Origin of the sequence: Anabaena sp. CCY 9910 (assembly GCF_963920875.1) — a bacterium.
Taxonomy (GTDB): domain Bacteria; phylum Cyanobacteriota; class Cyanobacteriia; order Cyanobacteriales; family Nostocaceae; genus Trichormus; species Trichormus variabilis.
Map to the genome: position 1 here is coordinate 1 of NZ_CAWUDJ010000022.1, position 57,671 is coordinate 57,671.

Here is a 57,671-nt window from a genome sequence, read left to right on the forward strand (position 1 = left end):
GCTAGTTGAATCTCTTGTCAATTTTTCTTTTCCTAAAGTAACAAAAGAGGGATTAGTTCTTTCACTTACACCCCTATACTCTCATCCCCTTACACCCCCAGAGTTACCAGAGATTCAGTTGATTGGGTGGATATTGCAGATGATTCCACGGTAGCGGTGGGACTGGTAGACCGTTCTGTTCTAAGAGTTTTTGGAAGTGACGGGCAGTGTTAGGCGATCGCTCCTCTATAGGACAATGAACAAAGAAGTAGATTTTTGTCCCTGCTTGTAACCACTGTTGAATCTGTTGCACCCACTCTTCCATAAATGGTTGATTCACTGCCAAATTAGGATGGGAAATAAACCTAATCAGGCTAAAAGGTGCAGTCACGCTAAATTGTAACGGTAATTTTGGTTTACGTCGTTCTGATTGTAACTGGGGGTCATCATCTCCCGTGTAGATAGGGCGTGAATCCAGTAGTACCCTTCCCACGCCCAGAGTTTCTAAAAGCTGTGTCAAATTACTTGTATGGGGTTCTCGAAACCAGTCAGGATGTCTGACTTCTAAGGCTAGTGGTGCTGTTGTGCGCGGCCAAGCTTCCAGAAAACTAGTCAAATCGTCAATTAATGTCGGTGCATAACTTGGCGGTAACTGGGCAAATATAGGGCCAAGACGCTTACCCAAAGGGCGCATCCCTGCCAAAAATGTTAATGCGGTGGGAATATAGGGTTTTAATAAACCTTGATGGGTAATATCCCGTGGTAATTTCAAACAAAACTCAAAGCCTGGAGGTGTTTCTTTTGCCCAACGGTTGACAGTTTCTTGATTTGGTGTTGCATAGAAAGTAGTATTACCTTCTACGGTAGTGAAGCGACGACTATAGAGGTGAAGAAATTCTCCAGCACGAGTTCCTGGGGGATAAAGTTCGCCTACCCAACCTTTATAAGCCCAAACTGCACAACCAATAGAAAAATTCACAAGCTTTGGCAAAACAATTTACAGGAAAATTTTGAGTTCATACCGTTTCTTGATGTAGCTTGCCTGGCGTAGCCATAGATGCGCTTTATTCTGTACTGTAGAGACGTTGCATGCAACGTCTCTACATCACTTATTTGGCGCAACTCCATAGAGAATTGGTATCACATACTTAATATTAAAAGGGATTGGGGGCTAGGGGAGTTAGATTCTGAAGATTTTGATGTTAGGATTCACGCAGTGTTACTAATTTTCTGGCTTTTTTGTCAATAGTCAATTGGACTATTGACTATTGACTATTGACCACCCCCAGAAAGGTTTTTTGGTTCAGTGCGTAAGTACTAGATGTTTAAAATCATACTTTTCAAACAACCTCTAGGAAATTGGCAATGTTAATAAAAACTCAGTTCCTATACCTGGTTGAGAGTTAACCGCGATCGCACCTCCATGTTTCTCTACGATAATTTGATGGGCGATGGCTAGTCCTAGACCCGTACCTTTACCTACTCCTTTGGTGGTGAACAGGTGATCGAAAATTTTGGCTTTTACTTCTTCTGGGATGCCGTGACCATTATCACTAATTGCAATCTTGATTTGTTCACCTGCGACAGTGGTGCGAATGATAATTCGATTGGGGTTGGCTTCAATTTCAGCAAAACTATATCCTGGATTTGATTCATCTAAGGCATCAATGGCATTGGCGAGAATATTCATAAATACTTGATTTAATTGTCCAGGGAAACACTTCACCAGGGGAAGATTGCCGTATTCGGTGATAACTTCAATGGCTGGGCGATATTGGTTAGCTTTGAGACGATGACGTAAAATCAGCAGGGTACTTTCAAGACCGTCGTGGAGGTTAAAGGGCTGTTTTTGGTCGCTGTCGGCGCGGGAGAATGTACGCAAACTCTCACTGATAGCTTTAATGCGATCGCTTCCGTCTTTCATCGCCCTGATGAGTTTGGGCAAATCTTCCCGCAGATATTCTAAGTCAATTGCCTGTAGTTCATCTTCAATTTCCGTACCGGGCTGGGGAAATTTCTCACAATAAAGGTCAATCACTCCCAACAGGTCGTTAATATATTCTTGGGCTGCACCAATATTACCAACAATACAGCCGACGGGATTGTTGATTTCGTGAGCCACCCCAGCTACTAAGTTACCCAATGCAGACATCTTTTCACTCTGGACAATTTGCACTTGTGCTTGTTGCAGATCCTCTAGGGTTTTTTGCACTTGATGATAAAGACGAGCATTTTCTAGGGCGATAACGGCTTGGCTAGAGAGGAATTTCAGCACCAGGAGGCGATCGCTTGTAAACACATCACTGGTAACTTGATTTTCTAGGTATAAAATCGCGCTTAAATTACCCTGATTAACTAACGGCAAACATAGCACGCTTTTGGGGTGATGCTGATCAAGATAATTGCTCATCACACCTGGTATATCGGTTTTTAGATCATGGATGACAACTGTTTCTAAGGTATTTTTGACATACTGAATGAGCTTGACAGGAACAGTAGGATTGTTTTCCAGGGGAGTGGATTGTAAGGAGGTTTGCTGGGAGTTAGCTATTACTTTGACTTGCCATTCGCCCTCTTGACACAGTATTAAAGCACAATAATCAGCCCCGGAATTTTCCAGCACTGTCTCAGTCATGGTTTGTAGTAACTTATCTAGTTGAATTGTGCTAGAAATTGCCTGGGATACTTGCAGTAGTGCGGCAAAATCCAGCATATGGTTAATACTGGTGCTGGAAGAACTTTGGTGACGGGTAGAATGCACGGAACTAGTGAGGCTGGCGAAGGTTTCTAAAATACTCAGGGGCTGAATGACTTGTTGCAGTATTGGACGTAACAGTTGGGGATAACGGCTTTCTAGATCATTGGTTTTGGCGAGGCTACCCCAATGGGCGTAGCAGTAATAAGCCTCCTGCATATAGGCGGCGGCGACTTTTTCTTTACCCCAGTCCAGGTAGAATTTAGCCGCTAGTTCGTTAGCTAGGGCTGCTTCTTGGATGTAACCGTTGGTTTTGGCTAGGGCGATCGCTTGATCATATAATTCTATCGCAGCTGTTTTCTCGTCTAAAACGCGATGTTTTTCGGCTGCGACTAAATAGAACTTATGTTGATAATTTAGGGGCGCATGATCTGCCCAATTTTGCATTTTTTGTTGATTATTTGTAATCTTTTCCAAATGGCGAGATTGTTGCTTGGTATCCAACTTGGGATACAACGCAAGTATACTCAGAGATTGGTAAAAATTCTTCAACGGCACAATTAATAAACCAGCCGCACCCTGTTCATACTCTTCAAAGAGACTGGCGTATTTAATAGCTTGCTCATCTGCTCCTAACAAATAAGCCAAGAATAATTTCGCCAGATAAACGTAACAAATGCCATTGGTATTCCGGCTAGAAATTAAAGCAGGGAGAGTGACGGTTTCATCAAAACATTCACCCACTAGCATTTGTGGATTATCAACTTTAGCTTGTAAATTCATGACAGTTTGTCGCCATGTATTTCCCCAAATCAACGAGACATCTTGTTTAATATCCTGCATCAAAGCACAATATTTATTAGCCTCTGCTTCGGCAATTTCTAGATTTTGTCCTGTCCAGAATAAAAACTGAGCATAACAATTGGCACAATAGCCAACATATTCTAAATCACCAGTATCTAGACCACTTTTAAGACCTTCTAAAAATATATTTAAAGTGGAGTTAATACTATCTTGCCAATGTTTAATAAACAGCGCAAAAGTTAGATAAACTTTACTTCTTAGCTCTTGGGCATTAAATTTATCCAACACTGTCATAGCTAATTGACCGAATTGATAGCCATCAGCAATTTCCTCCGATGCACACAAAAATAATCCATACAAACTGTAGGCGATCGCAGATTGCGGAGAGTTACCATATTGAATACAGATTTTCACCATTGTGAATATCTTCAAAGGTAACAGCATTGGTTTGGCAAGATAAATCGGGGCAAATAAACCACATAAGATTCTTAAAGCTGCACCTTGTTGTAAGTCTGTCAGTTCGGGTAAATTTACTAAGTCTTCAATCTGCCGTTCCCCAAACAGTGACTTCAATCGACCATGTTCAGTTATGATGGTTTCTATGTTCCCATCTTCGGGCAAATCAATACCCAGTAAACCTAAAACTTCTCTACCTATATTGATTGCTTCTATGAGTTTATTTTGCGCTGTATAAGCTTGAATTTGAATTTCGTAAGCTTTGATTTTATCTAAGGTATGTTTGGCATTTACCAGTATTTCTCTCACTAGTAATTCGGAAGTGGGAAAATTCGTATTTAAATATTCAGTCTCCGCTACCAAATCATATAAACTCAGAGTAAGTTCATATTGATTTTGCCAACTATCTTCTTCAAGGAGTTTGATGGCTGTATTTAAATAATCGACAGCGACAACATAAGCAGTAGCAACTTTCGCTTTACGCCCAGCCATTAAATTTAATTCCAGCAATCGCTGTTTTTCAGGCTGATCTGTTAAATAAGCAACACCGACATTTAACTGATTAACAATATCAAAAATGCGATTTTCTAATTCTGTTTCTGGGGTATGAGTTAAAAGGAGTTGACCGATTCTCAAGTGAGTAGCTGTTTTCTGCTCTTGGGGAATTAGAGAATAAGCAGCTTGTTGTACACGGTCATGGAAAAATTTATAGCTGATGGTAATTTGGCAATCGCCTGTTGTTTGATGTGGGCTAGACTGGAAGAATTTATATGTTTCACTTAGGGGGAGAATTAACTCTTCTTGTAATGCCTTCCACAAGATTGTAGCTGTTTCTGCTGGAGATATTTCCGAGACGATCGCCAGGGTATTTAAATCAAATTGATTGCCAATACAAGCAGCTAACTTTAAAATATCTTGGGTGACTGGTGGCAGTTTTTGTAACTGCAATGCCATAAATTCCACCACATCATCAGTTAACGCTGCTGCCTTCACTTGGACAAGATCACATTGCCAATATCCGGTTACTAAATCAAAACAGATCAGTTCATCTTGATATAATGCCTTGAGAAATTGGGTAGCAAAAAAGGGATTACCCTGGGTTTTTTGGTTGACTAATTTAGTTAATGGTTGCGCTAAAGTTGCTGTACAATTTAGGGTATCCGTAATCAATTGATTGAGACTAGTTAAACTCAATGGTTGTAGAGTAATTGTATTGATTATCGCTCCTGTTTTCTCGATTGCCTCCAGAGTCAACATCAAAGGATGAGCAGGGTAAACTTCATGGTCACGATATGCCCCAAGCAGCAGCAAATAACCTGTTTTTGACTCCGCTATTAATCCTTGCATTAAGTTGAGGGAAGCGGAATCTGCCCATTGTAAATCATCTAAAAAGATAACTAAGGGATGCTCCGGTTTAGTAAAAACGTGGATAAAGTTCTGAAATAGTAATTTAAAGCGATTTTGTGCTGCATTCCCAGATAATTCTATAGCAGGGGGTTGCTCGCCAATAATGCGTTCTAATTCGGGAATGACTTCAATAATGACTTGTCCATTTTCACCTAAAGCCTGTAAAAGCTGGGTTTTCCAAGTCTGCAATTGCTCATCACTCTCACTCAACAATTGCCCTATTAAATCACGAAATGCTTGCACAAACGCCGAGAAGGGCGTACTGCGATTAAATTGATCAAATTTACCTTTAATAAAATAGCCCCGCTTCTCGACAATGGGCTTATGAACTTCATTGACAACGGCTGTTTTGCCAATCCCAGAGAAACCAGCCACTAGCATCAGTTCAGAATTACCATTGCTGACACGCTCAAAGGCTGTGAGTAGTGTAGCAACTTCCGCCTCCCGCCCATAAAGTTTTTCAGGAATCAGGAAGCGATCGCAAATATCCCGTGTAGCAATCTCAAATGCCTCAATTTTACCTGTATTTTGCAGTTGTTCCAGACAATTTTGCAAATCATACTGCAAACCCAATGCACTTTGATAACGATCCTCGGCGTTCTTCGCCATTAATTTCCCTATAATTTCTCCAATTACTGAGGGAATTTCTGGTCGTAATGCACACACTGAGGGCGCAGGTTTGGCGATGTGACAATGCACCAACTCCAAAGGATCATCTGATACAAAAGGTAACTTTCCTGTTAACAATTCAAATAACGTCACACCGAAAGTATAAAAATCGCTACGATAATCTATCCCTCTGTTCATCCTTCCAGTTTGTTCTGGTGCGAGATAGGGGAGTGTCCCTTCTAAAACCTTCGGGTGTTTAACGGCTTCGGTTTCCTTGGGTAGTAGTGAAGCAATACTAAAATCGATGAGCTGAATTTTTTTAGTATCAGGATGAATTAGCAGATTAGCGGGTTTGATATCTTTGTGGATGACACGATTTTGATAGAGGTCATGTAGAATGTTTGCCAGTTGAATGGCGATCGCTAACACATCCACCAAAGACAAAGAGTGGGTTTGACTATATGTTCCCAATGATACCCCACCAAAATCTTCCATTACCAAAGCGTAGCTGTTGCCATAGGGTTCTAGAGAAGTAGGGCGAACAACACCAGGAATATTTAAATTTTTGGCGATGGTGTATTGATTGCGAAACTGTAATAGTTCACTAAAGCTAGGATAATCGCGTTGCAACAGCTTAATCACCACAGGTTGCGCTACACTTTCCTTTCGCCGTATTCCACGATAAACAAGGGTTTTAGAGCCGTGATAAAGCTGCTCAATCAACTGATATCCAGACAGCAAAACAGTTGTATCTACGGTTGCACTCATGGACAACGACCTCATCTTACAGGGCTAAACTGCATAGGATATCTAGCTCTTAGTATGCCCATCATTTGGCTAACTCTAACTTTGTCTGTTACCGAAGAAGAATTCAGAATACATCCGCCTGAATCCAGCTTGGGGATTTGTAGCTCCTGGAAGGAGAATCGAGGTTTACTTGATAGGGTCAGTTGCCTTACCTGAAACTGATGATGCTCAGTAAATTTACAACAATGGCAGTTGAATGCAAAAATCACTGCCTTTACCTAATTGAGATTGTACTTCTAAGCTACCGCCATGTTTTTCTACCACAATTTGCCGAGCGATCGCCAATCCTAAACCTGTACCTTTGCCCACACCTTTAGTAGTAAATAAATGGTCGAAGATTCTCACTTTCACATCTTCGCTCATACCCTTACCATTATCTGCAATCGAGATGATAACTTGATTTGCCTCCATTGTTGTGCGAATCGTGATTTTTTGAGGATGGGCTTCTATTTCTTTATAAGATTGAGATTTTGCCACCTCATCAAACATATCAATGGCATTAGCCAGGATGTTCATAAATACTTGATTTAATTGCCCTGGGAAACATTTAATAGCTGGTAACTCACTGTATTCCGTAATTACTGGAATTGCAGGGCGATACTCATTAGCTTTGAGGCGATATTTCAAGATTAACAGTGTGCTGTCAATGCCTTCGTGCAGGTTAGCCATGACTTTATACTCACTATCAGCACGGGAAAAAGTACGCAGGCTGGTACTGATAGATTGAATGCGATCGCTTGCACCCTGCATAGAATTAAGCAACTTTGGTAAATCCTCACAGAGATATTGTAAATCAATGTTTTTTGCCTTTGTCTTGACAGGTGCGGCGGCTTCGGGATGATATTGTTGATATAGGGCGATATAGTCGAGTAAATCCTGTACATATTCTTGGGCATTGCTAATACTGCCATTCAGGAAGCCGATGGGGTTGTTGATTTCGTGGGCGACACCGGCGACTAAGTTACCCAAGGAAGCCATTTTTTCACTCTGGACTATTTGCAGTTGCGATTGTTCTAGTTTTTGGGCGTAGGTTTGTGCTTTTTGATAAAGTCGGGCATTTTCTAAAGAGATGGCCGCCTGAGTGCAGAGAAAGTTAAGCAAGAAAATGCGATCGCTAGTAAATACTCCACTAGTTGAGCGATTTTTTAAAGATACAATCCCAATTAATTGACCGTGGCTAATAATTGGCAAGCATAACAAACTCTTTGGTTGTTGACGAATCAGATATTCATCTATAACAGGTAAATCCGTTTTGAGATTGTCAATCATCACGATTTGTTGCGTGTTCTTGACATACTGAATCAATTTCACAGGTAGATTGGGATTACCATCGAGTAGTTCTGAACAAAGTTGTGTGGTTTCGGGTGTAGCTATAGCGACAACTTGCCATTCACCCTCAGAATTAGGACAGATTAAAGCACAGCGATCGCCTCCGGAGTTTTGTAAAATAATTTTTGTCAATTGATGTAGTAAATCATCAAGTTGCAGAGTAGCAGATAGACTTTGAGAAGCCTTGATCATACTTGCAATATCGATAGCGTTATTGATGTTTGTGCTATGACCCAAGCTAGAGTGTGAGGTATGAAGGGAAATATCTGGTGTAATTGTGCTTGTCAAGCTTTCCCACAGGTTCAGGGGTTGGGAAACTGGCTGAAGAATTGGGCGCAGCAAATGGGGATAGCGATGTTCTAGGTGATTAGTTTTAGCTTTCGCTCCCCAACGAGCATAGCAGTAATAAGCTTCCTGCATATAGACAGCAGCGATTTTTTCTTTGCCCCAACCAAGGTAGAATTTAGCAGTAAGTTCATTAGCGATCGCTTGTTCTGGGATATAGCCATTTTCTTGAGCTAGAGAAATAGCGCGATCGTAGAAATCTATTGCTTGTTGTGGATGTCCTAACACACGCTGTTCTTCAGCACAAATCAAATCGTATCGGTGCTGACAATTCATGGGTGCATAGGTAGCCCAATTTCGCAGCTTTTCTTTAGCATCCGCAATTAATGACCATAACTCATCTGTCTGAGAATTTTTGGCTAAATGTGCTGATAACTGGCTGAAACAGGCTAAAGCGGTATAAAAATACAGTATTGGTACATTCAGCATCCCACTACCGCCACCGGCATTCAGTTTTGCTTGTTGACAATGATAAAGTGTCTGGTCATGGCACTCAAATAAATAGGTTAAAGTTACTTTGCACATATGGAAATGCCATAACCCCGTTTTGTCGTTGGCTTTTTCCAGATTTGGCAAAGTTACCCCTTCATCAAAAATTGTGCCTACTAACTTGGTTGGGTTCTCACATTGTCTTAAGAGATTGGCAACGGTTTGGTGGACAATATGGAGGTAGCCTAAGAATGCTTGTTGTTTGATGTTTGCCAAGCCTATGCTGTAAGCCTGACATTCTGTTTCTAAGGCTGTGAGTTCTTTACCAACAAAATAAGCATGAAAGGCATAAGTATAACCAGAATAGCCAGCAAAAATAAGATCACCAACTTTTAGTCCCAGGGTATAGGCTTCTTGTAGTGGCTGGAGAGTTGTCGCCGCATTTTTCACCCAGTGAACAGTAAACTTGCTGGTCATGTATAAAACTTTAGCGGCATATTCTTGATTATTGAATTTATCTACTAACTGTAAAGCGAGTTGACCAAATTCATAACCTGTTTTGATATCACCAACTACAGCACAAAGTAATAATCCGTAAACTACATATCCAAAGCTGGAGGCGGGAATATTACCGTGGGTGACTGATAGCTGCACCTGCTGACAGCAAATCAAAGGATACAGGGGTGGAGATGCTAAGTAGGTAGGGCCACTAATCTGGACTAACATTCGCAGCAGTGCTTGGAACTGAGGCGAAGTCATCACAGGCAAGTTTAACAGCTCATCTGGAGAACGTCCTGCTAATTGCTGTCGGGTTTGCTGGAGAAAATCAACAAAATCTTGTTTATTCGGCTGACTGGGAAATTCAATCCCAAAAGATTGGAGAAAGTTTAAACCCGTGGTTAAAGCTTTGCTAAATTCACCAAGGCTAGTGTAAGCATCGATTTTAATTTCATATACCTTGGCAGCATCTAACAAACTCCGCGCTTGTTGCAAAACAATTTCCGCCAAAGTTTCCATCTGCGCCAAATCTGTATTCAGATAAGCAGCTTCAGCCGCGCTACTATAGCAAGCTAATGCCAAATCATACTGAGTTTGCCAGCTATCAGCTGGTAGCAAATTACAGGCATATTTTAAGCAATAGGTAGCAGTATCATAGGCAGTAGTAGCGATCGCTTTTCGTCCTGCTCTTAAATTCATCTCTACTAGCCTTGCTTGCTCTAGGGTATCATTGATGAGCGTACAGCCAATATTCAATTGGTTGACGATATCAAAAATTTGCTCCTCTAATTGTTCTGCTGATGTATGGTTTAATAAATGACGACCAATGCTCAGATGTACAACCTGTTTCTCTTGTTGGGGAATCAGGGAATAAGCAGCTTGCTGGACGCGATCGTGTAAGAATTTGTAAGCAACAGTAATTCCATCACTGTAGTTATCATTTAAACCATCCCCTTGAAAAAACTTGTAGGTTTCACTGATGGGTAAAATGAATCCTTCCTGTAACCCTTGCCACAAGTCAGTTGCTACCTGCTGCGGTAATTTTTCCGAGACGATCGCCAAAGTATTCAAGTCAAATTGATTACCAATACAAGCTGCCAGTTTGAGGATATTCTGAGTCTCATCAGGTAATTTTTGCAACTGCTTGGCCATGAACTCTACCACATCATCGGTTAATGCAGCCTCGCGTACCTGAGTAATATTACATTGCCAATGTCCCGCCTGGATATTAAAGGTGATGAATTGCTCTTGATGCAGAGTTTTAAGAAATTGCGTGGCAAAAAAGGGATTCCCTTGGGTTTTTTGATAGACTAATTCTGCTAGAGTTTGTGCCAATACCTCAGCACATTTGAGCATATCTGCCACTAACTGATTCAGGCTGGTTCTACTCAAAGATGCTAAGGTAATTCTGTTGATTGTAGCTCCTACTTTGCTGACTTCATTTAAAGTCAGCATTAACGGATGACCAGGAAATACTTCATTATCCCGATAAGCCCCAATCAGCAGCAAATACCCCTGTTCCCTCTCACTCATCAACAACTGCATCAATTTTAAGGATGCAGAATCTGCCCATTGCAAGTCATCCAAAAACATCACCAAGGGATGTTCTTTTGTTGTAAAAACTTGAGTAAATTTCTGGAACAACAAATTAAACCGATTCTGCGCCGCCGTACCCGATAGTTGTGCTACAGGTGGTTGTATGCCAAGAATACATTCCAATTCAGGGATGACATCAATAATTACATGGGCATTATCTCCCAAAGCCTCAAGAATCTTGGCTTTCCATGCTTTTAGTTGGGTATCCGATTCTGAAAGCAGCTGTCCCATTAAATCCCGAAAGGCTTGGACAAAGGCAGAGAAGGGGATATTACGATTGTACTGGTCAAATTTACCTTTAATAAAATAACCTCGTTGCCGCACAATGGGTTTATGAACTTCATTGACAACTGCCGTCTTCCCAATCCCAGAGAAACCAGCTACTAGCAGTAATTCTGAAGTACCGTTGCTGACTCGCGCAAAAGCATCTAAGAGTGTCTGAACTTCTGCTTCTCGCCCATAGAGTTTTTCGGGGATGGAGAAGCGATCGCAAATATCCCGTTGCCCAATGATAAACTGTTCAATCTGGCCTGTTTGGTTTAACTGTTCTAAGCAAATTGCCAAATCATGCTTTAAGCCTAAAGCACTTTGGTAGCGGTCTTCGGCATTTTTGCTCATTAACTTAGCGACAATTTGCGCGATCGCCTCTGGTATTTCTGAGTTAATTTCGTCTATCCTGGGTGCAGGTTTGGCAATGTGACTATGCACCAGTTCTAAAGGATCGTTACTAGCAAAAGGTAACTCTCCCGTGAACAATTCAAACAACGTCACACCTAGACTATAAAAGTCTGTACGGTAGTCAACGCCACGATTCATCCGCCCGGTTTGCTCTGGTGCAATATAAGCCAATGTGCCTTCTAATACATTGGGATGCTTGATTTCTTCGTTTTCTTTCGGTAATAGGGAAGCGATACTAAAATCAATTAATTTGACTTGTTTGGAATCTGGATGAATTAGGATATTAGCGGGTTTAATGTCCTTATGAATTACCCGATGCTGATAAAGTTCATGGAGAATATCGGTTAGTTGCAGCGCGATCGCTAATACATCCACCAAAGACAAAGAGTGGGTTTGACTATATGTTCCCAATGATACCCCACCAAAATCTTCCATTACCAAAGCGTAGCTGTTGCCATAGGGTTCTAGAGAAGTAGGGCGAACAACACCAGGAATATTTAAATTTTTGGCGATGGTGTATTGATTGCGAAACTGTAATAGTTCACTAAAGCTAGGATAATCGCGTTGCAACAGCTTAATCACCACAGGTTGCGCTACACTTTCCTTTCGCCGTATTCCACGATAAACAAGGGTTTTAGAGCCGTGATAAAGCTGCTCAATCAACTGATATCCAGACAGCAAAACAGTTGTATCTACGGTTGCACTCATGGACAACGACCTCATCTTACAGGGCTAAACTGTGTAGGATATTTAGCCCTTAGTATGCCCATCATTTGGCTAACTCTAACTTTGTCTATTACCCAACACCAAAACCCTATAATCGATTTGGGCAACATAATCTGAGAATTTCATCCCCATTTTGATCATGAGATTTTTATTCAAACTGATTGGTTTAGCACTACTACTGGCTGGTGTTTACTTTCTTGGTCAAAATATTTACTTTTCCACTAACGTGTATCCCTATTGGTGGCGAGGTATAGCGGCTGATGCTTCCATACTTTTTCTCACTTCTGGAATCCTCATGTTATTTGTTCTACCCCGTCAGGATAAAGCTTTAGGTTGGGTTGCACTAGGGATAGCAATATTCCTGATCTTTTTCAGTAGCCGCGCTATTCTCAACCCCACAAGTCTTTGGCAATTTTGCCTGTCAATGGCTTGCTTTGTCGGAGGGTATCAATTGTTAACTACAGGTCGCCTCAATATTTAGATTTCGTTGATACCCAGATATACCATTAGGACTTACGCACCCAGATTTTCTGCTGAGACCGGGTGTAAGGGTGTAAGGGTATAGGGGTGTAAGGGTTTCAAACATTTATTTTGAATTTTGTTGGCGTAGCCTACTCTTCTCCTTCTCCCGTCGGAGACGCTGCGCGTAGCTTGCTTCCCCATAGGGGTAAGAGAACGCTACGCGAACCCGTAGGGCATTTGAATTTTGAATTCATTGGTAAATAAACTATCTGTAGAGACACGATGAATCGCGTCTTCTACTCATCCCGTCCGTGAACTTGTGCGGGTGGGCTAGTTGCTTCCACGGCAGTAAATGGTTCTAAGATTTTGTAGGTGTGGCTTGCGCCTTTCGGTACAGTCCAAGAACTTCCTGGTTCTAGTAGGATCATTTGTCCTTCAATACGCAGCTCGGCGCGACCATTAATTACATAACCTACAGTTTCGTATTCGCGCCTGGTTGGTTGTTTATCTTCTCCTGGTTGTTCATCTTCCCAAAGACGCATTGAAACGGATTTGCCAGATGCTAAATATTTCTGACCGAGTTTACCTTTGGGGGAATGGTGAGAGTCGATTTTTTTGACGCTGGTATCGCTCATATTTAATTACCTGAGGGTTTGAGTACAACTTTGATGCAGTTATCTTTTTTGTGTTTAAAAATTTCGTAGCCGAGGGGTGCTTGTTCTAGGGGGAGGGTGTGGGTGATGACAAATGAGGGGTCAATTTCACCGTTTTGAATGCGTTCTAGTAAAGGCCTCAAGTATTTATGCACATGAGTTTGTCCCATCTTGAAAGTTAAGCCCTTATTCATTGCTGAACCCATCGGGATTTTGTCCAGAAAGCCACCATATACACCAGCCAGGGAAACATGACCGCCTTTAGCCGCAGACACAATGACTTGTCTTAATGCTGTTGGTCTGTCTGTTTCTAGCCTTACAGCTTGCTTTACTTGGTCATAGAAAGCCATCAAATCTGTACCGTGGGCTTCCATTCCCACCGCATCGATACAAGCATCAGGGCCGCGTCCACCAGTCATCTCTTTCAGTGCTTCCCCAATGTTTACCTCTTCGTAATTGAGAACTTCCGCATTACATTGTTCTTTAGCCATTTGTAGGCGTTCAGGGATGCGGTCAAAGGCGATAACTCTTTCCGCACCCAACATATATGCACTCTTGATAGCAAATTGCCCAACGGGGCCACAACCCCACACAGCCACAATATCACCAGGTTTAATATTGCAATTTTCCGCCGCCATGTAGCCAGTGGGAAAAATATCAGTTAAAAATAATACTTGTTCATCTGGTAGATTATCGGGGATTTTGAGTAAACCGACATCTGCAAAAGGTACACGGGCGTATTCTGCTTGACCACCAGCATAGCCGCCAAATAGATGAGAGTAGCCGAATAAACCTGCTGGAGAATGCCCCATTTGCAGTTCTACCATCCAGGCGTTGGGGTTGGAATTATCGCACAAAGACCATAAATCCCGTTGACAGAAGAAGCAAGAACCGCAGGAGATGGTGAAAGGAACAACCACGCGATCGCCTACTTTTACATTTTTTACAGCACTACCTAACTCGACAACTTCCCCCATGAATTCATGACCAAGGATATCGCCACTTTGCATTGTGGGAATATAGCCATTATATATATGTAAATCAGACCCACAAATAGCCGTAGATGTAATTTTAATAATTGCGTCGCGCGGGTTAATAATTTTTGGATCGGGTACAGTTTCTACCCTGACATCATTTGTCCCATGCCAGCAAACTGCTTTCATATTTATTAATCCTTAGGCATTAATTTTTTATCTCTGTATTTAGGTCATATATCCCCGACTTTAAAAAAAAGTCAGGGATCTAAACACCCACAGTTTGTTAATTATTAACTCCGGCTTCTAGCTTCTCTTACACGCTCTGGTTGTTGATAATAACCACCCTCATTCTGAGTATTTCGACTCACATTTTTACCTATCTTCCTTTGTACAGATTTACCAAAATCTTTAGTAGCTCTGGGTGTTTCTTCATCCAAGTTTAACTTTTCACGTACATTATCTGCGGTGTTTTTGAGGCGATTTTGGGCATTTCTTACTTGATTATCATTCCTGATACCTTCGTTATCGGGAGTACCTTTATAGTAAGTACCTTCTGGTGTTTGCACTGTATTAGCTTGTGCAATCATCGCAGTACCGTAGGTAAAAGATTGACCTATAAAGAATGTTGCTGCTACTAAGAAAACAACCAATATTTGACGAAGCAAAATATTTTGTATCCAAGAGATTACGCGATTCATAAAAATCCTCAATGAGATTATGTGTATATTGTTCGTTTAATGAATGTAATTAAGCATCTATCCGCAACTAGGTTTAGTAATCAGTAATTAGTAGTAGTTTCGGTCTAGAAATGAGTACTGAATGAGGAGTAAGAAGAAATCAATAGGAATTACACACCCATGTTGTCTGTTGAGTCTGGGTGTAAGGGTGTAAGGGTATAGGGGTGTAAGAATTCTAAACCTTGTCCAAACCCTCGATTTTTCGTTTTCATCGGTAAGTCCTAATTAATAATTCTTTTGCTCTCCATTTTTACGGTTTGAGTACAACTTTAGTGCAGTTGTCTTTTTTCTGTTGGAAAATGTGATAACCAAATGGTGCTTGTTCTAAAGGTAATTGATGACTGACTACAAAAGATGGGTCGAGTTTGCCATCTAGGATGAGTTGTAGTAACAAATTCATGTATTTTTGACCGTGCATTTGCCCCATCCTGAAGGTTAGACCTTTATTAAAAGCCGCGCCAAAAGGTATTTTGTCTACAAATCCACCGTAGACACCCATAATTGAGAGAGTCCCGCCTTTACGACAAGCAACCATCATTTCCCGCAATACATGGGGGCGATCGCTTTCTAGTTTCAGCTTTTGCTTTGTTTGGTCGTAAAAGTCTTCTAAACCAACGCCATGCGCTTCCAACCCGACTGCATCAATACAAGCATCAGGGCCTCGTCCGCCGGTCATTTCTTTTAAAGCCTCACCTGCATTGACTTCTTCGTAATTTATGACTTCGGCTTTAGCGTATTTTCTCGCCATCTCTAGACGTTCAGGAAAGCGATCTATGGCGATGACTTTTTCTGCACCCATCATATAGGCGCTAATCATGGCGAATTGTCCAACAGCGCCACAACCCCAAACGGCGACAGTATCACCCGGTTGAATATCACACATCTCTGCACCCATATAACCGGTGGGTATAGCATCGGAGATGAATAACAGCATTTCGTCTGGTAAGTCTGGTGGAACTTTTACCACACCGACATCAGCAAAGGGGACGCGGATATATTCAGCTTGTGCGCCGGCGTAACCACCCAAGAGATGAGAGTAACCGTAAATGGCTGAGGTGATATTGCCGTAGAGTTTTTCTTCTAACCAACCATTGGGATTCGAGTTATCGCACAGCGACCACATATCATGCTCACAATAGTGGCATCTACCACAACCAATTGTAGAAGGAACAACAACGCGATCGCCTATTTTTAAATTATCAACTCCGCTCCCCACCTCGACAACTTCCCCCATAAACTCGTGACCAATAATGTCACCCTGTTGCACTGTCGGGATATAGCCGCCGTAAATATGTAAATCAGAACCACAAATTGCGGTGGAAGTAATTTTAATAATCGCATCACGCGGATTGAGGATTTTCGGGTCTGGTACATTCTCCACCCGCACCTCGTTAGCACCATACCAGCAGACTGCTTTCATAATTTAGTCATTGGTCATTGGTCATTGGTCATTGGTCATTGGTCAATAGTCAATAGTCCATAGTCCATAGTTATTCTTCTCTGCTCCCACTGCTTCCTCTGCTTCCTCTGCTTCCCCTGCTTTCTTACTTCCTCCCCGATGGTTGTCCTTCGGTGGTGGCGATTTCTCCGGCTTCCATGAGCATTTTGAAACGGCGTAGTTCGTCGCCAATTTGCTGTTCTGGTTCTTCGCCGAAAAGTTTAGCAACAACAGCAGCTAAAGCACCTCCAGGGGGATTGTATTCTAAGACTACTTTCACTTCGGTTCCGCGATCGCCTGGGGCTTTTTGGAAACGCACAAAACCGGAGTTTTCCACGTCTGCGCCTTCCGCAGAAGCCCAAGAAATAAACTCATTTTCTCGGTCTTCTAAAATGTCTGCGTCCCATTCCACACTGTTACCTAAAGGCGCATTGGCTATCCAATGAGAACGTTTTTCGTTGTACACCTTCACAGATTTGAGATGCTTCATGAATGTGGGCAGATTCTCAAAGTTGTGCCAATAACGGTATAGCTCATCTGCTGGCTTGTTGATTGTCACCGTCTTTTCAACTTTGATGGGTTTATTTATGCCTATTGCTTCTTGGGCTTGCTGAATGGTGCTTTGTTTCGTCGCACCTTGATAAATTAAACCGCCACCAGCTAAGGCTGTCAGTACTCCCCGCAACGAGGCTTGTTTTAAACCCAGCAACACTAACGCTCCACCGCCAATCAGAGAAGCCCAACGCTCTGTATCACTAGCTTGGCCTGGAGTATTTCCCTGTTTATCTCCTGATGTCAAAGTCACGCTATATATCTCCAATTAAATATGGGGCGTTGTTGAATCAGGACTTACACACTGAACCAAAAAAACCTTCTGAAGGTGGTCAATAGTCAATAGTCCACAGTCCAAAAACCTTGATTTTGACTATTGACTATTGACAAAAAAGCCAGAAAATTAGTAACACTGCGTAATTCCTAATTCATATTCTCAATCAGCAACGCCCAAGAATTTTCCCCCTCTTTTACATCGATACAGCTGCCCCTGTTGTTGGCTTAGGTGGCTGGGCTGTAGCGTTTGTACGCGTCCGGTATAGTGATACTAGTCGCTGTTCGTATTTGACCAAATCTTTGTAGATTTCTTTGAAAATAGCGGTGGCTATGGGGTCAGTGTACATGGCGCAGAGATTACCAATATCACCAATACCTGTTTGTATATCGCCTAAGGCGCTGCGAATTTGATATATGTCATCGCTACCAGTTAAAGCGGTTTTTACTTTGGCGTATTGATTAGCGATATTTGCACTGAGGGACGGTTTTTCACCCAATCTAGTCAAATAAGTTTCTAGATATTCAATATGACGCTGTTTATTGGTAATCATTTCTTGGAACAGCGCTTTTGCTTCTACATCAGATTCTTTTTCTGTGTACTTCTCCAGCGCTTCCAGAGAATAACGTTCCCCACCTAAAGCAGTGTTCAGACCTCTGACAATATCACCTTTGGTTGAACCGCCCCAAGCATCAGCCAGTTTCCACCATTCTGCATTCCTATCTTTTTCATCTGGTAAGGCTGCATCTTTACCGCCATAACCAAGACGACTCAAAATCGCTGTGGTGAAAATTGCCAAATCTCCAGGTTCACGGGATGTAATCAAGTTACCGTCAACAACTAGCGCTTCATCTAGATAATCAGCACCAGCATTCATCATGTCTTTGCTGATAGCGATAAAACCGGTGGCTTGTTTACCTCGGAGTAAGTCGCCTTCAATTAAGACTTGTGGCCCGTGACAAACAGCCGCTACCAATTTTCCTTGCTCCATCGCTTCTTCTACAAAGCGGACTGTATTGGGGTTGCGACGCATTTTATCGGGAGCCATTCCACCAGGAATTACTACCGCATCAAATTCAGAGGCGATCGCTTCTGTTGTAGTACCATCAGCTTGGGTGGAAAGTCTGCCTCGTTTTCCCTTATATTTTTCATTCATCCGCGAACCGAGGACAACCACCTCAAATCCTGCTTGTTTTAAACCATTACAAGGAATAATAAACTCGGTATCTTCTACTGCTTGTTCGATGAGAATAGCTACTTTCTTTTTCCCAGAATTATTATGGTTGGTCATATTGTTTCCTGTCTAACGATAAACTAAAATTTCAACTTGGTAATTATGCTGGTACTTCACCAGTGGGTGATGTACCGAACATTTCTTCATAATCATGGGAGAAGTGAGAATGTAGTTTGGCAAATTCTTCTGGTCTAATAGCGTTTTGCAAAACTGCAAAAACAGCACGTACATGAATTGCTGTTGTTGTGGGTTCTAGATTCTCTTTTCTACTCACCCGCATGATGAAATCTTGCAAATTAAAACTTTCGTCTGGTTCCCCTGCTCTTCCCCGTAAGCAGTCTGCCAACTCTTGTGGTAATTGAGCAGCTAAGGTTTGCGCTTCTTCTCCAGAAATGCGTTCTTTGATAGTTTCTAAAGTGGCACAGGTAGCTCTCTGAGCCTCGTCACGAGAATTGGATTGAGCAAGGCTTTGTACATGAGTAATAAATTCGTTGTATTCCACCTTCTACCTCCACTAATGAAAATCGATAGTCGAAAGTAAGATTCAAATAACAGTAAATATGTTTTGGATCAGCGCAAAAAATAGTTATGAGTTAAAAATTATTGATCAGTTTTACTGGGTATTAAAAACTCCTAACTCATAACTAACAGATTCAACTACAAGTGGCTTAACCTTGATTTCATACTTTTTAGGTTAGGTGTAAATAGCTAGCATTACTTCGTTCTCAGGAGATAGATCCCTTTATTTCTAAAGTTGTACATCTTTTGCAGTACAACTTAATGGAAATAAAAAGTTATTGTGAGAACATAGAAACGGCTAGTATTATGACAGAAGAAACTAATAACCAAGAAATTAATACTGATGATTTGCCGCAGGAAATTACCGAATCCTATGGTACTGGTGTTAAAGAACCACCAGGATACAACATTGGTATAGGGCATGAGTACACAGAGACTAGCCCAGAATTTGATATGGGTGACGGCAATGACGATAATTATTGGGCAGATACCGTGGGTGATGAAGCGGTAGGTGGTACTGCTCCCACACCCGAACAGGATATCACTGAGGAAATAGAGGCCGCCGTGGGTTTAGAAATGCCCGATCAAGCTTTTCTTCACACTAATGAGATTTTAGAACAGCGTGATGATAGACGCTGGGAATTAGATCCCAAGTCTTCTGAAGATTATGAAGATAGGGGATGAGGGATTGGGGATTTTGGTAGGTTGCGGGTGTTCAGATCCCCGACTTTTTTAAAAAGTCGGGGATCTCATGACTTGTCAAGTTTCCTTTTCCACTTTTGCAAGACAACGACTGAACAGCACAAAAGTGGAATTTGTGGGTGGATTCTATTTAAAGAATTCACCCTTAAGTATTTAAAAATCTTGTGAACTATTCTCTGAACACGGATTTATAAGTATATACTTAGGTGGCTCATCGGTAGACTGTTAGTAGCTACTTAATATAGCTCGGTTTTGATTTTGATTTTGCCGACGGCTCTACCAACTTTTTCCCAGGCTCTAGCTGTTTCTATGTCTTGCCAGTCAGAGCGGAGAATTTCTGCTTTTTCGTAACAAATTTGCGACATAATCTTTAGCACGTCTGACACATTCATGCTATCTAGCATGGCTTGGATGTCTTCTTTGCTGTACATATTGCCGTCTCCATCGCACGCGTCTAGTCCCATAGGTCGGAGAAAAGTTGTAGATTCTATATATATTTGGATAATACCCGCAATGTGGCTATCTTCATATATTGCAATAGAATGAGATAGATATTGCTTTCACAACAGCTAGATGTATATCTTATGATTAACTCAATTGTTTAATTAAGACAAATATCTTACTCTATTAGTAGTGATGTTTAAACTACTCCGACTAGTAGCTGGGGCGATTTATGCCTGCATCATAGTTTTAATGGAGTGTAATAGCACAAAAAAATAGATGAATGCTGACTATTTTTTTAATCAGGGATTATCCGATAATTTATCGAGAGAATATCAAAGAACGGTCATTGGTGGCACTAAGCCAACCAATCGCAAGGTTGATGCAGAAACTTACTGTAAACGAGGGATTACTTTTAGCCGTGAACTGAAAGATTATCAGGGGGCGATCGCCTTTTTTAATCTAGCTGTAGAAATTAATCCTAATTATGCCCAAGCCTACTATCATCGGGGGAATGCGCGTTACTGTCTTGCAGACTTTACAGCAGCGATCGCTGATTATGACCAAGCATTACAAATAAATCCTACATTCGCAGAATATTATTATTGTCGAGGTAACGCTTACTTGGCTCAAGGTGACTACGATCAAGCGATCGCCAACTATATCAGCACCATTGAGTTTGATCCTCTGTTAGCCAGTAATATAAATGAAGATATTGCTAACGCCTATTATTACCGGGGCTTACATAATAGCGACCACGGTAATTATCAAGAAGCGATTATAGATTTACAACAAGCGTTGCAATGGCATCCTTACTTTGCCGCCGCTTACAGCATTCGTGGGAACATTTACTATAAATTGGGAGAATACCGACAAGCGATCGCCGATCATGAGCGAGCAGTACAATTAGACCCCAACCTAGCCGAAGCTTACCAAAATAGAGGTAACGCCTACTACGCTTTAGGCGCTTATCAAAAAGCGATCGCCGATTACAACCGCACACTAGAAATTAATCCTCAGCAAGTAGGAGCATATTATAATCGCGGTCTGATTAGTTTTTATCTCAACGAATATCAACAAGCCTTCGCAGATTTCAACCAAGTCTTAAGTTTCAACTCCAAAGATGCACAAGCATATTACCAACGGGGATTAATTTATGAAGCTTGGCAAGACTATCAAAGTGCATTGGCAGACTACAACCAAGCATTACAGCTAAACCCTGAATTAGCTGTAGTCTATGGTGTGCGTGCCAATATCCACCGCCATCTAGGAGACTACCCCAGCGCCTTAGCAGACGGCAATCGCTTACTGCAACTACAACCTAATTTCGCCGCCGGATATTGCGATCGTGGCACATCTCGCCGTTGCTTAGGCGATTATCGAGGAGCAATTACCGATTACAATCAGGCATTACAAATTAATCCTAATATTGCTGAAGCATATTACGGTCGAGCCATCGCCCACGAAGCCCTACAAGACTTGATTGGGGCAATAGCAGACTATACACATTCCATCCGCATATCCCCGGATTTTGCCCCCGCTTACTGCAATCGCGGCAATGCCCGTCGTCAGTTGGGAGATACCAAGGGAGCCTTAGCAGACTACAATCAAGCCCTAACAATCAATACCCAACTCAGCGAAGCCTACTACAACCGAGGCTCCCTGCACTACGACCAACAAAATTATCGCAGTGCGATCGCTGACTATACCCAAGCCTTGGAACTACAGCCCGAATCCGCCAGATATTACAGCGATCGCGCCCATGCCCGTTACGCCTTACAAGATTATCAAGGAGCAGTTGCAGATTATACCCAATCAATCGCCATCAACCCTGGTTATGCGGAAGACTGGTACAATCGAGGTCGTAGTTATTTACTCTTGGGATATCTAGAAGAAGCACTAGCTGACTTAAACCAAGCCTTGAAGTTTCAACCCCACTGGGCTTCAGCTTACCTCCTCCGAGCCGACATCCTGCGTAATCGCGGTGACTATCAAGCAGCGATCGCCGACTTCCAAAAATCAGCTGACCTCTATTCTCAAGAAGGCAACACACAAAACTATCAACAAATTCTCGAAATTATAGCTGGACTTAAGTAGGGGCAGGGGAAGCAGGGGGAGCAGAGAAGAATAACTATGGACTACTGACTACTGACTATTGACTATTGACACTTGTACAGACGCGATTAATCGCGTCTCTAACAACACAATCATTTTCTTTAGCCAGATACACCTTGAGTTCCCGCGAATATAGTATAGTCTGCTGTGATAGTGCCATCTGTTTAGTCGATAATTTCAGGAGTTTTGGGAATGACCGTTACAGCAGACCCCGTGACTTTGATGAAGCAAGAAGTGGGCAAAGCCGCCGCCGCCTTGGTAAAGTCCGGCTCGATTGTAGGCTTAGGTACAGGGTCAACTACAGCTTACACAATTCAATATTTAGGCGATCGCCTCAAGTCGGGTGAACTAACCGATATTGTTGGGATTCCGACCTCATTTCAGTCAGAAGTTTTATCCAAGCAATACGGCGTTCCTCTCACAACCTTAGACGCGGTAGCTCATATTGATATCGCTATTGATGGGGCTGATGAAGTTGACCCCCACAAAAACCTCATTAAAGGTGGTGGTGCAGCCCATACCCGCGAAAAAGTAGTTGATTACTTAGCTAATCAATTCATCGTTGTAGTAGACAGTGGTAAATTAGTAGACCGCTTGGGTTCGGTTTTTGCCGTACCAGTAGAAGTCATCCCAATGGCAATCACCCCCGTTACCAATGCCATTAAGCAGCTAGGTGGCAAACCAGAATTGCGGATGGGTGTAAAAAAAGCAGGGCCGGTCATCACTGACCAAGGCAACTTTGTCTTAGATGTCAGATTCGATTCCATTGACGACCCAGTTAACCTCGAAAAAGTATTGAATAATATTCCTGGGGTTCTGGAGAATGGTATCTTTGTCAACTGTGCAGACATAGTTTTAGTTGGTGAAGTCAAAGACGGCCAGCCACTAGTCAGACAACTATAAAACTCAGGGCGTATTATGTCGTAGGCTAACGCACCATTCCAGACTTTCGGTGCGTTAGGACTTAATTTCCATAACGCACCTCACTATCATTTGAAAGCAGCATTCTCCCGCAAATGTGCAACACCAAAGTATTAAGCAATAATTAAGTAATTTCAGATTGCTGCGGGAATTATTCAACATTGTGGGTAATCTCAATAATAAATACCCACTTATTTGTTAATTCCCTGAGTTTATCTCATGATTGAAATCCTAGCAACACTTTCTGCTTCTGCGGCGGCAGGAATCAGAATAGGCGTACCTTTATTGATTATTGGATTGTTGCAGGGGAGTAACTTTTGGTCGCATATTCCGATTTTATCTCGTATTTCTTCGCCAGTTCTATTAGGCTGTTTAATCACTTACTCATTAGTAGAATTATTTGCCTCTAAAAAATTATGGGGACAAAGGATTTTACAAGTTATTCAGTTATTATTATCTCCCCTTGCAGGAGCAATTATGGGTTTAGCAGTAGTTTCAGCAACAGCAACCCCAAATTGGCTAATTATTACTATAGGAAGTTCACTGGCTTTAGTCCTGCAATTAGTTCAAGTAGGTTGGTTTTATCGCTTGCGTGGTTTGCCACTGTGGGCTGTTTTTTTGCAAGATACTTTGTGTATAGCTCTAGTACTGTTTGCTTTTGATGCTCCTTGGCAAGGCGGAGTCATCGCTTTAATCCTGCTTTGGTTTGCTGTGCGTAGTGCGAAAGAATGGTACGAATGGTACCACAATAAGGCATAAGAGACTTGGGACTGGAAAATCAGTAAATTCAGGTATCAAAGTACGGTGGTGTGAGGATATAAAACCGTAAAGTGCTTACATTCCTATACTTTTATGCCCTTAGATACTTCAATTTAATTTCAATAACAAATTTTTGTGCATCAATAATATACGAGTAATTACGGAAAAACTTATAATTAAATAATACATAAGTGTTAAAGTTTTTGTTAAAAGCAAAAAATTACGTTTAAATACTCCTGCAAAAATGCAAAACTAGCCCTAGTCTCAAAAAGTATCTATATATCAAGTTACTATGCTTAGGTTAGTTGGCTATCAAAATTTGACGCAAATTTATGCTGGGACAAGAACCCTAATTTATCGAGGGATTAGGGAAGAAGATCAAAAGCCAATAGTTCTTAAAATATTACGGTATGAATATCCTAGCTTTAGTGAATTGGTACAATTTCGTAATCAATATACTATTACTAAAAATCTCCATATTCCTGGAATTATTCAAACTTATAATCTAGAAAATTATGAAAATAGTTATGCTCTAGTAATGGAAGATTTTGGGGGAATTTCTCTCAAAGATTGGTCAAACCAGAATAGCGAAATATCTTTAGATGAGTTTTTTCATATAGCTATTCAAATTGTCACTATCTTAGATGGACTGTACCGGAGTCGGGTAATTCACAAAGATATTAAACCCAGCAACATCCTGATTAATCCAATAACTAAAGAAATCAGATTAATTGACTTTGGGATTGCATCCCTTCTTCCCAGAGAAACCCAAACTCTAACTAGTCCTAACGTTTTGGAAGGAACCCTGGCTTACCTTTCACCAGAACAAACGGGACGCATGAACCGGGGAATTGACTATCGCAGCGATTTTTATTCTCTTGGGGTGACTTTTTTTGAACTCCTCACAGGACAGTTACCTTTTTGCTGTGATGACCCTATGAAGTTACTCCACTGCCATATTGCCAAACGTCCGCCACAAGTCCACGAAATTAATTTTACTATTCCTTTAGCTGTGTCTAACATTGTCTTCAAGCTGATGGCTAAAAATGCTGAAGACAGATACCAAAGTGCTTTGGGGTTAAAACATGATTTGGAAACTTGCTGGCGACAATGGACAACCCAAGGAGAAATTAGCGCTTTTGAGTTGGGGAGGAGGGATATTTGCGATCGCTTCATTATCCCAGAAAAACTGTATGGTCGCCAAGCAGAAGTTAAACAATTACTCGCCACCTTTGAGAGAGTATCCCAAGGACATAGGGAAATGATATTAGTTGCGGGGTTCTCTGGTATCGGGAAAACTGCAATTGTTAACGAAATCCACAAACCAATTGTTAAACAAAGTGGGTATTTCATTAAGGGTAAATATGACCAATTCCAACGGAATATCCCTTTATCTGCGATCGTCCAATCATTTCAGGATTTGATGGGACAATTATTGGGTGAAGCCAATACTCAAATTCAAGACTGGAAAACACGGATTTTAGCCGCATTGGGAGAACAAGGTCAGGTAATTATCGATGTTATCCCCGAACTCCAATCAATCATTGGTCAGCAACTTCAAGTTACAGAACTTGAACCTAGTGCAGCACAAAATCGCTTTAATACACTCTTCTTGAAGTTTATTCAAGTCTTCACAACTAAGGAACATCCTCTAGTCATCTTTCTCGATGATTTACAATGGGCTGACTCCGCATCCTTAAAGTTAATTCAGTTATTAATGAACCAAATAGATAATCATTATCTATTGCTGATAGGAGCCTATCGTGATAACGAAGTCTCTTCAGGACATCCTCTAATTTTAACACTACAAGATATTCAGAAAAATACAGAAAATATCGAGACTATTACTCTAAACCCTCTAGAGCTTTTGGATTTAAATCATCTTGTTGCTGATACGCTTAAATGCGATAAAGAAGTGGCTTTACCATTAACACAGTTAGTGTATCAAAAAACACAAGGTAATCCATTTTTTAGCAATCAGTTTCTTAAATATCTATATAATGAAAATTTAATCAGTTTTAATTTTGATAAGGGTTTTTGGGAATGTAATATAGCCCAAGTTAAGACATTATCTCTAACAGATGATGTCGTTGATTTCATGTCATTGCAACTGCAAAAGTTACCTGAAGCAACGCAGAATGTTTTGAAATTAGCTGCTTGTATTAATAATCATTTCAACTTATCCGTTTTAGCAAATATTTACGAAACATCTCTTGCAGAAACAGCAGCAGCTTTATGGACAGCTTTACGAGAGGGTTTAATAATTCCGACAAACAAAGTTTATAAATTTTTCCATGATGATTTATCTCTCAATCATTCTTATAATTTAAACAATAATATTGAACCCATCACAGTTGAATATAAGTTTCTCCATGACCGTGTTCAACAAGCTGCTTATAGTTTAATTCCCGAAGATAACAAAAAACTTACCCACTTAAAAATTGGGCAGTTAATGTTAGCTAATAGTACCCCAGAAATCAGAGAAGACAAGGTTTTTGAAATAGTCAATCAATTCAATATTGGGGTAGATTTAATTACAGAAGCGCCAGCACGTTATGAATTAGCACAGCTAAATTTACAAGCTGGAACTAAAGCTAAAAGTGCTACTGCTTACGGTGCAGCCGTGGAATATATAAATTTAGGGATAGGATTACTGACAGCAAATTGTTGGGAAAGTCAATATAGGTTGACATTATCACTATATTTAGAAGCAGTGGAAATAGCTTATCTTAGTACAGAATTTGAGAGGATGGAGAACCTAGCTGAAACTGTGCTAAAAAATGCCAAAACATTACTAGATAAAATCAATATTTATAGCATTAAAATTCAAGCCTGCATTGCTCAAAATCAACTTTTATTAGGTATTGAAACTGCTTTGCCCGTTTTGCAAATGCTAGGTGTACATTTACCTCCTAAACCTACACAAACAGACATTGTTAAGTCGCTCCAAGATGCAAATTCAGTACTAATGGGTAATAGAACTTCAGATTTAATTAACTTACCCAAAATGGACAATCCTGAGAAATTAGCAGCCTTGTCTATTCTTTCTAGTATGTTTGGTGCTGCTTATAATGGCTATCCCGCAATGTTCCCTCCATTGATTTGTGAGGAAGTAATATTATCAGTTAAGTATGGTAATGCACCTGTTTCAGCTTTTGCTTATGCTAGTTACGGCGCAATTTTACTCACATTTATGGGAGATATTGATGCTGGCTATGAATTTGGTAACCTTGCTTTGAATTTAATCGCCAAGCTAGATGCTAAAGAACTAAAAGCAAAAACTTTTTGTGTAGTTAGTTGTTTGATTAAACATTGGAAAAAACATCTCAGATATACATTCCCACTATTTATTGAAGGGTATCATAGTGGTTGGGAAACTGGAGACTTAGAATGGTCGGCTTGGTGTGCTTTTTCGTATACTCTTTACTTGTATTTAGCTGGCACTGAACTATATAGCCTAGAGCAAGAAATGTCCATCTATTCTCAGGCGATCGCTCAATTTAAGCAAAAGACATCTCTCAATTATCTTAACATCTATTACCAGTCTGTTTCCTGCTTGCTTGGTGATACAGAAAACCACCTACAAATCAAAGGCAATATATACGATGAAGAAGTCATGTTATCAATACATGAGCAGGCAAGTGACCGCCCAGCAATTTATCATTTATATATTAACAAACTGATTCTTTGTTACCTATTTTGCGAGTATGAACAGGCAATTAAGAATGCAGAAATTGCTGAACAGTATTTAGATGGTGTTCTAGGAATATATGTTGTTGTACTTTTACCATTTTATGATTCCCTGGCTCGTCTAGCGTTATATCCCCATACAACAGTTGATATTCAACAGAAGATTCTGCATCGAGTTAGTGAGAATCAAGCCAAAATCAAACAATGGACAGATTATGCCCCAATGAATCATCAGCATAAATTTTATTTAGTAGCAGCAGAGCAAAATCGCGTTCTTGGTAAATATCTAGAGGCGATGAATGACTATGACCTTGCTATTACAAATGCTAAAGAAAATAAGTATTTACAAGAAGAAGCCTTAGCCAATGAATTAGCAGCTAAATTTTACTGGGAATTGGGTAAAGAGAAAATAGCTCAAGTTTACTTTACTGATGCTTATTATGCTTATACACGTTGGGGATCTATAGCAAAAGTCAAGGATTTAGAGCAGCGTTATTCTCAGCTATTTTCTCTTCTATCTCGACGCTCGAATTTGATGTTCAACCCCAATGATACAATTGTCAAACATGATTCTAATTCCTCACACATTCATCAAACCCAACATAATACTCATTACTATAGTACGACAATTTCTAATGTCTTAGATTTGTCTAGTGTCATGAAAGCTTCCCAAGCCCTAGCGAGTGAAATCAAGCTTGATAAACTACTTTCTGCATTAATGGAATTGGTAATCGAGAATGCAGGAGCAAAAAAATGTGTGTTAGTTTTACTCAAAAATGAAAAATTAGTGATTGAGGCGATCGCCTCAATCAATCAAATTCCCATATCAACTATTTTGGTATCAATACCAATTGCAGAAAGTGACGAAATTCCTATCTCTTTAATTAACTATGTATCTCATACTTCTCAAACCTTAGTGATTGATGATGCGACAATTGAGGATTCATTTATCTCCGATCCCTATATCCGAAAAAAAGAACCCAAAAGTTTATTATGTACTCCCATCATCAAACAAGGTAAATTGATGGGCATACTATATCTAGAAAATCATTTAACCACAGGGGCATTTACTAGCGATCGCCTACAAGTTATTAACCTATTAATGGCCCAAGCCGCTATATCTTTAGAAAATGCCCAGCTTTACGGACAACTAGCAGAATATTCTCAAAATCTAGAGTTAAAAGTTGAGCAACGTACTCAAGAATTAAAAGAAAAAGCCAACCAATTAGAGTCCGCACTGCAAAAACTTTCCTCAACCCAATCACAATTAGTTCAAGCCGAAAAAATGTCTAGTCTGGGTCAATTAGTTGCTGGTATTGCTCATGAAATTAACAACCCTGTTAGCTTTATTTACGGCAATTTGACCTACACATCTGAATACATTAACTCCTTATTAGATTTGATTCATTTATACCAGCAATTATATTCCCAACCCCTACCAGAAATTCAGCAAAGAATCTCAGATATTGAACTAGATTTCATCACAGAAGATTTGCCTAAAATGCTTAAATCCATGCGGTTTGGAGCGCAACGTATAGAAGAGATTGTTTCATCTTTACGGACTTTTGCACGATTAGATGAAGCAGGAATGAAACGAGTAGACATTCACTCTGGTATTGATAGCACTTTGTTAATTTTGCAACATCGGCTGAAATTTAAGCAAAATAGGCAATCTTTACCTATAGCCGTCAAACAAAACTACGGTAACATCCCACAAATTTACTGTTATGCTTCCGAGTTGAATCAAGTCTTTATCAGCATCCTCAGTAATGCCATAGACGCTTTGCAAGAGGATGTAAGTAATCAATCAGGGAGAGAAAAACAGCCGACAATTACCATCTCTACAGAGGTCAAAAATGCAGAATCAATACTAATTCGCATTGCTGATAATGGCCCTGGTATGAGCGATTCAGTACTCGGTAAAATATTTGACCCATTTTTTACAACTAAACCAGTGGGTAGTGGTACAGGTCTAGGACTATCGATCAGTTACGCGATCGTGGTAGAAAAGCATGGTGGTCAATTACTTTGCTCCTCTAGCCCAGGCATGGGTACAGAGTTCACCATTGTCATCCCTATTCAGACTTTTGATACTGCAATCAGTAGAGAAACAACTAACACCAATTCAAAATTAAGCAAGTGTGATTCAGCATAGGTTTGAGAGTTTTCATCTACATCATGTTTGTTGTGAATTGCTATGAGCAGAGGGTAATAATTACTAACTAATGATTGATGACCGAAGCATAAAAAAATACAAGTTACTCTCTGAATAGGCGCTAAATTTTTTGAGGCAGATTGTAATTTTAAATTTTGTAGCTTTAGCCTCCCGTAGGGTATTTTGAATTTTGAATTCCCATAAGGGGTTGCCCAATCCATGTTAAGATACATCTCAATTATGAAAGCTGTGTTGGATTAGGTGGATTTAAACAAACATGGAAGCAGCACTATTATTAGCAAAACTGCCTGAAGCTTACCAAATCTTCGATCCTCTGGTCGATGTTCTCCCAATTATTCCTGTTTTCTTTTTATTACTTGCTTTTGTATGGCAAGCAGCTGTCGGATTTAGGTAAGTTCAACTATAGTCAATTTCTAGGACAGGTAGTTTACCTGTCCTATTTTTTTGTAATTACTCTATCTTGATAATTCTTAATTTTTTGTAATAAATGGGGATAAATTCAGTAATATAGGTGTAAAGCTTGACCCGCTTACAGTCAACGAGGAATTAGTCAGCTATGGGTAATATCAAATTCGTTAAAGAAGATAAAGAAGTAATCGCTGCGGATGGTGCAAATCTGCGGCTTAAGGCAATGGATAATGGCGTTGACATTTATAAGTTTTTTGGCAAACTCACAAATTGTGGTGGTGTCGGTCAATGTGGTACTTGTATTGTTGAGATAGTTGAAGGAATCGAAAATCTTTCTACTCCGACAGATGTGGAAAATCGGATGTTAAAGAAAAAGCCAGCTAATTACCGTTTGGCTTGTCAAACTTTAGTAAATGGCCCAGTAAGTGTAGTAACCAAACCTTGAAGGATTGGTATTGAGCAAGTAAAAAAAAAGAGCTAACACTGGCATCGTTGATGCTATTCTAAAATTGTTGACTGGAAATTAAAGAGAGGCGTTCTTGCCATGCAAGTTAATGACTTAGGGTTCGTAGCGAGCATTCTGTTCGTACTAGTACCCTCTGTGTTTTTAATAATTCTGTACATTCAAACAGCCAGCCGCGAAGGTAAAAAAGATAGTTGATTGATTTTCGTATAAAATAAGAAACCCCTATACCCGATGGTAGAGGGGTTTTTCGTGTCGAAAGTTTGGGTGAAGAATGTAGGGGGGATAAGGGTATAAGGAGTTAGAGGTGTAAGGGAAAAACTTTCAAGTCTGTTAACCGTCAACCGTCAACAGTCAACAGCTATAAATTACTTCACCACACCCCTAAACCCCTAAACCCCTAAACCCCTAAACCCCTAGTTAACCAGTTGTCCTCGCTAATAATACAGGACAGCTAGCATTAACTCGCACATAGTCTGACAGTGAAGCACCGATGAGTCTGTCTAGATCGACAAAATTCTTAGCCACCGACGGACGGCGATCGGGTGATCCGAGTAATAATAAATCTACATTCAACTCATCTGCTAGGCGACAGATTTCTTCTCCTGGTTTGCCGCTACTGGTAAAGCAGCGAGTTTGTACACCATATTTTTGTGCTTCCGCTACGGCTGAAGCCAAAACAGGATTTTTATCTGGGTTAATTTCCGATACATCTGAGGTTTTACCACGCAAATCGGTTGTCACATTAGCCAAAATTAATTGACTACCGACAATACCCTGCAACAAAAACAAGGCTAGATTTAAGCAATGTTTTGCTGCGTCAGAATTATCCATCGCTACCATCACTCGCTTAATTTTTTTGACATAAATGTCATCTTTAACCAGTAACATTGGGCGAGAAGACAGCTGAAAGACATACTGACTCACTGAGTTTGATAAAATCGATTGCAGACGTTTAAGTCCGCGTGAACCCATAATAATTAAGTCAGCGTCAATTTCATCGGCTACCTGACAAACAACATCTTTAGGATCTCCTTGGCGCAAAATCGAAGAAACCTGGCTAGGATCTAAGTTCAAACTCTGAATTGCATTAGCCAAAATTTTGCCACCTTCTTCCCATTTATCTGTCATGGCAGAAGATGTTGCTTGAGAAGGAACTACGTGCAGGACTGTAACTTTTGCAGATTGGATTGATGGCACTTCTTTCAAAGTTTTGAGCATTTCTTCTGCGTGTCCCAATCCAGAAACAGCTAGCAAAATCTTTTCTATCATTGTTAGTTCTTGTTTTAAGGTTGCTTGGTGTTTAATTTTTCTTCTTGGTTCGGATGAAATGTTCACCACCTGGCTCAACAACTTAGTAGTTAAGTTAGCACAATGCCACTATATAGATATTAGCCATCAACACTCAAAAAATTAATTCCTTTGAAGAGACTAATGTTTGTTAAGTTTCATTGCACTTGAGTTACTTAACTTTTCATCAAGGTTGCAATCATTAAGCTTACTCTCAATATTGCCTGATAAAATTCACAATTTATGATGTTGGTTATTATTTTTAATCTATATTCAATATTTTTAATTAGAGAAACGTTAAATATTGCAAAGTTAATCCTCTTGTGATTGGTTGAGATTATAGCTGATGTAACCGATAAAGTATGTGAAAAAAGCACCGGATTAATAGATTTATTTTATACTTTATATAATAGAAAAGAGTTATTATGACAATGAGTCTTTTTTTACTTTATTTTTGCTGTTAATTAGCAAATTTAAACCAAGAAATGCCCAAATATTTTACAAACTTTTATATATTTAAATGAGACTAATATATGTAATTTTGTAAAGTAGTTTTATGGGCAAAGATTTCTTTGGCAGCTAGTATCTTCCCGTGGATTATAATATAGGTAAGGAATAGTCAATGATAGCTAGCAATGGCGTTTTGCCAACCGTAGGTCATTCCCTCTACCCAGTCGTTTGCATAATCTACTCAGCTAGAGCATTAACAAATTCTTAGGAATTTCTCGCCACATTTGGTTATTGTTGTCAACTTACAGAGGAAGTATTACTCTTTGCGTAATATTTCTTCATTCATCAATGCGTAAATCCCGAATCAACCTGTGATAACTCCCAAGTAAACATAACTTTGGTGATTGCTTGAGGTCAAAGGAATCCTTGTAGTCATCAAGAGTGAATTTATTGATTCAGGAAGTAAAAATATGAAACTTTGCTATCGTGGTTTGAGTTACGAATACGAACCCAATCAAGCAGAAAAATACCAAGTTTCCCACGGTCAGCGATCGCATCAGTTAAAGTATCGGGGGATTGCTTATGATACTAACCCTGAGGTAACGGTAGACAAAGTTAGTTTATCATTTGTAGCGCATAAATTAATTTACCGAGGAATCGCTTACTTTATCAGTAGAACTCAACCAGAAATTAACCCAGTCGATGGAGCAGTAAAAATTCACGGGTTGGTATAATTCCTATTTAAATAATTGCTGTAATTGCTGTGCCATCTTTGCGAAGGAATACCAAGTAGAGGCGCAGAGAAGTATCACACTCTCCGCGTTCCTCCCCGTAACCCTTGGCGTAACTCTGCGTTTAAGTTCCTACCTCAATACTTAAGCAGCATTGGGCAGCAACCCATTATGCTTGAGCAAAGAAGCTGTACTCGGTTCCCGTCCTCGGAACGCTGCGAACACCTCCATAGGATGTTTGCTACCACCAAGAGCTAATACAGTATCCCGATAACGTCTACCCGTAGCTTTAATGGCGACTTCATCTTCTAGCCCAGCATCTTCAAAAGCGGCGAAAGCATCAGCACTGAGTACCTCAGCCCACTTGTAACTGTAGTATCCCGCAGCATAACCACCTGCAAAGATATGCCCAAAAGCGCAGAGGAAAGAGTCTTCTGGTAGCGGTGGCAAAACAGTAGTCTGTTGAGCGACACGATGACGCACATCGGCGGCGGTTTCCTTACCCCCTGGGCGATAGCGGGAGTGTAATTCCAAATCAACGCTGCTAAAGTGGAGTTGCCGCAAGATGGCGCTACCGCTCATATAATTACGGGCGGCTAGGAGTTTTTGATAATAATGTTCTGGTAGAGGTTCCCCAGTTTCGTAATGTTTAGCCAAGCTAAATAAAGTGGTACGCTCATAGCACCAGTTTTCCATAAACTGACTTGGTAGTTCTACTGCATCCCACTCTACATTATTGATGCCTGCGGCTCCAGTGTAGTTAACCTTGGTGAGCATATGATGTAGCCCATGACCAAATTCATGGAATAGGGTTTCTACCTCATAGAATGTCATCAAACTAGGTTTACCATCCACTGGCGGAGTTTGGTTACACACCAAATAAGCCACAGGTAAACGCACAGTTGTTACACCATTTTCTGTGATGATGGCGCGATTGATACAGGTATCCATCCATGCACCGCCACGTTTTTCACCTGGACGGCTGTAAGGGTCTAAGTAGAAATAGGCGATGGGGCTACCTGTTTCATCAGCTATTTGGAAATAACGGATATCTTCGTGCCAAACTGGGGCTTGTCCATCTGCTGGGGTAACGGTAATGCCAAACAGCCGATGCACCAGTCCAAATAAGCCATCGAGGACTTGGGGTAGGGGGAAGTAAGGACGTAGTTCTTCGGCGGTGAAGGCAAATTTTTCTTCTCGTTGGCGTTCAGCCCAAAAGCTAATATCCCAGTGTCGTAAATCTGCGGCTTCTGGCGCTCCTTTAGAGGCTGCAAAGGCTCTCAAGGTTTCTAAATCTTTAACAGCTGCATCGTAACTAGCACTGCGTAATTCTTCTAATAGTGCTTCAACTGCTTCCACATTGGGAGCCATTTTACTGGCTAGGCTCAACTCGGCATAATTTTGGAAGCCCAATAAATTTGCCAGTTCTTGGCGTAACTCTAAAGTCCGTTCGATAATTGGGTTGTTATCTAATTCACCAGATGAGGCGCGGGTAATATAAGTTTTGTAAAGCTTTTCGCGCAAATCACGCCTGGTGCTGTGCTGGATGAAGGGGGTGTAACTGGGGATATCTAAAGTAATACGCCAAGGGCCATTTTCTGGTGTGGCATTTTCTGCACCATTTGCCCGCGCTGCTTGTGCTGCTAAACTAAGTAAACTTTGGGGTAAGCCGTCAACTTCTGCTTGAGTAGTGAGGGTGAGGCTAAAGGCTGTGGTTGCGTCAAGGACATGGTTAGAGAACTTGGTAGCCAATTCTGCCAATTCCATTTGAATAGCATTGAAACGTTCCCGTGCTTCTCCTTGCAAGCCCACACCAGAAAGTTCAGCATCCCGAATGGCTGCTTCCACAATTCGCTGTTGGGCTGATTCTAAAGTTTGCCAACTATCACTGGCGCGGAGTTGTTTAAAAGCATTGTAGATGGGTTGGCTTTGTCCCAACTTGTTAGCAAACTGCACTACTTGTGGTTGCACAGCTTCATGGGCTGTACGCAGTTCTGGGCTATTTTTCACACCCATTAGATGATTTACTATACTCCAACTCCAGGTCAGGCGATCGCTTAACTTTTCTAAAGGTTCGACCAAGCCATCCCAGGTAGGCTGTACATTCGCTTCCAAGGTAGTCAGTTCTTGTTCCAGTTCCGCCAATAATTGTTCAAAGGCTGGTTGTACTTGTTCTGGTTGAATTTCCGTAAATGGAGGCAAGCCAGAACCTTTAAGTAAAGGATTTTGAGTAATGGTAGTATTCGCACTCATGGTTTGATGTGAGCCGCAGATTATGGGTGACTATATTCTACTAATGTAGCGATCGCTGCACTATTTCGCCCTGCCATAATGCCAAAATCGCCAATCTTGTAAGATGTCTTCACCAGGAATTTCGACTCTTTTCTGAAAATTGTAGCGATCGCCCCACTTTGTTACTGATAAAATCCACAACATCTTATGGTACCCTCCAGGGTACTATTAGACATAACGCTTCAACGTGTATATTCCCCAATGTAGCTTAAATCAGCAATTATCCCAATCCTATGAAGTTAATCAAAAAGCTGGCGATCTTAGTAGGAACTACAATGACTTTGGCTAATGCGTCATCATCTGTGATGGCTGCTGATTTTCGGACTACTTTGGCATTTTCCAATTCCCTTGTCACTGATGTCACTAAAATAGTGGTTGATTGGTCAAGCGACCAAACCAGCAATCAATTCATCACCGAGAATGATTTAGATAATTTGTCATATCAACTTTTTGAAGGAGCGTCTTTAATATATTCAGAAGATGTCATCAAAAATGGAGCAGTACAAGCCATTGGTGGAGTACAACGTTCCATCTCTGATATCTCTTTCTGGTATTATGATGGGGCTATTGTTCAGTTTAAAAACGACATAGGCGGTGGTACACCATTGCAATCTCAGGCACAGGTAACTCAAGGGATTACATACAATGTGGAATTAACACCTCGGTTTCTTGTCCAAATCGGTCAATCGCTTCCTAACCCTTTACCTAGTAATATAAGACTTCAAGAATATAATTCGGGAATATTGGTACCGAGAACATCCCCATCGTTATGTAATAATTTCCCTGGTAGTATTAATTCCTGTATTGGTATAGATGAGCCGACCTTAATCAACCAGCAAACAGAAGTAATACAATCAGCCCAATCAGTTCCCGAACCCTCATTCATACTTAGCATGGGAACAATAGCGGTTTTAGGCTTTGGTGCTAATCAGCTATCACAATTGAAAACAAAGCGAAAGAATCAAGCAAGTTAAGCAGCAATTTTGCAAAATTCTCATGACAACTTTGCACCCTTAGTTATAGGAATAGCAAATAAGTAATTTATTAGTATTGGGTAAACTCTGGGAAACAAACTGTACCAAGATTTTTACACATCTGGATGAATTACGAATATTATGCGCGCCATGATTTTAGACGCACCGCGTCAACCCTTACGTCTGACAGGGTTACCAATACCAAGACCAAATCCAGAACAAGTATTGATTCGCGTTCACGCTTGCGCTGTTTGTCGCACAGATTTACATATAGTGGATGGAGAATTGGCACACCCAAAACTACCTTTGATTTTGGGACATCAAATTGTGGGAACGATTGAAGCTTTAGGAGAACAAGTTGATCAATTTCATCTAGGTCAAAGGGTTGGTGTACCTTGGTTGGGTCATACTTGCGCTCATTGTCCTTACTGTCTCTCTGGGCGGGAAAACCTCTGTGATTATGCTGAATTTACAGGTTATAATATAGACGGAGGCTATGCAGACTATACAGTAGCTGACCACCGCTTTTGCTTTCCCTTAGACCCCACTTATCCAGACTTACAAGCTGCACCTCTGTTATGTGGAGGTTTAATTGGCTACCGGGCTTACAATATGACTGGGAATGCTGAGAAACTGGGTTTTTACGGTTTCGGTTCCTCTGCTCATATCTTAATTCAACTAGCACGTTATCAAGGGCGCAAAGTATTTGCTTTCACTCGTCCTGGGGATATTGATGGGCAAGAATTTGCCCGTCAATTAGGTGCAAATTGGGCTGGTGACTCAGATGTATTACCGCCAGAACCTTTAGATGCAGCAATTATTTTTGCACCAGTGGGGAAACTAGTTCCTACCGCCTTGCGTGCAGTTGCTAAAGGTGGTGTAGTCGTTTGTGCTGGTATTCATATGAGCGATATCCCCTCATTTCCCTACAGCATTCTTTGGGAAGAACGGGTGTTAAGGTCTGTAGCTAATTTAACACGCCAAGATGGGGAAGAGTTTCTGACTATCGCGCCGCAAATTCCCATCCGAACAAAGATTAATTCTTTCCCCTTGACTCAAGCTAATGAGGCTTTAGATGCGCTACGTAGTGGCAAAATAGAGGGGTCTGCTGTTTTAGTGATGAAGTGAGGAGACTCATATTGGATTTCAAGAGTATTTTCAGGTCAAGTACAATTAAACTTAATTTACCAACCGTTTCACCTCAAATCCCCGTAACCCTTCCGGTTCTTCATACTCAACCGCCACATCTTGCACCACAGCTGCCGGTGGGCCTGCATGACACCACCTCACCATCTCTTCCACAATGTCCCGCGCCCCCTCAAACACCGCTTCTACACGACCATCAGGAAGATTCCGCACCCAACCAGTTAAACCTAGTTGACTGGCGGTATCGACAGTAGAGTAACGAAAACCTACCCCCTGCACTCTACCAGTAACGAAGACATGGACGCGAATTAGCTGCGACTGTGGTGTAGAATTTGGCATTGACCCATCTATGATTTACGATTACCAGTCTACATTGTTTGTGAATCAGGAACGGATTTTTTAGATCGAAATCTGCTAATTTAAAATTCTAAATTTTGCATTACTTATGTCTGAACTACCACCATTGAATACAGATACTATCTGGGGTATTCTCAACGATCAAATTGATGATGCCACGGTCATGCAATTAGTTTGGTATTACTTAGGCTATCGCTACGACGCAACAACAGAAAAATGGGACAACAACGCTGTTGCATCAGAATGGCGTGATGAGTATCCAGAACCACCAAACTTTCTAGAAAGTCGCCCCGCAACGATGAAATTAACTCGTTCTATTCCTAAACAATACAAACAAATTACCAAAGAGAAACTGGGTTTTAAAGGGTATAAAATTGGTACCTTTACACCAAGAGAAACTCGCAGAGCTACTTCTGCTAACTGGTTGCTAAGTTATTTGCAGCAGCAAATTGACCAAGGCAAATAATACATTTTGGCAAATATTCGGTTAATTAAGATTATTTTTACCCGAATATTTGCTTTTATACAGTAAAAAATATTATTTATAAATCTATAACCTATGACAGTAGACAATATATTTTTGTCCAAACATCATCATTTAAATATTTGAGTCACCAATAAATAATCTATTGATAGAATAGACCATCTATCTGCTGATAGAGGAAGCATATAACTAATTATTTCCTGCGACCGATTTGCAAATTGATTAATAATTTAGAAAATGCTTAATACTAGCATTTTATATTTTACTGATTTTTATGGCAAAGCCCATTGAATTTACTTTATTTGCACCCTATAACAAAGGAGCAGCATTAATTGCATCATTTTCCGATTGGCAAGAAATTCCTATGCAAAAAGGTGATGATGGTTATTTTCGCGCAACTATTGAATTAGAAGATGGTACATATCAATATAAATTTCGTGTACAAACAAGATCATGGTTTTTTGAAGAAGATCAATGGGTAGATGTTACAGACCCTTATGCTACTGATATTGATGAATCAAGTGGTAAAGATAATGGCATCATCAAAATAAAAGATGGTGAAAAAATTGTTGATACATATGTTTGGCAACATGATGATAAACCTTTACCTGCTGACCACGAATTAGTTATTTATGAATTACACGTAGGTGATTTTTCTGGTGGAGAAGATGACCCTTATGCACGGGGCAAATATAAACACGTTATTGAAAAGTTAGATTATTTGTGTGAATTGGGCATCAATGCCATTGAGTTGTTACCAGTAAAAGAATATCCAGGTGATTATAGTTGGGGTTATAATCCTCGCTATTTCTTTGCTACTGAATCCAGCTATGGTTCTACAGCTGATTTAAAAAAATTGGTTGATGAATGCCATCAACGAGGTATTCGCATCATTATGGACGGGATTTATAACCACTCCGAAGCATCCAGTCCATTAACACAAATTGACCATGACTACTGGTATCACCATGAACCACGCGACCCTGATAATAACTGGGGGCCAGAGTTTAATTACGAACACTATGATGAAAATTTAGAGACTTATCCAGCAAGAAAATTTATTGGTGATACGGTCAGATATTGGGTCGGAGAATATCATCTAGATGGTATTCGCTACGATGCAGCAAGGCAAATAGCCAACTACGATTTCATGCACTGGATTGCTCAAGAAGCAAAGAAAACTGCCGGAGCAAAACCATTCTATAATGTTGCTGAACACATCCCAGAAACCACTAGCATTACTAATTTAGATGGGCCGATGGATGGATGTTGGCATGATAGTTTTTACCACACCATTAAAGCTCATATATGCGGTGACACCTTTGATTTAGAAAATCTCAAAGATGTCATTGACCCTAAACGCCAAGGTTTCTTGGGTGCAACTAATGTTGTGAACTATCTCACCAACCATGACCATGACCATATCATGGTGGAGTTAGGTAATCGAGAAATTTTTCACGACGAAGCTTTTAGAAGAGCTAAACTGGGAACTGCAATTTTAATGACAGCTGTTGGTGTACCTTTGATTTGGATGGGAGAAGAATTCGGCGAGTATAAACCCAAACAACAAGACCAATCTAAAATTGATTGGACACTCTTAGGTAACGACCTCAATCGTAGTTTGTTTGATTACTACAGAGGATTGATAGGTTTACGTAAGAATAATCACGCGTTGTATACAGAAAATATTGATTTCATCCACGAAAATCCAGAAGCCAAGGTGTTAGCCTACAGCCGTTGGAATGATGAAGGTTCTCGTGTGGTAGTGGTGACGAATTTCTCCGAAGACTTCCTCGCTGGTTATCATGTCCCTAATTTCCCCTCTGGTGGTACATGGCATGAGTGGACTGGCGATTATGATGTTGAAGCTGGTGATGATGGTATCATCACTGATATCGGGCCTTACGAAGCTAAGGTATTTGTTTGGCAGTAACATCGCACAGTGCTGTAAAGCCTTGCAGGCATAGCTGCGCTTAGAACGGTAGTGGAACGTTACACCAATTCAAAATTCACATGGTATAACCCCGACTTGTCTAAAAGTCGGGGTTACAAACTTTATCAGAACTGCATCACATTACTTACTTAGATTTGCTTTCTGAAGTTGTAGCAATCATTTTTGCAGCATTTTCTTCGCTTTCAAGAATACCGAACTCAATCAGCAACTCTTCTAATTCTTCCATCTCAATTGGGGTAGGAATCTTTAGGTTTTCGTTGTTGATGATTTTGTTAGCCAAAATCCGGTATTCGTTACCTTGGTTGCTGTCGGGTGCGTATTCGTTAACTGTCATCCGGCGCAACTCAGCGTGTTGAACAATGTTGTCGCGGGGTACGTAGTGAATCATTTGGGTGTTCAAACGTTTTGCCAGAGTTTCGATGAGTTCGATTTCTCTGTCAACGTTACGGCTATTACAAATCAAGCCGCCTAAACGTACACCACCAGTGTGTGCATATTTCAAAATACCACGAGCGATGTTGTTAGCAGCATACATCGCCATCATTTCACCAGAGGTAACGATGTAGATTTCTTGTGCTTTACCTTCACGGATAGGCATAGCGAAACCACCACATACAACGTCACCCAATACGTCGTAGGATACGAAGTCTAGGTCTTGGTAAGCACCGTTTTCTTCTAAGAAGTTAATGGCGGTGATGATACCACGACCAGCGCAACCTACACCGGGTTCTGGACCACCAGATTCTACGCACTTAACGCCACGGAAGCCGGTCAGCATTACTTCGTCGAGTTCGAGGTCTTCTACTGCACCACGTTCAGCAGCCAAGTGAAGAACGGTGGTTTGAGCTTTGGAATGGAGCATCAAACGGGTGGAGTCAGCTTTAGGGTCACAACCTACGATGAGGATGCGTTGACCCATTTCTGCCATAGCTGCCAAGGTGTTTTGAGAAGTGGTAGACTTACCAATACCGCCTTTACCGTAGAAAGCAATTTGTCTAATTTTCTTGTCGATACTCATGATTTGTGTTTTCCTGCGATGAATGTAAATACGATGTTCTAGAGTAAATATTGGTCAGAGGTTGCGTAGATAAGGATTTTTATCGAGGAAAGATTGCAAGTATCACCAAAAGCACAGTCCGATAGTTTCCTAAGATGAAATCGGAATTTTAGAGTGGTTTCTAGAACTTCCTATTCAGACAAAGTTGTATCTGCTCATGCAAAGCAAACCTTAGTTAAACTGGACATATATATTGCAGGTCATTGTGATAAATCACCATCGGTTGCTCAGGCCTTAAGAGTGGCTACAGTGGCAATTTAAATTTATCCAGGTTTTATTCCTGAACCCAACTAACCAAATTTGCCATCCACTCCGAATGGTTCTACAAGTTTCCTGCACTTGTATATGTCATCAGTGCTTAGTAATTCTAAGTCTGCTCTTTTTTGGTAATTTCTAGCAAATATTCCGGAAAAATCACTCACATAGCTTACAATTCGTGCAGGCAGATAAATCTCTACCTACAGCAGTCAAGCCATACATCAGCAACCCCTAAAACTACGATTTGGGCAAATGTATTGGTGGCTGTTGCCAATATGCTGAAATTCCTAAATCTTAAGAACGGTTATCTACTAAAATAAGCAATTGCCAGAACATAGTAAGCGAATCAAAATAGTGAATTTTACTGCTGCTATGTTCAGTAACCGTTCTGATTTATTGGGGATTACCAGCTTTGACTAAGAGTCTTTCTTCCCAGGCTCCTAGAGTACTTTTCACTGGCTCGTAATACTAGCGAAGAGAGGCAATGTTCACTGGCTATTATGACCACAGCCAGTTATCATTAACTTCAAGTTTTTACTGAGGCTTCTATCCTTTTTACCTGGACAAGTTCTATCGCTATAAAAAATCATAACGATATTGAAGTGGATTTACCAGACCAAAAGGACTTGATTGAGTTGCCCCAATATTTATCTCGAAGTCTTTTTGCTTACTTACTTTTTTGATTCCTATTGTTAGCTTAACACAGGTTTATTAATTTATTGAAGCAATCTCAAATTATTTTTTCTAGGAATATATTATAGGAATATGATTTGATTTTTGGCAATCATAATAAGCTTCAATTGGCTTTACATAAGGATTACAGCTTTATTTTTAATCTAAATTGAAGATAGAAATTTATATTTTTTTGATAATTGAAGCTATCAATTAGTTCTGGGTTGACAGTTTTTGGATTGCGGAAAATTTTGCGGAACTTGCGACTTCTCATTGTAGCAATTAGTATTGTGCGATCGCTCACAGTAAAAGTTACAAAATTGAATTACTGACTAGGAAGCTTCAAAACTAGTTTAGATGAATATATACCTACAATACATTTCTTCAAATATGCTGAAATCTACAGCCATTTCCATAGTTGATGGATATACTCGAAGTCTAAAGCTAGGCAAACGCGGGTATGATGTTAGATTGGTTAGCTGTTTGGGGCGTAACTCAAGCTGTCGGGTTTGCTTTTAAGTCGATTTTTGAGGACTTAGCAAAGGACGCAGCGAAAGACTGGGCTAAGGACTTATTAAAGGCGGTTCCCAATAATATTTTACAGAAGCTGCAAAAGGAAGATATTGAAACTGCTGCGGGTAAAGCATTGAAGGAATTTTTGCAGTTAATGCAGCAGGAATTAGAAGATGCAGATTTAGACGAAGCAGAACTGCAACGATACAATCAGCCATTAACTACGTTTATTCATAATCAATCTCTGCAACATCTTCTTGGTCTTCCCTTTCAACCAGACTGTCAAGTCATAGATTATCAGAGTCTAGTAACGGCTTGGTATGCAGATAATTTACTACCTTTACCCCCAGCATTTGATTGGGAAAGACTAGCGAAACGTTATCTCAAGAAAGTGAAAGCGATTATTCGAGAATCAGATAAGTTACGCCCTATTTTTGATTCCCAACATTTAGAAGAGGCGAGAGATAGCCTACAGCAAATGGCTGGTATCCCGACGGAATTTGATTTGCTTGGTTATCAAGAAGGTCTGCGGGAACGATATGGTAACTTAAAATTAGATAGTTTAGATACCACTGGCTATGCTTACAATGAGTTAAAGCTATGGCGAATGTTTATCGCGCAAAATGTGCGGGAAGTTCATCAGGTTTTACCTCAAGTTCATGAACTACCCAAGGAACATTTAAAACGGCTCAGAGAAAGTAACCAAATAGAAGATATTTCCTTAGATGAACTAACTTATTATAAACAAGTCTATATTGAACAACCAACATTTTCTATAATAGATATTATTAATAACCGACAAAATTATCAATACATAGTTATTTTAGGAGACCCAGGTTCAGGGAAATCTACATTATTACAGTTTCTCGCATTAAATTGGGCAGAAACACCTTTAGGAAATGCTATTTATCAGCCACTACCTTTATTGATTGAGCTACGCACTTATATGCGGAGGCGGGAAAATAATGAATGCAGTAGTTTTATTGATTTCTTTCATAAAAGTAGTGGCATAGTACATCACTTAAATCAACATAAACTACATGAACAGCTAAAGACTGGTAATGCTTTAGTCATGTTTGATGGCTTAGATGAAGTATTTGAACCAGGAAAACGAGAAGATATTATTACAGATATTCATCGGTTCACAAATCAGTATCCTGATGTGCGCGTGATTGTTACTTCTCGCGTGATTGGTTATAAGCCTCAAAGGTTGCGAGATGCAGAGTTTCGCCACTTTATGTTACAAGATTTAGAACCAGAACAAATTCAAGACTTTATCCATCGTTGGCATGAATTGACTTTCTGTGATGAGGGAGATAGAAGGCGGAAAAAAGAGCGCCTGCATAGGGCAATTGATACATCCCATGCGATCGCCGAACTAGCCGGTAATCCCTTATTATTAACGATGATGGCCATTCTCAACCGTAATCAAGAACTGCCCAGAGATAGAGCCACCCTGTACGAACAAGCATCACGGGTATTACTGCATCAATGGGATGTGGAACGCGCCTTAGTGGAAGATTATCGCTTAGACCCAAAAACTATCGACTATAAGGATAAGCAGGCGATGTTGCGTCAAGTTGCCTATCGTATGCAAACCAGCGAGAAAGGTTTGGCGGGAAATTTGATTAGTACGGGTGATTTAGAAAAGATTTTAATCCGCTATTTAAAAAATATTGAATTTGAACAACCAGTCATAGTTGCCAGAGTCATGATTAATCAATTGCGGACTCGCAACTTTATGTTGTCTTACTTGGGCGCAGACTATTATGCTTTTGTCCACAGAACTTTTTTAGAATATTTCTGTGCTTGGGAATTTGTCTGGCAATTTAAAGAAACACAAACGCTTTCCATTAAAGACCTAAATTATGAGGTATTTGGTAAACACTGGCAAGATGAAACTTGGCATGAGGTATTACGTCTAATTACAGGTATGATTGAGCCAAGATTTGTCTGCGAGATTCTCGATTATTTAATGGCTCAAAACGGTGAAACAGAAAAGTTTATCAATCTTTTTCTCGCCGCTAAATGTCTAGCAGAGGTGCGAAATCGTTTATTAGTAGCATCCACCGCCACTAAATTATTACACCAAATCAAAGCATTAACTAAATATGACCTGGGCTACTATTATCAACCTTATTTAGATGAGGAAGAAACGCAGCTAGTACAAGAAATTCGTACCAAAGCAGTGACATCTGTCGCCACAACTTGGAAAGATGACCCAGAAACACTGACTTGGTTAAAACAACTAGCCACGGCTGATGAACGGGAATATGTGCGGAGTGTGGCCTTGCAAGAACTCGCACGGAGTTTCAAAGATGACCCTGATACCTTACCTTGGCTGAAAAAATGTGCGACTACCGATAGTGATGGAACTGTACGCCAAGCCGCAGTCCAAGAACTAGCAAAGGTTTTTAAAGATGACCCTGATACTTTGCCTATTGTCAAACAACGGGCGACTATTGATGAAAATGAATATGTCCGTCAAGTAGCAGTGCAAGAATTAGCTAGGGTTTTTAAAGATAACCCAAATACGTTACCTTGGCTGAAACAACGCACCATAGAGGATAATTCGGGAGCTGTCAGACAAGTAGCAGTGCAAGAATTAGCCAGGGGCTTTAAAGATAGTCCCGATACGTTACCTTGGCTGAAACAATGCACCACTGCTCATGATTGGACAGTGCGTCAAGCTGCATTGCAAGAATTAGCCAAGGTTTTTAAAGATGACTATGATACTTTATCTATTCTCAAACAAAGTGCGGCTCATGATGAAAATGAGTATGTGCGCCAAGCCGCAGTGCAAGAATTAGCCAGGGGTTTTAAAGATGACCCCGATACTGTACCTATTCTGAAACAGAGTGCGATCGCTGACAAGTCTTTTGATGTCCGCCAAGTTGCAGTGCAGGAATTAGCCAGGGGTTTTAAAGATGACTCGCAAACTCTCTCCTGGTTAAAACAATGCGCCACTATTGATGGTGACAAGTATGTCCGCCGGGCTGCATTGCAAGAATTGGCTAGAGGCTTTAAAGATGACCCTGATACTCTACCTATTCTCAAACTGCGAGCTATTGTTGATACACACGCAGATGTCCGTCGGGCGGCGGTGCAAGAATTAGCCAGGGGTTTCAAAGATGACCCTGATACTCTCCTTATCCTCAAACAGCGCGCCACAACCGATGATAATGAATCTGTCCGTCGGGCGGCGGTGCAAGAACTAGCCAGAGGTTTCAAAGATGACCCTGATACTTTACCAATCCTGAAAAAACGCGCCACCTCTGATAAATATGCCAACGTCCGCCAAGCCGCATTACAAGAATTAGCCAGGGGTTTCAAAGATGACCATGATACTTTACCAATCCTGAAAAAACGGGCTATAACAGACCAACATTTAGATGTGCGCCATACAGCCTTGCAAGAATTAACCCGCAGTTTCAAAGACGACCCTAGTATATTTGAGGTGTTTTATAACTGTGCCGTCAATGACCCCTTTACCCGCGAGTATAACTTTCAAATTAACCCCCGGCAACTAGCTCTAGAAACAATTATTGAACAATATCCCCACCATCCCCAGACTCTACAATTATTGCGCGATCGCGCCACCAATGATCCAGATGAGCAAGTGAGAGAATTTGCCAGCAAGAAATTGCAACAGGTTTTGTGATTGGGGACTGGGGATGGGAAAAGAAAATTATTACCAATTACCCATTACCAATTACTTATTCACATCAACCAAGCGTGATGTGACAAATCTATCCATCCACTTTTCAAAATAAACTTGGTTAGCTTTCTGTTCTGATGGTTCCTTGGTATCCAGAGAATAAGGCATCAGTCCCAAAATGGTGGCTGTAGTGACGCAAAACATTGACTTTTGGAAAGTAATACAAATCTGCACTAGCAAATCATCTTCACCCCTGGGACTTTGGCGATAAATTTCATGTAAATACTCTGGTAAATAATGACGCATATCCTGCATGAGCAAGGTAGGTGGAATACCTGCGCCACCAATAGGTAGAGGGTCAGCGTATAATGCGCCATATTGAAATCGAGATTGGTCAGGAGGAATTTGATAAGCTTGAGCATTATAGGAAACTGTTCCTAAAAAGGGAGTTCCTCTAAAAAATACTGCCTCTACATAAGGTATTGCGGTATCTGCCAAGAAAGTCAAACCTAAACTTTTGGGAATAATTTCATAGACTTTATTTTGTATTTTCACCGCATAGGTAATTGGCTTCACCGCATCTGCAACCAACCCAGCTTTTATATGCTCTACAACTTCGGGAATAGTCTGGATTTTGCCTTGGTCATATAGGTCTGATAATTCCAGAAAAATATCAGCCATAACTCGCCAAAACTGACCCAAACCACTATAGTAAGCAGATACTCTTAAATTTTCCGTTAAAAAATCAGGAAACAGTTGATTAATTCCTTTAACCAAAGGATTGTTCGCAAATTTCGCTTGAATAACAGTTTCGGCTCGGCGTTGAAATTCCGTAGTATCTAAATATGCGTCTAAGCCACCGCCACCGTGCCACATCATGGCTTTCATACAATACTCGGCATATTCAAAATTAATTCTATCATGCCACCAATGACGGAGTAATTTTCTCCAGGAAAGCTCACCATTAAAATATTTAAAGAATGGGAAAAATACTAAAAATTGATTTTCTGCAATATAAATGAGGTTTTTAGAATAAGCATCTAAAACAATCCCATAACTTTTGAGAATGCCCACTACTTCTAAAACATTTCGGGGACTATCTACAAGTAAAGCTTCTCCTGTTTGCAGGCGTTCGATATATTCAGCCAAAGGTTTATTAGCTGGTTTATTTTTAATATTTACCATGATAATTTCTCCGTCATCAATAAAAATATCTTTCTGTTTTTAGGTTTATATTATTCTTGAAAGTTAGTAATAGGTAAAAGGTAAATAAACTGCAATTACCTATTACCAATTACCCATTATTAACTTTTACCCTTTACTTTATCTAAAGAGACTGTTGCCACCGTACCTTCAACACTAAACATAGCTGTAATGGTAGGTTCAGTCCAACGGGCTAACCAAGAAGGTTGGATACCAAAAATCACAATTAGCATCGCTAAGATAAAAGCAGGAGCGCGATCGCTCCAATAAATCCGTGGTAAATTCATAACCTGGGCCGATAAGCGCCCAAAAAATGCTTTATTAACGAGAATTAAGAAGTAAACCGCCGTTAACCCAGTGCCAATCATCGACAACAGGGTTTGCACTGGAAAAACCGCAAAGGAACCCCGAAATATAATAAATTCGGAGATAAATCCCACCATCCCCGGAGTCCCGGCGCTAGCCATCACGCCGACAATCATCAAAGTACCAATTACAGGCATACCCCGTTCTGGGTTCAACAAACCTCGGAGTACATCTAAATCACGGCTACCTGCTTTTTTATACACAACCCCCACCAACAAAAACAGCAGTGCTGAAATTAAACCGTGGCTAATCATCTGCATAACAGCGCCCAAGGTGCTTAATGGTGTCGCCGCCGCCGCCGCTAACAACACATAGCCCATATGTCCTATTGAACTGTAGGCTACCATTTTTTTCATGTCTGTTTGTGCGATCGCACATGACGAACCATACAACACACTCACCACTGCCCAAACCGCCAACCAAGGTGCTAAATAATTCCAGGCTGTTGGTAACAAGTTCATGCCAAATCGCAATAAGCCATAAGTTCCCAACTTCAACAGCACACCAGCCAGCAACACGGAAATCGGTGTAGAGGCTTCAACGTGTGCATCTGGTAACCAAGTATGAAAAGGAACTAAGGGCATTTTGATGCCGAAACCTACTAAAATCCCCGCTAGAAGTAGCAGTTGAGTTGCTAAAGGTAGAGACTGAGCATTTAAGGTTGATAGTGCAAAGCTACCAGATCCACTCAACCAAACCAAGCCCAAGAAACTGGCTAAAATCAAAATTCCCGAAAAAGCAGTGTAAATCAAGAATTTCGTAGCTGCATAACCCCGTCTGGCACCACCCCAAATAGCAATTAAGAGATACAGGGGAATGAGTTCTAGTTCATAAAACAAGAAGAATAGCAGTAAATCTTGCGCCAGAAAGGCTCCTGCTACCCCAGTACTCAACACCAATATCAATGAATAATAAAACTTAGGACGTTGCAAGGATTCATCGCTGCTGTAAATGGCAATGGCAGTTAATAATCCATTCAACACCAGCAACGGCAAAGATAGACCATCCACACCAAGATTATAACTCAATCCTAAGGAATCTATCCAAGGTAAGAACTCACTAAACTGCTGGTTAACTTCTCCTGGTTGAAACTGGCTAGCTAGTATCACCGACCACAGAAAAGTTACACTGGCAAAAATCAATGCCACATTACGGGAAATTCTCCCATTAATACCAGACGGGAATATAGCAATTAGCAGCGCACCCAATAATGGGGCAAAGATCAAGACACTAAGCATAGATAATCATGGGGAGATGAGGAATATTAGGCAGGGGTAAGAATTAATGTACAGACGTTGCATACAACGTCTCTTCTATTGACAACTGACTAAAAAGGCAATTTATCCAGTAAGCCCAATGACCAGCTAATGAAAAAGCCTAAAGCACCAACTACGGCGAGGATAGTCAACATATATCCTTGGGATTGACCAGAGATGCTATACTTCAAGCCTTGCCCACCGAAAATCGTAGCAAAGCCCACCAAGTTCACTAAACCATCAACTAAATAGCGATCGCTCCAAGCCGAAATCTTCGACAATAAAGCTACTGCACTCACTATTGTCAGGCGATAAATGCGGTCAATGTAGAAGTCGTAACCCAATAAATCCTGTACCAACCTCCAAGCCAGGACTGTGGAACGAGACCAAGCTTTGTGTAAATGAATCGTTGACCCAATCACTACACCAGCCACCGTAGAGGAAACCAAAACTAAAACAACGTACCAGTCAATGCTTTCCCAAGCTGGTAACAAGTACCACTGCTGTAACATCAGGGGTAATAATAAAGTCAGTATTGTCAATGTCACCATTGGGAAAGCCATTGTCCAGCCAACCTCTGGCGCACGGCGGGTCTTTTGTTGCGGTTGACCCCAAAATGCCAGTCTAAATACTCGCGTCAAGTTCAAAGCCGTCAAACCATTGACGAGAATTAAAACTCCAATTACCCAAGGGCTAACTCTTACCAAACCGTCAGCCCAAGACAACATTGCCCAAAAGCTACCTAGTGGTAACAGTGTCACCATCCCGGCGGAACCAACCACAAAGGCAGTAGTAGTGGCTGGCATCCGCGACCATAAACCACCCATTTCTGTCAAGTCTTGACTATGTGTAGTGAATATGATAGAGCCAGAACTCATAAATAGTAATGCTTTGGCGATCGCATGGGTCAACAACAGCATCAAAGCTACACCACCCTGTTCTAAACCCACCGCCAGAAATACCAGTCCCATATATGCACTGGTGGAATGAGACAACGCCCGCTTAATATCAGTCTGAGCAATAGAAACTAAACTAGCACCAATTGCTGTCACTCCACCGATGATAATCAAGGCATTCAACACCACTGGCGACAGAATTAAAATTGGTTGCAGTTTGTATAATAGATAAGCACCACCAGCAACCACCAGTGAGTTCCGCATCACAGACGCTGGGTTAGGCCCTTCCATGGCCTCATCCAACCACAGATGCAAGGGGAACTGAGCGCATTTACCAGCCGGGCCTGCAATCAACCCTAAACACAATAATGTTGCAGCTACGGGGTCTAAATTCGCAGTTTGTACCCACTCATATAAATCCGAAAAGTTCAAACTACCCGCCAAGGTGGAAAGTGTGACCACAGCCATCAACAGCAACAAGTCACCCACGCGCTTTGTCCAAAAGGCATCCCTTGCAGCCGTTACCACTAGCGGTTGAGCGTACCAAAACCCTACAAGTAAGTAAGTCGAAAGCGTCAATATTTCCAATAGTCCATAGCTGAGAAATAAAGAGTCGCTAATAGCTAAACCGCTCAGTGCTGCTTCAAAAAAGCCCAGCAAACCGAAAAAACGCGCCAATGACCAATCTTTCTCCATGTAACCCAAGGCATAAATTTGCGCTAACAGACTTAGCCCTGTGATTAATACGGTCGCTCCCATACTGACAGGTGAGAGTTCCAACGCAAAGGATAAGTTTAAATCCGCAGCTTGAAACCAAGTAATCACTAAATTTTCTTGTTCTCTGCTCCAAATATCCTTAAATACCCATAGGCTATGAGCAAAGCCCACAATGGTAGTCAACAAGTTAAAATACGCCGCAGGCCTAGGCCCAGTACGTCGAACTATTCCTATTCCCCAAGGTAATGTCAACAGTGCGCCTAGCAAGCTGTAAAAAGGCACACACCAACTTGTTGCAAATAGAAACTGATTCATTTAGATTTCCCTTGAAGACTCAGCCTTAACTTTTCTAAAACTCTTAAAACAATCATTTACTAAAAAAAATAAAATTTGCCAAAAAATATGCTTTTTTTAACTTTCTTTTCACTAAACTTAAACGATTATTTTGTAATTATGCTCCCTTACTAAGGTTTAATTGACTATAGGTTTATTTCTGAAAAAATGTTGGCTTTTATTAAATCTTTCTTTCCGCTCCCAAGGCACTGTTTCTGTCTGAAGTAAATTAATTTATCTAAGATATTATTAAAACTTATATATTTTTTAGGCAATATTGGACTGCGCCAAAAAATAGAGGAAAGACAGAAACAGTAAAACATACAGCCTCTGAACACTCCTCGCCAGATAGAGTTAGTCCTGGTTATCAATGTCTTTTTATGAATGACATAAAAAAATTATAAAGCATAAGCGGTTGCTCTAGGAATCAATGAATTTTCATTGCTAACAACCCCGCCATAAATTTTTATTAAGTTTTTTTAAACTTTTTTATCATAAACTATTATACTAATTTATATTGCCAGAAACGCCAAGCTTTTCTATGCTTATTTTGGAAGTGTTTTGATAGCTCAAGATGAGCTTCCCCGTCCAAAATTTCAAATCACAGTACTGATTGGATTAATTTTTTAGGAGTTCTGCGATGCCAATTGCAGTTGGAATGATTGAGACTAAAGGCTTTCCCGCAGTAGTAGAAGCTGCTGACGCGATGGTGAAAGCTGCCCGTGTAACTTTGGTAGGATATGAAAAAATTGGTAGTGCTAGAGTCACCGTAATTGTGCGGGGGGATGTCTCTGAGGTACAAGCCTCCGTAGCTGCTGGCATTGAAGCCGCCAGAAGAGTAAATGGTGGTGAAGTAGTATCTACCCACATCATTGCTCGCCCCCACGAAAACCTGGAATATGTCTTACCGATTCGGTACACAGAAGCCGTAGAACAGTTCCGCACCTAATACGCTAATAGGAGAAGATAAAAAGCTGAGTTAGTAGGCAAGCTTTTTATCAATCTTGAATGGTAGTTTTCTTTACACTGCGCTGTATCAAAAGCCGAGTAAAAAAACACATTGATGGGGTTGCCGTCTTGAGCATGACTGGAATCCAAGGCTAGAAACTTTATTTGGGAATCAAAAAGAAATGTCTATTGCAGTGGGAATGGTAGAAACGCTAGGCTTTCCAGCAGTGGTAGAAGCAGCAGACGCAATGGTGAAAGCCGCTCGTGTCACTCTAGTAGGCTACGAGAAAATCGGTAGTGGTCGGGTAACAGTAATCGTTAGAGGCGATGTGTCTGAAGTACAAGCATCTGTAGCCGCAGGTGTGGAATCAGTTAAGCGCGTCAACGGCGGACAAGTATTGTCTACACACATCATTGCTCGTCCTCACGAAAACTTAGAATACGTCCTGCCAATTCGTTATACCGAAGATGTAGAACAGTTTCGGGAAAATGTGAACGCAATTCGTCCTTTCGGCAGAAGACCATAATTAGTAATGCAAATTGCTAAAGTTCGTGGCACAGTAGTTAGCACCCAGAAAGATCCAAGTCTTAGGGGTGTAAAACTACTGTTGTTGCAATTAGTAGATGAAGAAGGAAACCTCCTCCAAAAATACGAGGTAGCCGCAGATAATAGCGTAGGTGCAGGATTTGACGAATGGGTACTGATTAGCCGTGGTAGTGCGGCACGTCAATTACTTGGTAATGAGCAACGTCCTGTGGATGCGGCAGTAGTGGCGATAATTGATACTATTCACGTTGAAGATCGTCTGATTTACAGCAAAAAAGACCAATATAGATAGTCATAAGTCATTAGTCGTTAGTCAGTGGCAAGACAACTGACAACTGACAACTGACAACTGACAAGCAACAAAATTCAGGAGGAATCTCGCAATGGCAGTCCGCAGCACGGCGGCACCCCCAACCCCGTGGTCGAGGAGTTTAGCTGAAGCCCAAATCCATGAAAGCGCCTTTGTACATCCGTTTTCTAATATTATTGGGGATGTTCATATCGGTGCAAATGTCATCATAGCTCCAGGGACTTCAATCAGAGCCGATGAAGGTACACCCTTTCATATTGGTGAAAATACCAATATTCAAGACGGTGTAGTGATTCACGGTTTAGAGCAAGGTAGAGTCGTTGGTGATGACAACCAAGAATACTCCGTTTGGGTGGGTAGCAGCGCTTCCTTGACACATATGGCGTTGATTCATGGCCCTGCTTACGTTGGGGATAACTCGTTTATTGGTTTTCGCTCTACGGTATTTAATGCCAAGGTGGGAGCAGGTTGCATCGTCATGATGCACGCTTTAATTAAGGACGTAGAAGTTCCCCCTGGTAAGTATGTTCCTTCAGGAGCGATCATCACTAATCAAAAGCAGGCCGATCGCTTGCCAGATGTGCAACCTCAAGACAGGGATTTTGCTCATCACGTAATTGGGATTAATCAAGCATTGCGGGCTGGATATCTTTGTGCTGCGGATAGCAAGTGTATTGCCCCCCTTCGCAATGATCAAGTTAAATCTTATACAAGTAATACAGTTATTGGGTTAGAAAGGAGTAGTGAAGTGGCAAGCAACAGCTTGGGTGCAGAAACCATAGAGCAGGTACGCTATTTATTAGAGCAAGGCTATAAGATTGGGACAGAACACGTAGATCAAAGAAGATTTCGTACAGGTTCTTGGACTAGTTGCCAGCCAATTGAAGGTAGATCCGTAGGAGATGCCTTAGCAGCTTTAGAAGCTTGTTTAGCTGACCATAGTGGCGAGTATGTGCGTTTGTTTGGCATTGACCCCAAAGGTAAACGACGAGTTTTAGAAACAATTATCCAACGTCCCGATGGTGTGGTGGCAGGTTCTACCAGCTTCAAAGCGCCTGCTAGTAACACCAATGGCAATGGTAGCTACCACAGCAACGGCAATGGCAACGGTTATAGTAACGGTGCAGCCAGTGGTAAAGTCAGCGCTGAAACCGTAGACCAAATTCGCCAGTTATTGGCTGGTGGTTACAAAATTGGCACAGAACACGTAGATGAGCGCCGCTTCCGCACAGGTTCCTGGAATAGCTGTAAGCCAATTGAAGCAAACTCCCCAGGTGAAGTAGTGGCGGCTTTAGAAGAATGTATCGACAGTCATCAAGGTGAGTACATCCGCCTCATCGGCATTGACCCGAAAGCCAAACGGCGTGTATTGGAAAGTATTATCCAACGCCCCAACGGTCAAGTAGCTCCATCGAGTAGCCCCAGAACCGTCGTGAGTGCCTCATCTGCTTCATCCGGAACAGCTACCGCAACAGCTACCCGCTTAAGTACAGAAGTAGTAGATCAGGTGCGGCAAATACTGGGTGGTGGGTATAAACTCAGCATTGAACACGTGGATCAAAGAAGATTCCGTACTGGTTCTTGGACTAGTACCGGGGCAATTTCCGCTACTTCCGAAAGAGAAGCGATCGCAGTCATAGAAGCCTCCTTATCCGAATTTGCTGGAGAATATGTGCGCTTGATTGGTATCGACCCCAAAGCCAAGAGGCGAGTGTTGGAAACAATCATTCAGCGTCCATAGTAAAAGGGACGAGGAACGAGGGATAAAGAGATTAGGGAAAAGGGAGTAAGGGAAGCAGGGAAAAAGTTCCACCCCTTTCCTGGTTCCTAGCCACTAATCCCCCCTTCGGGGTTCGCCAGTCGCACCCTTACGGGAAGGCTTACGCCAACATGGGGGAAACCCCCTACGTACCCGTCGCTGGCTCACCAGTCCCCAGTCCCCAAGTGATATTCGGCTTCCGAGGTTAAAATTTCCATGTCTGTGCCGCCACTACGCCTCCACAACAACTTTGATTCCTACATTAGTGGCGAGGTGACAATTCATCCGAGTGCAGTAATTGCACCAGGGGTGATACTCCAAGCGGCTGCAAACAGCAAAATCATCATCGGGGCAGGGGTCTGTATTGGCATGGGGTCTATTCTCCAAGTGGATGAGGGAACCATAGAAGTAGAAGCAGGAGCCAGCTTAGGAGCAGGTTTTTTGATGGTTGGTCAAGGCAAAATTGGCACTAATGCTTGCATAGGTGCAGCCACAACATTATTTAACTCTTCTATTCCTCCAGCCTTAGTAGTGCCACCAGGTTCGATTTTAGGTGATACAACTCGGCAACTTGCCGCCACTGAATCACCAGCAACATCTACGAATCAGGTTGACGAGGCTACCCAAAAGCCTAAAGAAAATGAAAGTAAGGTGATTACCTCAACTACCCTTTCAGCATCAGCTTTTGTGGAATTTAAACAGCATTCAGTTTCTGTAACAGAACCCCCACCATCACCAGAGAATCAGTCTGCTACCGTAGAAGAAAATACTACTAATGGGACTGACCCTAATGTGACAGAACTTAGCCCAGAAGATTCAGCATCGGATCAATCTGCCACTGAATCCCCTAATAGCTTCGGGACTCAAATTTATGGGCAAGGGAGCATCCAAAGACTTTTGGTGACATTGTTTCCTCATAGACAAGCCCTAAATAACCCTGTCTCTGACGATAGTTCTGAGTAAGTGTTAAGTTGTGAGTATCTCGGAGAATTTACGATGTATAATCAGCGATCTACTAACACAAACCGGACATATCGTCGTCAAGACGACCTCAGGGATACAGCCTTGGGGTTAGTCTCTACTCTTAGTTTTCCGGCGATCGTCGGCACAGCTGACATGATGTTGAAATCAGCTGGGGTTCACCTGGTTGGTTATGAAAAAATTGGTAGTGGTCACTGTACGGCGATCGTCCGGGGTGGAATTGCTGATGTTCGTTTGGCTGTAGAATCCGGTGTGCAAACTGCTGAACAGTTTGGACAACTGGTTTCTAGCCTAGTGATTCCCCGACCTTTTCCTAATCTTGATGTCGTGTTGCCCATTACTAACCGCCTGAGCCAGTTAATGGAGGAAGGTACATACAGCCGCTTGAGTAACCAAGCCATTGGTTTAGTAGAAACGCGGGGCTTTCCAGCAATGGTAGGTGCTTGTGATGCCATGCTCAAATCGGCTGATGTCCAATTGGCATCCTATGAAAAAATTGGTGCGGGCTTGTGTACAGCCATTATTCGTGGGTCTGTTGCTAACGTCGCAGTTGCAGTGGAAGCAGGAATGTTTGAGGCTGAACGAATTGGGGAACTGAACGCAGTGATGGTAATTCCTCGCCCACTAGATGAATTGGAGCAAACCTTGCCGATCGCTAGTTGTTGGATCGAGCATCAGCAACCGTTGAGATTGCCGGTGAACATTAGAGAGCAAGTTGCCGAAAGGGAAGTGTTACAGTTACCAGACTTAGCCGCTTTGCCTATGAAAATCACAGAAGAAGTATGGAACGATGAATGATGAATGATGAATTACTAACTAAAATAAAAGTGAATTTGGAAATATCCTGATTCAACATTACTATATCTAGTATTCAACATTCATCTTGCAGCTGGAAGGCATCTTACGCTTTGCTTGTTTTTTTGATAATAACTTCTCTAGACCATAAGTGAAAGAAGTTTGTTCTAATAGCGAGAATAGATTTTTATCTATATAAACTAGTTTTTAAAACTACAAACAGTCAGAAATTCTTATAGTTTTGGAGATTTACTCATACTTGTAACGAGAATGAATTTCTTTATCTATAAGCAACTTGATTTCCTTCTAATAGCAAAGATAGATTTTTATCTATAATAAACTCATAACTTTCGTATGGGTGAATTAATATCATGGGCAAGTATTCAGTGATACTAGTCTTATATCTATAAAATCGCTATTTAGAGGAGAATCACCTTGAACCAAGCAACGCTACACCAGTTGAAGGTGTTCGAGGCGGCGGCACGGCACGGTAGCTTTACCCGTGCTGCTGAGGAGTTATTTCTCACCCAACCTACCGTCTCTATGCAAATCAAACAGCTGACAAAATCTGTAGGTTTACCACTATTTGAGCAGGTGGGAAAGCGCCTATATTTGACCGAAGCAGGACGAGAATTATTCGCAACCTGTCGGCAAATATTTGAGACTATTGCCCAGTTTGAAATGAAAGTAGCTGATTTAAAAGGGCTAAAACAAGGGCAATTACGATTAGCAGTAATCACCACTGCTAAATATTTTATTCCCCGCTTATTGGGGCCTTTTTGCCAACTTTATCCAGGCATTGACATTTCATTACAAGTCACAAACCACGAACGCATCCTAGAGCG

General features: G+C 41.1%; 41 protein-coding genes (1 of these 41 running past the window's edge). 22 read left to right on the forward strand and 19 right to left on the reverse strand.

Annotated features, from left to right (window positions below):
- Positions 1-103: 103 nt before the first annotated feature.
- The 3 genes from ACM5QX_RS16785 to ACM5QX_RS16795 form a co-directional block, all read right to left on the reverse strand.
- Positions 104-958 carry a DUF72 domain-containing protein gene (locus ACM5QX_RS16785; RefSeq protein WP_414754544.1) on the reverse strand — a complete coding sequence of 285 codons (855 nt, stop codon included), beginning with the start codon at positions 956-958 and terminating at the stop codon, positions 104-106.
- A gap of 372 nt (positions 959-1,330) precedes the next feature.
- Positions 1,331-6,718, reverse strand: coding sequence for an AAA family ATPase (locus ACM5QX_RS16790; RefSeq protein ID WP_414754545.1), 5,388 nt, complete (start codon positions 6,716-6,718; stop codon positions 1,331-1,333).
- Positions 6,719-6,934: 216 nt separating this feature from the next.
- Positions 6,935-12,340, reverse strand: a complete 5,406-nt coding sequence (locus tag ACM5QX_RS16795; protein ID WP_414754547.1) for an AAA family ATPase — start codon at positions 12,338-12,340, stop codon at positions 6,935-6,937.
- Between the two features lie 157 nt (positions 12,341-12,497).
- Between ACM5QX_RS16795 and ACM5QX_RS16800 the strand changes: the two genes are divergently transcribed.
- Positions 12,498-12,839, forward strand: coding sequence for a hypothetical protein (locus ACM5QX_RS16800; RefSeq protein ID WP_414754548.1), 342 nt, complete (start codon positions 12,498-12,500; stop codon positions 12,837-12,839).
- 277 nt (positions 12,840-13,116) lie between these two features.
- Here ACM5QX_RS16800 and ACM5QX_RS16805 read toward each other — a convergent pair whose 3' ends face one another.
- The 7 genes from ACM5QX_RS16805 to ACM5QX_RS16835 all read right to left on the reverse strand — a co-directional run bounded on the left by ACM5QX_RS16805 (position 13,117) and on the right by ACM5QX_RS16835 (position 19,187).
- A complete protein-coding gene (locus tag ACM5QX_RS16805) occupies positions 13,117-13,455 on the reverse strand; it encodes a cupin domain-containing protein (RefSeq protein ID WP_414754550.1) in 339 nt (112 codons plus the stop codon).
- Between the two features lie 2 nt (positions 13,456-13,457).
- Entirely contained in the window at positions 13,458-14,636 is a 1,179-nt protein-coding gene (locus tag ACM5QX_RS16810) for a zinc-dependent alcohol dehydrogenase (RefSeq protein WP_414754552.1), read from the reverse strand.
- Positions 14,637-14,740: 104 nt separating this feature from the next.
- Positions 14,741-15,148 (reverse strand): hypothetical protein, encoded by a 408-nt coding sequence (locus tag ACM5QX_RS16815; protein WP_011321168.1) that lies wholly within the window; start codon positions 15,146-15,148, stop codon positions 14,741-14,743.
- Positions 15,149-15,437: 289 nt separating this feature from the next.
- A complete protein-coding gene (locus tag ACM5QX_RS16820) occupies positions 15,438-16,607 on the reverse strand; it encodes a zinc-dependent alcohol dehydrogenase (protein ID WP_414754554.1) in 1,170 nt (389 codons plus the stop codon).
- Between the two features lie 124 nt (positions 16,608-16,731).
- On the reverse strand, positions 16,732-17,430 hold the full coding sequence (locus tag ACM5QX_RS16825; protein ID WP_414754556.1) for an SRPBCC family protein: 699 nt from the start codon (positions 17,428-17,430) through the stop codon (positions 16,732-16,734).
- Between the two features lie 217 nt (positions 17,431-17,647).
- Positions 17,648-18,742 (reverse strand): DJ-1/PfpI/YhbO family deglycase/protease, encoded by a 1,095-nt coding sequence (locus tag ACM5QX_RS16830; RefSeq protein WP_414754558.1) that lies wholly within the window; start codon positions 18,740-18,742, stop codon positions 17,648-17,650.
- Between the two features lie 43 nt (positions 18,743-18,785).
- Positions 18,786-19,187: a DUF2267 domain-containing protein gene (locus tag ACM5QX_RS16835; RefSeq protein ID WP_414754560.1), complete on the reverse strand. Its 402-nt coding sequence runs from the start codon at positions 19,185-19,187 to the stop codon at positions 18,786-18,788.
- 278 nt (positions 19,188-19,465) lie between these two features.
- Between ACM5QX_RS16835 and ACM5QX_RS16840 the strand changes: the two genes are divergently transcribed.
- A complete protein-coding gene (locus tag ACM5QX_RS16840) occupies positions 19,466-19,888 on the forward strand; it encodes a DUF6335 family protein (RefSeq protein WP_414754562.1) in 423 nt (140 codons plus the stop codon).
- A gap of 254 nt (positions 19,889-20,142) precedes the next feature.
- Here ACM5QX_RS16840 and ACM5QX_RS16845 read toward each other — a convergent pair whose 3' ends face one another.
- On the reverse strand, positions 20,143-20,370 hold the full coding sequence (locus ACM5QX_RS16845; protein ID WP_104009980.1) for a hypothetical protein: 228 nt from the start codon (positions 20,368-20,370) through the stop codon (positions 20,143-20,145).
- Between the two features lie 256 nt (positions 20,371-20,626).
- Between ACM5QX_RS16845 and ACM5QX_RS16850 the strand changes: the two genes are divergently transcribed.
- The 7 genes from ACM5QX_RS16850 (at position 20,627) to psbM (ending at position 31,077) form a co-directional block, all read left to right on the forward strand.
- Positions 20,627-22,444 (forward strand): tetratricopeptide repeat protein, encoded by a 1,818-nt coding sequence (locus tag ACM5QX_RS16850; protein WP_414754563.1) that lies wholly within the window; start codon positions 20,627-20,629, stop codon positions 22,442-22,444.
- Between the two features lie 210 nt (positions 22,445-22,654).
- Complete coding sequence (gene rpiA / locus ACM5QX_RS16855) at positions 22,655-23,365, forward strand: ribose-5-phosphate isomerase RpiA (protein WP_414754565.1); 711 nt, start codon at positions 22,655-22,657, stop codon at positions 23,363-23,365.
- Positions 23,366-23,602: 237 nt separating this feature from the next.
- Positions 23,603-24,142 carry a DUF4126 domain-containing protein gene (locus tag ACM5QX_RS16860; protein WP_414754567.1) on the forward strand — a complete coding sequence of 180 codons (540 nt, stop codon included), beginning with the start codon at positions 23,603-23,605 and terminating at the stop codon, positions 24,140-24,142.
- 292 nt (positions 24,143-24,434) lie between these two features.
- Positions 24,435-29,987, forward strand: a complete 5,553-nt coding sequence (locus tag ACM5QX_RS16865; protein WP_414754569.1) for an AAA family ATPase — start codon at positions 24,435-24,437, stop codon at positions 29,985-29,987.
- A 277-nt stretch (positions 29,988-30,264) separates the two neighbouring features.
- Positions 30,265-30,402, forward strand: a complete 138-nt coding sequence (locus tag ACM5QX_RS16870; RefSeq protein WP_010995059.1) for a photosystem II reaction center protein K — start codon at positions 30,265-30,267, stop codon at positions 30,400-30,402.
- A 162-nt stretch (positions 30,403-30,564) separates the two neighbouring features.
- Complete coding sequence (locus ACM5QX_RS16875; RefSeq protein WP_011321157.1) at positions 30,565-30,861, forward strand: 2Fe-2S iron-sulfur cluster-binding protein; 297 nt, start codon at positions 30,565-30,567, stop codon at positions 30,859-30,861.
- A gap of 99 nt (positions 30,862-30,960) precedes the next feature.
- A complete protein-coding gene (gene psbM / locus ACM5QX_RS16880) occupies positions 30,961-31,077 on the forward strand; it encodes a photosystem II reaction center protein PsbM (RefSeq protein WP_010995057.1) in 117 nt (38 codons plus the stop codon).
- Positions 31,078-31,299: 222 nt separating this feature from the next.
- Here the strand turns inward: psbM and ACM5QX_RS16885 are convergent, their stop codons facing one another.
- On the reverse strand, positions 31,300-32,151 hold the full coding sequence (locus tag ACM5QX_RS16885; RefSeq protein WP_414754630.1) for a universal stress protein: 852 nt from the start codon (positions 32,149-32,151) through the stop codon (positions 31,300-31,302).
- A gap of 938 nt (positions 32,152-33,089) precedes the next feature.
- On the opposite strand from ACM5QX_RS16885, the gene ACM5QX_RS16890 reads away from it, so the two are divergent.
- Positions 33,090-33,353, forward strand: coding sequence for a DUF4278 domain-containing protein (locus tag ACM5QX_RS16890; RefSeq protein WP_414754571.1), 264 nt, complete (start codon positions 33,090-33,092; stop codon positions 33,351-33,353).
- Between the two features lie 141 nt (positions 33,354-33,494).
- Here ACM5QX_RS16890 and ACM5QX_RS16895 read toward each other — a convergent pair whose 3' ends face one another.
- Positions 33,495-35,603: a M3 family metallopeptidase gene (locus ACM5QX_RS16895; protein WP_414754572.1), complete on the reverse strand. Its 2,109-nt coding sequence runs from the start codon at positions 35,601-35,603 to the stop codon at positions 33,495-33,497.
- 60 nt (positions 35,604-35,663) lie between these two features.
- Complete coding sequence (locus ACM5QX_RS16900) at positions 35,664-35,786, reverse strand: hypothetical protein (RefSeq protein ID WP_414754574.1); 123 nt, start codon at positions 35,784-35,786, stop codon at positions 35,664-35,666.
- Between the two features lie 89 nt (positions 35,787-35,875).
- On the opposite strand from ACM5QX_RS16900, the gene ACM5QX_RS16905 reads away from it, so the two are divergent.
- A complete protein-coding gene (locus tag ACM5QX_RS16905) occupies positions 35,876-36,616 on the forward strand; it encodes a hypothetical protein (RefSeq protein ID WP_414754576.1) in 741 nt (246 codons plus the stop codon).
- Between the two features lie 141 nt (positions 36,617-36,757).
- Positions 36,758-37,744, forward strand: a complete 987-nt coding sequence (locus tag ACM5QX_RS16910; RefSeq protein ID WP_414754578.1) for a zinc-dependent alcohol dehydrogenase family protein — start codon at positions 36,758-36,760, stop codon at positions 37,742-37,744.
- A gap of 51 nt (positions 37,745-37,795) precedes the next feature.
- Here the strand turns inward: ACM5QX_RS16910 and ACM5QX_RS16915 are convergent, their stop codons facing one another.
- Positions 37,796-38,101, reverse strand: a complete 306-nt coding sequence (locus ACM5QX_RS16915) for an acylphosphatase (protein WP_011321151.1) — start codon at positions 38,099-38,101, stop codon at positions 37,796-37,798.
- 106 nt (positions 38,102-38,207) lie between these two features.
- Here ACM5QX_RS16915 and ACM5QX_RS16920 point away from each other — a divergent pair, with 106 nt between their 5' ends.
- Together ACM5QX_RS16920 and ACM5QX_RS16925 are read left to right on the forward strand one after the other, a co-directional pair.
- A complete protein-coding gene (locus ACM5QX_RS16920; RefSeq protein ID WP_414754579.1) occupies positions 38,208-38,585 on the forward strand; it encodes a DUF1823 family protein in 378 nt (125 codons plus the stop codon).
- 292 nt (positions 38,586-38,877) lie between these two features.
- Positions 38,878-40,536: an alpha-amylase family glycosyl hydrolase gene (locus tag ACM5QX_RS16925; RefSeq protein WP_414754581.1), complete on the forward strand. Its 1,659-nt coding sequence runs from the start codon at positions 38,878-38,880 to the stop codon at positions 40,534-40,536.
- 145 nt (positions 40,537-40,681) lie between these two features.
- Here the strand turns inward: ACM5QX_RS16925 and nifH are convergent, their stop codons facing one another.
- Complete coding sequence (gene nifH / locus ACM5QX_RS16930; protein ID WP_414754583.1) at positions 40,682-41,575, reverse strand: nitrogenase iron protein; 894 nt, start codon at positions 41,573-41,575, stop codon at positions 40,682-40,684.
- Positions 41,576-43,004: 1,429 nt separating this feature from the next.
- Here nifH and ACM5QX_RS16935 point away from each other — a divergent pair.
- A complete protein-coding gene (locus ACM5QX_RS16935; protein WP_414754584.1) occupies positions 43,005-46,718 on the forward strand; it encodes a HEAT repeat domain-containing protein in 3,714 nt (1,237 codons plus the stop codon).
- 51 nt (positions 46,719-46,769) lie between these two features.
- On the opposite strand, the gene ACM5QX_RS16940 is transcribed toward ACM5QX_RS16935, so the two are convergent.
- The 3 genes from ACM5QX_RS16940 to ACM5QX_RS16950 all read right to left on the reverse strand — a co-directional run bounded on the left by ACM5QX_RS16940 (position 46,770) and on the right by ACM5QX_RS16950 (position 51,468).
- Positions 46,770-47,900: a CO2 hydration protein gene (locus tag ACM5QX_RS16940; RefSeq protein WP_414754585.1), complete on the reverse strand. Its 1,131-nt coding sequence runs from the start codon at positions 47,898-47,900 to the stop codon at positions 46,770-46,772.
- A 119-nt stretch (positions 47,901-48,019) separates the two neighbouring features.
- The gene (locus ACM5QX_RS16945; protein WP_414754586.1) at positions 48,020-49,522 is read right to left on the reverse strand and encodes an NADH-quinone oxidoreductase subunit M; all 1,503 of its coding nucleotides are present in this window, start codon (positions 49,520-49,522) and stop codon (positions 48,020-48,022) included.
- An 89-nt stretch (positions 49,523-49,611) separates the two neighbouring features.
- On the reverse strand, positions 49,612-51,468 hold the full coding sequence (locus ACM5QX_RS16950) for an NAD(P)H-quinone oxidoreductase subunit F (RefSeq protein WP_011321143.1): 1,857 nt from the start codon (positions 51,466-51,468) through the stop codon (positions 49,612-49,614).
- A gap of 658 nt (positions 51,469-52,126) precedes the next feature.
- Between ACM5QX_RS16950 and ACM5QX_RS16955 the strand changes: the two genes are divergently transcribed.
- The 7 genes from ACM5QX_RS16955 to ACM5QX_RS16985 form a co-directional block, all read left to right on the forward strand.
- On the forward strand, positions 52,127-52,435 hold the full coding sequence (locus ACM5QX_RS16955; RefSeq protein ID WP_010995042.1) for a carbon dioxide-concentrating mechanism protein CcmK: 309 nt from the start codon (positions 52,127-52,129) through the stop codon (positions 52,433-52,435).
- Between the two features lie 181 nt (positions 52,436-52,616).
- Positions 52,617-52,961, forward strand: a complete 345-nt coding sequence (locus ACM5QX_RS16960) for a carbon dioxide-concentrating mechanism protein CcmK (protein WP_010995041.1) — start codon at positions 52,617-52,619, stop codon at positions 52,959-52,961.
- Between the two features lie 6 nt (positions 52,962-52,967).
- The gene (locus tag ACM5QX_RS16965; RefSeq protein WP_010995040.1) at positions 52,968-53,273 is read left to right on the forward strand and encodes a EutN/CcmL family microcompartment protein; all 306 of its coding nucleotides are present in this window, start codon (positions 52,968-52,970) and stop codon (positions 53,271-53,273) included.
- Between the two features lie 91 nt (positions 53,274-53,364).
- Positions 53,365-55,032, forward strand: coding sequence for a ribulose bisphosphate carboxylase small subunit (locus tag ACM5QX_RS16970; RefSeq protein WP_414754587.1), 1,668 nt, complete (start codon positions 53,365-53,367; stop codon positions 55,030-55,032).
- A 234-nt stretch (positions 55,033-55,266) separates the two neighbouring features.
- A complete protein-coding gene (locus ACM5QX_RS16975) occupies positions 55,267-56,013 on the forward strand; it encodes a transferase (RefSeq protein WP_011321141.1) in 747 nt (248 codons plus the stop codon).
- Positions 56,014-56,046: 33 nt separating this feature from the next.
- On the forward strand, positions 56,047-56,829 hold the full coding sequence (locus ACM5QX_RS16980; RefSeq protein ID WP_011321140.1) for a carbon dioxide-concentrating mechanism protein CcmK: 783 nt from the start codon (positions 56,047-56,049) through the stop codon (positions 56,827-56,829).
- Between the two features lie 432 nt (positions 56,830-57,261).
- A protein-coding gene (locus ACM5QX_RS16985) for a LysR family transcriptional regulator (protein ID WP_011321139.1) crosses the window boundary here: on the forward strand, positions 57,262-57,671 show its 5' end (the start). The gene runs 541 nt beyond the window's last position; 410 of the gene's 951 nt are visible here — the first part of the coding sequence; its start codon is at positions 57,262-57,264; its stop codon lies beyond the right edge, outside the window.

Coding starts and splice junctions, on each gene's coding strand:
- rpiA (WP_414754565.1), top strand. CDS start 22,655: ATGACCGTTACAGCAGACCCCGTGACTTTGATGAAGCAAGAAGTGGGC.
- ACM5QX_RS16975 (WP_011321141.1), top strand. CDS start 55,267: ATGTCTGTGCCGCCACTACGCCTCCACAACAACTTTGATTCCTACATT.
- ACM5QX_RS16865 (WP_414754569.1), top strand. CDS start 24,435: ATGCTTAGGTTAGTTGGCTATCAAAATTTGACGCAAATTTATGCTGGG.
- ACM5QX_RS16795 (WP_414754547.1), bottom strand. CDS start 12,340: ATGAGTGCAACCGTAGATACAACTGTTTTGCTGTCTGGATATCAGTTG.
- ACM5QX_RS16845 (WP_104009980.1), bottom strand. CDS start 20,370: ATGGGACTAGACGCGTGCGATGGAGACGGCAATATGTACAGCAAAGAA.
- ACM5QX_RS16925 (WP_414754581.1), top strand. CDS start 38,878: ATGGCAAAGCCCATTGAATTTACTTTATTTGCACCCTATAACAAAGGA.
- ACM5QX_RS16895 (WP_414754572.1), bottom strand. CDS start 35,603: ATGAGTGCGAATACTACCATTACTCAAAATCCTTTACTTAAAGGTTCT.
- nifH (WP_414754583.1), bottom strand. CDS start 41,575: ATGAGTATCGACAAGAAAATTAGACAAATTGCTTTCTACGGTAAAGGC.
- ACM5QX_RS16815 (WP_011321168.1), bottom strand. CDS start 15,148: ATGAATCGCGTAATCTCTTGGATACAAAATATTTTGCTTCGTCAAATA.
- ACM5QX_RS16890 (WP_414754571.1), top strand. CDS start 33,090: ATGAAACTTTGCTATCGTGGTTTGAGTTACGAATACGAACCCAATCAA.
- ACM5QX_RS16860 (WP_414754567.1), top strand. CDS start 23,603: ATGATTGAAATCCTAGCAACACTTTCTGCTTCTGCGGCGGCAGGAATC.
- ACM5QX_RS16790 (WP_414754545.1), bottom strand. CDS start 6,718: ATGAGTGCAACCGTAGATACAACTGTTTTGCTGTCTGGATATCAGTTG.
- ACM5QX_RS16945 (WP_414754586.1), bottom strand. CDS start 49,522: ATGCTTAGTGTCTTGATCTTTGCCCCATTATTGGGTGCGCTGCTAATT.
- ACM5QX_RS16980 (WP_011321140.1), top strand. CDS start 56,047: ATGTATAATCAGCGATCTACTAACACAAACCGGACATATCGTCGTCAA.
- ACM5QX_RS16965 (WP_010995040.1), top strand. CDS start 52,968: ATGCAAATTGCTAAAGTTCGTGGCACAGTAGTTAGCACCCAGAAAGAT.
- ACM5QX_RS16830 (WP_414754558.1), bottom strand. CDS start 18,742: ATGACCAACCATAATAATTCTGGGAAAAAGAAAGTAGCTATTCTCATC.
- ACM5QX_RS16840 (WP_414754562.1), top strand. CDS start 19,466: ATGGAAATAAAAAGTTATTGTGAGAACATAGAAACGGCTAGTATTATG.
- ACM5QX_RS16960 (WP_010995041.1), top strand. CDS start 52,617: ATGTCTATTGCAGTGGGAATGGTAGAAACGCTAGGCTTTCCAGCAGTG.
- ACM5QX_RS16820 (WP_414754554.1), bottom strand. CDS start 16,607: ATGAAAGCAGTCTGCTGGTATGGTGCTAACGAGGTGCGGGTGGAGAAT.
- ACM5QX_RS16905 (WP_414754576.1), top strand. CDS start 35,876: ATGAAGTTAATCAAAAAGCTGGCGATCTTAGTAGGAACTACAATGACT.
- ACM5QX_RS16800 (WP_414754548.1), top strand. CDS start 12,498: ATGAGATTTTTATTCAAACTGATTGGTTTAGCACTACTACTGGCTGGT.
- ACM5QX_RS16950 (WP_011321143.1), bottom strand. CDS start 51,468: ATGAATCAGTTTCTATTTGCAACAAGTTGGTGTGTGCCTTTTTACAGC.
- ACM5QX_RS16920 (WP_414754579.1), top strand. CDS start 38,208: ATGTCTGAACTACCACCATTGAATACAGATACTATCTGGGGTATTCTC.
- ACM5QX_RS16885 (WP_414754630.1), bottom strand. CDS start 32,151: ATGATAGAAAAGATTTTGCTAGCTGTTTCTGGATTGGGACACGCAGAA.
- ACM5QX_RS16910 (WP_414754578.1), top strand. CDS start 36,758: ATGCGCGCCATGATTTTAGACGCACCGCGTCAACCCTTACGTCTGACA.
- ACM5QX_RS16810 (WP_414754552.1), bottom strand. CDS start 14,636: ATGAAAGCAGTTTGCTGGCATGGGACAAATGATGTCAGGGTAGAAACT.
- ACM5QX_RS16940 (WP_414754585.1), bottom strand. CDS start 47,900: ATGGTAAATATTAAAAATAAACCAGCTAATAAACCTTTGGCTGAATAT.
- ACM5QX_RS16900 (WP_414754574.1), bottom strand. CDS start 35,786: ATGTTGTGGATTTTATCAGTAACAAAGTGGGGCGATCGCTACAATTTT.
- ACM5QX_RS16875 (WP_011321157.1), top strand. CDS start 30,565: ATGGGTAATATCAAATTCGTTAAAGAAGATAAAGAAGTAATCGCTGCG.
- ACM5QX_RS16970 (WP_414754587.1), top strand. CDS start 53,365: ATGGCAGTCCGCAGCACGGCGGCACCCCCAACCCCGTGGTCGAGGAGT.
- ACM5QX_RS16870 (WP_010995059.1), top strand. CDS start 30,265: ATGGAAGCAGCACTATTATTAGCAAAACTGCCTGAAGCTTACCAAATC.
- ACM5QX_RS16935 (WP_414754584.1), top strand. CDS start 43,005: ATGATGTTAGATTGGTTAGCTGTTTGGGGCGTAACTCAAGCTGTCGGG.
- ACM5QX_RS16915 (WP_011321151.1), bottom strand. CDS start 38,101: ATGCCAAATTCTACACCACAGTCGCAGCTAATTCGCGTCCATGTCTTC.
- ACM5QX_RS16955 (WP_010995042.1), top strand. CDS start 52,127: ATGCCAATTGCAGTTGGAATGATTGAGACTAAAGGCTTTCCCGCAGTA.
- ACM5QX_RS16805 (WP_414754550.1), bottom strand. CDS start 13,455: ATGAGCGATACCAGCGTCAAAAAAATCGACTCTCACCATTCCCCCAAA.
- ACM5QX_RS16850 (WP_414754563.1), top strand. CDS start 20,627: ATGAATGCTGACTATTTTTTTAATCAGGGATTATCCGATAATTTATCG.
- psbM (WP_010995057.1), top strand. CDS start 30,961: ATGCAAGTTAATGACTTAGGGTTCGTAGCGAGCATTCTGTTCGTACTA.